This window comes from Nocardia sp. NPDC050630 (assembly GCF_044457245.1).
Taxonomy (GTDB): domain Bacteria; phylum Actinomycetota; class Actinomycetes; order Mycobacteriales; family Mycobacteriaceae; genus Nocardia.
On sequence record NZ_JBITGN010000002.1, the window covers coordinates 358,862 to 415,167 of the forward strand.

Genomic DNA, 56,306 nt, shown 5'->3' on the forward strand with positions numbered 1-56,306 from the left:
CGAGCCTTACCAACGACCCGCTCGCGGCCCGTATCACGGCCGAGCGACCGAAGCACATACGACGAAGTCCGCTAGTTTCACCACAACTCAGCCACTACGCAGCGAGCCTTACCAACGACCCGCTCGCGGCCCGTATCACGGCCGAGCGACCGAAGCACATACGACGAAGTCCGCTAGTTTCACCACAACTCAGCCACCACGGAGCGAGTCTTACGAGCGACCGTTCGCGGCCCGTCTCGCATCCGAGTGGCCGAAGCGCATGCGCCGAAGGCGCGAGTCTCGGCCGCTCGGATGCGAGACACTAGGGGGCCGCGAACACGCAGCGCCGCAGGCGCTGCAATTAAACAGAGCCCAAGCGCTCCTTCAGCGCCTCGAACTCGTCGCGCACGCCCGAAGGCAGCTTGTCGCCGACGAACTCGAACCACTCCTCGATGAGCGGGATCTCCTTGCGCCATTCGTCGGCATCCACGGCGAGTGCCTCGTCGACATCGGCGGGGTTGACATTCAGACCGTCGAGGTCCAACTGGCCAGCGGTGGGCACATTGCCGATCGCGGTCGGCTCGGCCTGCGCCGAACCCTCGATGCGGCCGACGATCCACTCCAGCACGCGGGAGTTCTCACCGAATCCGGGCCACAGGAACCGGCCGTCGTCACCGCGACGGAACCAGTTGACGTAGAAGATCTTCGGCAGCTTGTTCGCATCGGCGTTCTTGCCGACATTGATCCAGTGGTTCAGGTAGTCACCGACGTGGTAGCCGATGAACGGCAGCATCGCCATCGGGTCGCGGCGCACGGTGCCGACCTTGCCCTCGGCGGCGGCGGTTTGCTCCGACGACAGGGTCGCGCCCATGAAGACGCCGTGCTGCCAGTCGAAGGATTCGGTCACCAACGGGACCGTGGTCTTGCGGCGGCCGCCGAACAGAATGGCCGAGATCGGCACACCCTGCGGGTCGTCCCATTCGGGAGCCAGGATCGGGCACTGCGACATCGGCGTGCAGTAGCGCGAGTTCGGGTGCGCGGCAAGGGTTTCGGTCTCCCGCAGGTACCAGTCGTTACCCTTCCAGTCGATCAGGTGATCGGGCTCGCCCTCCAGGCCCTCCCACCAGACGTCATTGTGGTCGGTCAGCGCGACGTTGGTGTAGACGGTGTTGCCCGCCTCCATTGTGGCCATGGCGTTCGGGTTGGAGCTGTAGTTCGTGCCCGGTGCGACACCGAAGAAGCCGTATTCGGGGTTCACCGCATAGAGGCGGCCGTCCTTGCCGAAACGCATCCAGGCGATGTCATCGCCGAGGGTCTCCGCGCGCCAGCCGGGAACCGTCGGCTGGATCATCGCGAGGTTGGTCTTACCGCAGGCGCTCGGGAAGGCCGCGGCGATGTAGTACGCCTTGTTCTCAGGGGAGATCAGCTTGAGGATCAGCATGTGCTCGGCCAGCCAGCCCTCGTCGTGGGCCATTGCCGAGGCGATGCGTAGGGAGTAGCACTTCTTGCCGAGCAGCGCGTTGCCGCCGTAGCCGGAGCCGTAGCTCCAGATCTCGCGGTCCTCGGGGAAGTGGGTGATGTACTTGGTGTCGTTGCACGGCCACGGCACATCGGCCTCACCCTCGGCCAGCGGCGCGCCGACGGAGTGCAGTGCCTTCACGAACGGCTTGTCGGTGCCGAGCTTCTCCAGCGCGGCGGCGCCCATGCGGGTCATCACGCGCATCGAGACCACGACGTACTCGGAGTCGGTGATCTCCACGCCCAGCTTGGGGTCCTCGGCACCGAGCGGGCCCATGCAGAACGGCACCACGTACATGGTGCGGCCCTTCATCGAGCCTCGGTACAGCTCGGTCATGGTGGCGCGCATCTCGTTGGGGTCGACCCAGTTGTTGGTCGGGCCCGCGTCGGCCTCGGTCTTCGAACAGATGTAGGTGCGGGATTCGACACGCGCAACATCGGAGGGGTCGGAGAGGGCGAGGAAGGAGTTCGGCTTCTTGTGCTCGTTGAGCTTCTTGAAGGTGCCCGCAGCAACGAGTTGGGTGGTCAGCCGATCCCACTCTTCGTCGGAACCGTCCGCCCAGACCACTCGCTCTGGCTGGGTGAGCTCTGCGACGTCCTGTACCCAGGCGAGTAGTTCGCTGTGCTCGGTCGGCTGCTTGCCGTCGGAATCGCGAAGACCAGGAATGGTCGCTGAGGTCATGAAAACTCTCCTGAGATGGGCGGTTCACGGTGTAGCCGCCTGGGCTGACCATTTCGAGCGACCTGCGAGCAGTCGCTACGGCAAGGCCCATGACCAGCGCGAACACACCGAGCGCCACCGTTGGCGGGAAGGCACCCGCTACGACCAGTCGAAAGCGCGTCATGGCTGCACCGCGTACAAGGACGAAGCGGACGCCCAGGTTCCTGCTTAAGAGGTTAACGCGATGTGACGACCAGTACGGAATCGGGTTCCTGCAGGAGTACCCACTAAGTTACCTAATCAAAAGAACTGCGATACCAATCGAGGATGGCGATATCGCGTTCGCAGGCGGCCAGCTGTCCTGGTTGCTCGGCCGCGGCGCGGCGCAGTCTGGCCTCCAATTCGGCCACCTGACGGTCGATTTCGACGATTCGCTCGGTGCTCGCGCGCATGACGCGCTCCGATAGCGCGGTCTCCGATTCCACCAGTGCGGTGGCGACCCGCTGCTCCAACTGGGCCTTCACATTCACCAGCGCGTCCGCTACCCATTGACGGAGGTGCGCGCGGTCGGCGACCTGGCCGCGGGCGCGCACCACCCAAGCCGCCGCACCCGCTCCGAGCAGCAGCGTCACCGGTACGGTCGCGAAATCGAGGGCCTGCACAAGCGAGAACGGGGCGACCAGTAGGCGGCCGATGCCAACGCCGGCGGAGGCGCCGAGCGCGATCATGAGGTGATCTTCGACACCCCGATGTCTCGGCTCCGGATCCGGGCCGACACGCGGGGCCGGATCGCGCCAACGCGGTGGCGTGTCGCGGTCGTGTTCCGGCACTGCGCCGACGCGATCGGTGAGCTCGGACAGCCGGTGGTCGATGGTTCCGTCCACGGCATTGGTCAGCTCGTTGACGGCCTGCTGTAACCGTTCGGGATAGCCACCGAATTCGGCGCGGCGCAGCCGGTCGAGTTCACCCCTGGCCGCAGCGTGCAATGCGCGCACCCTGGCCCCGACCTCGGTCATCAGATCCACCCTTGCCAGATGCAATTGGCTGCGCAGGGTGGACATGGCGGTGGCGCGGCCGCCGTCGCGGCCGGCGAGCAGTACGGCGCGTTCTTCGCGCCACTTGATCGGTTCCGCGCCGGAACGCAGCACCGCGACCTGTTCGGCGACCCGTCGGCGGGTATCGGTCAGCACGCGCGTGGTGACGGCGGCGACCCGGTCATCGGATTCGGCGCTGGCCGTGGCCGCCGCGAGTTCGGCATGCAGTGCACCGAGACCGGACCGATCGATGAGGCCCGCATCTCCGGCCGACCGGCCCGCCACCGCGAGCCGCGCCGATACCGGCACGATCTCCAGGTCGTCGATGCCCTGCGCGGCGAGCAGGTCGAGATTGTGCGCCTGCACCGCACGCCAATCCTGGTAGGCGTGGATGCCGTTCATGGCGAGCAGGATCCTGGTTCCGTCGGCGCGCAGGCGCTGCACCACATGCAGGGCGTCCGCGCCGAGGGCACTACCCGCGTCCAACAGCATGAGCGCGACCGCCGACGGCGCATTACCCGAGGGCGAGGTGGTCTCCACCACGGCGCTCGCATCGGGCACCGGATCCGAAAGCGGGATGCGCGGCTCGAACCGAGCCAACTCGGTGCGCAACAGGCTCGTATTGGCGTCATCGGGCCCGATCAAAGTGACCGCCGACGCCACTCCCGTCCCCCGCACCGCCCGCAGGAGTGCCATCCCCTGCGGATTCCACCGCGCGATGACCGCCTCGATCTCCGGAGTCAGCGACCGCGGCTCGACAGTCGACGCCGGATCTTGTCCGGAGGCTGACGGATCCGTGCGTACGGAATCCGGTTGTTCAGAGTCCGGCACTGCTCATCCGTTCCCATAGCCGGATGTACCCGTTGTGGACGCGGAGGGCGGCGCGGCGAGCGGCGGGGGACATATCGCTGGAGACAACGGCGCGCCAGCGGTCGGCGCGGGCGAGGGCGTCGTCGGCATCGGACGGGGCGGGTGCGCGGTATCCGGCGGCCAAATGGGCGACCTCCGGATAGGCGAGGCCTGCGCAGAGGCCGAGCCAGCGGGCGTCATCGCCGAAGAGGTAGTCCTCCAGCATGTCCCGGGTCTTCGCGCCGTCGGCGGGCACGGCGCGGGCCGCGAGGCGGGTCAGTTCGTCGAGGAGTTCGCCGCCGCGCAGAGCGCAGACCTGTTCGTAACGGCGGTGCAGTAGGCGGTGCAGTGGATCAATACCGCTCGCCGCGTGCATGATCTGCAGCAGTGCGTGCGGACCGAGTTCCGGGTCCCGGCGCAGCGCGGACAGCGCGCAGGTCAGGCCGTACAGATCCCAGCGCTGCAGCAGTTCTTCGCGCTCGGCGACATCGGGTCCCGCCGATGCCGCGACGAACAGGTCGGGCGAGAGCGTGAGCGCCGGATCCGCGGTCTCGGCCAGGCGGCGCAGCGTGACCATATCGGCCTCGCTCACCGCACCCGCCCTGGTCCGCACCGCAAGCGAGGCGACCACCGGCAGCGTGACGGTGCCCAAGCGACCGCTGTACTGCTCGGCGGCGACGACCGCATCACCCCATCTCGACCCGATCGCATCGGCCTTGTTCAAGACCGCGACCGTTCGCTCCGGCGGCAATTCCGACAGAATCCGCCGGTCCGCGGGCTGCGGCGCGCCGGAGAGGACGTAGACGATGATGTCGGCGTCGAGTTCAGGATCGGCCACGCCCGGTTCGTCGATCGGCGCCGTCTCCACCGCCGACATCAACGCCAGCGCATGCAGCACCGTGGTCCGTCCGGTATGCGCGCGCCCGGTCACCTGAATGCGCGGCGGCCGACGCCACCGTGCGATAGCAGTCCCTACCTGGCCCACGATCCGCGGATCCGCACCCGAGCGCAGCGCCGCGAGCAGATGGTCGAGTTGGTCCAGTTCCCGTGCGGGTCCGCCCGGTCGGATCCGGGGCCCGTCGGATTCGGTGGCTGTCGGCAAAGCTGCACACCCCCTTTTCGGTGCGTCATTCTTGCAGACATACCGCGCCGACGGGCCGCTGGCGACGGCCTGCCGGTCGCTGGAAAGGGTCAGCTGCCGCTGAAGTATTTGTTCGCGGTCCGCACCGCCCAGTTCGGCGCGTATTTCGCGGCGGCCGCCAGTACTTTTGCCTGCGTGCCGATTTCATAGTGCACGCGCGGCAGCCGTCCGCGCTTGTGGGTCGCATCCCAAATCCCTTGTGCGACATCCTCGGCGCTCAGACGCACGCCGAGCGACTTCATCGTGCCGGTCGCCATCCCGTCCACCATGGCGGTGGACACGAACAGCGGCCACACCGCGATCACTCGGATATCGTGGCGCCCCCACTCGAGATCCAGTGCCTCGGTGAGGCTTTTGACCGCGGACTTGGTCGCGCCGTAGCTGGCGAGTTCCGGCTGACCGTAGATTGCCGATGCCGAGCACAGATTCACCACCTGAGCTCCGGGCGTATCGCGCAGATAGCTGAACGCCGCATGCGTACCCGCTATCACCCCGCCGAGATTGACATCGATGATCGTTTGGTGCGTGGCCAGCTCGATCGATTCGAACGGACCAGCGCGCAGAATGCCAGCATTGTTGATGAGGATGTCGAGCCGGTTCTCGTCACCGTTGAACTCCGCCAGACGCTCGGTCCAGTGAGTGTCGTTCGTCACATCCAACACCCCAGTGCGTACACTGCCGTCGGTGGCGTGGATGTCGGCCGCGAGCCTGGTCAGCCCCACCTCATCAATATCGTATGCACCGACGTGATACCCCTGTGCAGCGAAAAGTAGGGCCGTGGCCCGGCCGATACCCGCCGCCGCACCGGTGATGAACACAGTCGGTCTACTCATGGGCGCAGTCTAGTGCGGGGGCACGTCCTCTACCTCGGGGTTCCCACAGATGCGATGGTCACTTAATCTGGCGGGATGGTCGGCACCATAGTCGGTGCGCAACTTCGCTTTTCGAAGGCGGCAAGCCGACCAGGCGGAATGCGTTCCGCTGGTCTCGATGAGGAGGTTGCCGTGACCGTCGATGTCATCGGTGCTGAGCCGGATGCGTCCGGCGCTAGGAAGCCGCTGCTACCCAGTAGCGATCCCTTCCTCCGACCACCCAAAGGCTTCGCGGCTCGTCCGGCCGGGACCATCCTGCGCAGCCGTCGCGTCGAGCTCGCACTGTTCGGTGTTGTGCCGCAGCAGGTCTCGGCCTGGCAGCTGCTCTACCGCAGCTGCGATATGCACGGTATGCCGGAGGCGGCGGTCACCACGGTGCTCCTGCCGCTCGACGCAGATCCGGACGAGGACCGTCCGCTGCTGGCCTTCCAGACCGCCATGGACGCGGTCACCGAGCGATGTTCCCCCTCTTATGCACTGCGTCGCGGTTCGCACGCACTCGGCTCGGTCACCCAACTCGAATGGATGCTGGTGGCCAACGCACTGCGCCGGGGTTGGGCGGTGAGCATTGCCGACCACGAGGGCCCGCACGGTAATTTCGGCGCGCCACGCGAGCCCGGTTACCGCGGACTCGACGGAATCCGCGCGGCGCTGCGCTTCGCGCCGCTGGGTCTGCATCCCGATACCCGGATCGCGGTCTGGGGTTATTCCGGTGGCGGCATGGCCAGTTCGTGGTTGGTCGAGATGGCCCCGACCTACGCACCGGAGCTCGATATCGTCGGCGCTGTGCTCGGCGCACCGGTCGGCGATCCCGGCCAGGTCTTCACCCGCCTCAACGGCGGGCACTACGCCGGATTGCCCGCGATCGTGGTCGCCGCGCTGCGCAGGCTCTATCCGGCACTGGCCGCGGTCTTCGACAGCGAATGCGATGCCGAGGGACACCGGCTCATCGCACGCGCCGAACGGTCCACACCGGTCGCGGCGGTGCTCGGGCTCATCAATAGAGATGTCGGCCACCATCTGAGCCGACCGCTGGCCGAGGTGCTCGCCGCACCCGAAATGCAGGCCATGCTCGATGAGCTGCGCCTCGGTCACTCCACGCCGACCTGCCCGCTGCTGGTGGTGCAGCCGGTACACGACCAGATCATCCATATGGACGGCGTCGACGGCCAGGTCGAGCGGTATCGCCGCGGCGGCGCCCAGGTCACCTATGTGCGCGACCGGCTCAGCGAGCATTTCTCGCTACTTCCGCTGGCCACCCCCATCAGCCTGGACTGGCTCAGCGATCGGCTCGCCGGAAAACCGGTGCACGATGTCGGCGACAGCACGGTGTGGTCGGTCGCCGCCTCGCCGACCGGCGTGCGCGGGCTGTGGGAAATGCTCGGCACCGCGGTCAAGGTGGCGCTGGGCAAGCCGCTGCGTCAAGAGACCGAGCCCGAGACTCGAATCCCCCGCGTACGCGCCGCATAACCGTTCGTCTCGGATGCCCGCAAGCGATCCGCTACGACCGCTTGCTGCCCGCATCCTGCGATGCTGGACAATGGAGCGCGTGAACGACGCCGCGAACCACACTGCCGAGTCAGTTCCCGGACCGCCGTCCACAGCTGCGGCTCCGGCGGACCGGGGATCCCGAAAAGGCTCGGGCTCACGCCTGTACCCCCGAGTGACGAGCTTCCGCTCGCGCCGGGGCGCACTCACCGCGACCCAGCAGCAATCCTGGGATCGCACCTGGCCGAAGATCGGCCGCGACGTGGCCGACGAGCCACTCGACGCCGCCGCCTGGTTCGGCCGCGACGCCCCGCTCGTCATCGAGATCGGTTGTGGGACAGGAACCGCCACTGCCGCGATGGCGCAGGCGGAACCGCATCTGAATCTCATCGGCATCGAGGTCTATCAGCCCGGTCTCGCACAACTGGTGCAACGCATAGAGCGCGAGCGGATCGACAACATTCGGCTGCTGCGCGGGGATGCCGTCGATGTGTTGGAAAACATGATTGCTGAACAGTCGCTCACGGGCGTGCGGGTCTTCTTTCCCGACCCTTGGCCGAAGGCGCGACACCACAAGCGGCGACTATTGCAGCCCGCGACATTCGCATTGATCGCCGATCGCCTGCGCCCCGGTGGTGTATTGCATGTCGCGACCGACCACGCCGATTACGCGGAATTCATCGCCGAAGTCGGCGCGGCAGAACCGCAGCTCATCGGCCTGAACGAGACCACGGGCGGGGTCAGCGCCGAACATCGCGACAGCGCGCCGATCGGGTTCGAAAGGCCTGTCACCAAATTCGAAGGCAAGGCACATCGCGCCGGAAGCGCCATCAACGAGTTCATATGGGGGAAGATCGGATGATGAGTGTCGGTGAGATGGCCCACGAGGTCGTGGATGTTGCCGGGGAGGTGCACGGAACCGGATCCGAGGTGATCGGCGCGGTTACGCCGGATGTGCGTCGAGTGCTATTGGTCTGGGATGCCCCGAATCTCGATATGGGCCTCGGCGCGATCCTCGGCGGCCGCCCGACCGCCGCCTATCGACCGCGCTTCGACGCACTGGGCCGCTGGCTGCTCGCGCGCACCGCCGAATTATCGGTCGGCAGCGTGACCCGGGTCGAACCGGAAGCGACCGTCTTCACCAATATCGCGCCCGGCACCGCCGATGTGGTGCGGCCCTGGGTGGAGGCGCTGCGCAATGTCGGCTACGCGGTATTCGCCAAGCCCAAGATCGATGAGGACTCCGATGTCGACGCGGATATGCTCGCGCACATCGAGCTACGCAGTCGCGGCGCAGGGCTGGCTGGCATCATGGTCGCCTCCGCCGATGGCCAGGCATTCCGCGAACCGCTCGAACGATTGGCCGCCAACGGAATCCCCGCTCAGATACTCGGCTTCCGTGAGCATGCGAGTTGGGCCGTAACATCCGATACCCTCGAGTTCGTAGATCTCGAGGACATCCCGGGCGTGTTCCGTGAACCACTGCCCAGGGTCAGCCTCGACTCACTGCCCGACGAGGGTGCCTGGCTGCAGCCGTTCCGGCCGCTGTCGGCGCTGCTCACCTCTCGCCCTGCCCAAGGAGTCGCTTAGTGTTCACACGCTGGGGCGATCTGGTCTATCGGCTGCGTTTCGCCGTCATCGGCATTGTCGCGGCCGCACTCTTGGCACTCGGCGGCTACGGCCTCGGCTTGGAAGACCATCTCAGCTCCAGCGGGTGGGATGACCCGACATCGCAATCGGCCAAGGCGGCCAAGCTGTCCGACGAGGCGTTCGGACGTGATCACAACAGCGATGTGATCGTGCTCTACACCGCGCCGGACGGTAAGACGATCGATGATCCCGAATTCCGGCAGAAGATCGTCGACAGCCTCAACGGGCTGCCGCGCGAACATCCGGATGAGATCGCCAAGATCAACGGCGCCTACTGGCAGACCGAAACCGGTCCGGCGTCACCGTTGACGTTCGGCTCGAAGGATAAGAAGTACACCTTCGCCTCCATCGCCATCCAGGGCAATAACGACACCGATATGGTGCGCAACTTCCGGAAGGTGAAGGATGTCTTCGCAATTCCGGGTATCGATGTGCAGGTTGCGGGTCTGCAAGCGGTGGCGGGCACGCTGAACGACACGATGGCCGCCGATCAGAAGCGGATGGAGATCCTGGCCATCCCTGCGGTCGCGGTGCTGCTGTTCTTCATCTTCGGCGGTGTGGTCGCGGCGGCGCTGCCGCTGATCGTCGGTGGTCTCACGGTGATCGGCGCGTGGGGCATCGTGCGGTTCGCGACCGAGTTCACCGAGGTCAACTCGTTTGTGTCGCCGGTCGTTTCGATGATCGGCCTCGGTCTGGCCATCGACTACGGCCTGTTCATCGTGAGTCGGTTCCGCGAGGAACTGGCCGAGGGCTACGACAAGCGCGCGGCGGTGCGCCGTTCGGTGATGACCGCAGGGCGCACCGTGGTGTTCTCCGCGACCATGATCATCGCCAGCCTCGGCGGCATGCTGCTGTTCCCGCAGGGCTTCCTGAAATCGATCGCCTACGGCTCCATCGCGACCGTTTCGCTGGCCGCGCTGACCGCTATCACCATCCTGCCCGCGATGCTCAGCATCCTCGGGGCGCGGGTGGATATGCTCGGGTTCAAGCGATTCCGCAAGACCAAGACCGCCGAGGAAGTCGAGAACGGCTTCTGGGGCAAGTCGACCCGCTGGGTGATGCAGCATCCGCTCAAGATCGCGATCCCGATCTGCATCCTGTTGCTGCTGTTGATCATTCCGGTCAAGAATCTGGCCTTCGGTGGCATCAACGAGCGGTACCTGCCGCCGGATAACGCGACCCGCCTCGCCCAGGCGAAGTTCGACTCGATCTTCCCGCTACGCAAGTCCGATCCGATCCAGCTCATATTCGTCTCCGCCAACAGCAGTGACGTCGGCAAGCTGTGGGCCGCGGCCAAGCAGGCACCCGGCTTGAACGGCACTTTCGACGTACCTGCCCAGTCCAATACAAACAAGGAAGTCTTCCGCACCAGCGCGACGCTCGCGGATTCGGAGAATGCGGATCCGACCATCGACTACCTGCGCTCCCTGGAAATTCCGGACGACGTGCAGATGTACGTCGGCGGACAGCCCGCGATCCAGAAGGACAGCATCGACGCGCTGCTGCACCGGATGCCGCTGATGATCGCGCTGGTGCTGTTCGTCACTACGCTGCTGATGTTCCTCACCTTCGGCTCACTGGTGCTACCGATCAAGGCCGCGTTGATGAGCGCGCTCGGATTGGGTTCCACGCTCGGTATTTTGACGTGGATCTTCATCGACGGACACGGCGCGAGCCTGTTGAATTTCACGCCACAGCCGATCATGTCGCCGGTATTGGTGCTGATCATCGCGGTTATCTACGGTCTTTCGACCGACTACGAGGTATTCCTGTTGTCGCGCATGGTCGAAGCGCGCACGATGGGTGCTTCCACGACCGAGGCGGTGCGTATCGGCACCGCGCAGACCGGGCGCATCATCACCGCCGCCGCGCTCATCCTGCTCGTGGTGACCGGCGCATTCGCGTTCTCCGATCTGGTCATGATGCAGTATCTGGCCTACGGCATGATCGCGGCGCTGTTCATCGACGCCACGATTCTGCGCATGCTGCTCGTCCCGGCCACCATGAAGCTGCTCGGCGACGACTGCTGGTGGGCGCCGGCGTGGATGAAGAAGGTGCAGCAGAAGGTCGGGCTGGGCGAACCGATTCTGGACGATGAGCGTCCCGGCGGGGGCGAGGTCGTCGACCTGGTCAAGACCACGCCGATTACCGACCCGGTGACGATGCAGATGCCCGCGCTCACCGATAACGCCACCACTCGAACGCGGTCACCGCGGCGGCAGCGCACGGTCGAGGAGATCGAGGCGGGGGCGCCGACCCAGCATTTCGCGAAGATTCCGGCCGATCCGCCGGCGCCGCCGCGGCCGGTCGCGCCGCATGATCCGACTCGACCGCGCGCGAATCCGCCGTTGCATACGCCGCCGCCCGGACCGCCTGCCGCGCCATCCGGGCCTGCTTCGCCCGGGCGGGGAGCGTCCGGACCACCGGCGCCAGGTTTGCCGTCCGCGCAAGGCGCGCCATTCGCCCCGTCGAGACCGCTGGGCCCGTCGACACCGCCCGCACCGCTCGGCCCGTCGATACCGCCGGCGCCACTTGGCCCGTCGGCACCACTCGGCCCGTCTGTGCCGCCCGCACCCGAGCCCATTCGGCCGCGGCCGGTTCCGACGATTTCGGGGGCGTCCGAGCCGACTCGTCCGATTCCGCCCACAGGCACGCCAACGCCTCCCCCGCCGCCGGTTCAGCCGACGCCGATCCCGGCTGCGGACCATCCGACCCACCACGCGGCACCCCCGCGTCCCGGCGCGTCGAATGATGATGCGCCGGACGAGAACCGCAGCAGCATCGAAAACTGGATGGCCGAGTTGAGGTCCAACCGTCGCCGCATCGGCCAGCCCGACGAAGGTCGCCACCACAGCGCGGACGGGCGGACGGTCAGTGTGAACGAGTTGCTGCGGCGGCGGGACCGCGAGTAACGCCTTATGCGGCTGCGGCTTTCGTTTCAGCACTTTCCGAGAGCAGGGTTGGCGTCGCATTTCTCGTCGCGGATGTCGTAGGTCGTGGCGCATTCATTCTGTGGAACGACTAGGCCTTGTGCGGCGAAGAGACCCGCGACGTGCGTGGTCCGCTGGGCCGTGGCGTGGGCTCGACCACGCCAGTCCTGCTCGTGGAATCCTGGACGCGACGGCACAAGAGGTGCGCGGGAAACCGCGTTCGTTGAGCCAGCGTTGGTGGCGTCGCCAGGTGGTGCCCGTCAGGGCCGGTCCACAGGGTTCGCGATAGGAACTCCTCCGGCTCGCACTTCGGCGAAAGTGCGGGCGTAGCGGGTGCCTGTCACCAGCAGGAGGATGCCGACTACCAGGAAGGCTGTTACCCGCACCAGGCCGTCGAGGGTGGCGAGGTCGAAGAGGAACAGTTTGGCCAGTGCGGCTGCGGTGACGAGGAGTCCGGAGCCGAGGGCCAGTTTGGCGACGGCGGCCGAGCGCGACAGATTGCGCAGGCCGAACAACAGTGCGGCGGTGGCAGCGGCCATCCACAGAATCGTGGCGGCGCTGTGGCCGACGATGAAGCCGTCGGCGCTGCCTGTCGCGACGCCGATCGAGACCGCGGCGGCGGTTACGGCATACAGGCCCGCAATGCTCGCGACGACGAACAGCGTCGATTCGTCGGTTCCGCCCTTGGTCATACCGGGGAGTCTCCTGGCGCACCAGATGCCCACGGCGATGACCGCGAGCGCGAGGACGGCACCCAGTGCGGTCGCGATACCCAAGCGCGGGTGCGCAAGCCGTTGTGTCGCAAGTACTTCCGGAGTCACGGTGGTGAAGTACGATACCGAGCCGGCCAGCGTGAACGCCGCGCCGATGGCGGCGGTGATGCGGGAGCGCCGCTGTCCGGCCAGACCCAGATAGCAGAGCGCAGCCAGGAACAGGGCGATCGGCAGGGTCTGCACTCGCGTCACACCGACGCATGCTTCGAGCAGCGCGAATGAGCCTGCGATCATGGCGACAAAGGCGATCGAACCCGGAATGCGCACCAGCTCACGCAGTTTCGGCAAGGTGTGCAGCGATGCCACGGCCAGTAGCACCGCCGCACCGACCGCCGCGACCAAGGTCGCCGCATGCCGCTCGAACATCGCGGGTGCGGCCAAGAGCGCAACCATGGACAGTGCGGAAGTCAAGGCGGCGACGATATCGTCGGATCGCCTGCGCACCACCAGAAAACCGCCGACCAATCCGATCGCGGCAATCGCCACCGCGGCCGTGAGCAGCCAATACACCCGGCTTTGCGCCGCATCATCAACGACGGCAATGGTAATCGCGAGCAACGTCGCCAATATCGCGGGCACAGTGCGCACCACATGCAAGAACGGCCAATCGCGAATCAATTGCACCGGCACGCATGTCAACTGCAACACGATCAGGAATGCGAGCAACACCAATTCCGAAGTGACGAACGGCGACAACAACGCCGCCCCCGCAACAACGAGCACCGCGAGCGGCTGCGACTGCCACCGCATCGCGAGCCCGACCCCACCTGCCGCAACACCTGATGCCACCGCGAGCCCGACAACCGGATGCAGCCAGTCGTAGATCGCAGTAACCGCAACCACGTCCAGATAAGCCCCGGCAATACCGGTGGCGGCCAAGGAAATTCCGCCGACGCGACCACCGGCCCGCCCGAACACCTTGGCTCCCGCCCCGACCAGTGCTGCCGAGAAGACCGCCCCCGCGACCACTCTCGGCACCGGCCCGAAGAACCCAGCCTGCGCCGCAAGCACCAAAAGCATCACCACCCCGATCAGAGTCACCCCCACCCCGGCGACCGCCAGCACCCGACTGATCATCCCCTCCTGCTGCCACCACGGCGTCTTCGCCGCACCCCACCCCGGCGGCCGCGGCGGCATACCTGGCGCAGCCGCCCCACCAGCCGCCCGCGGCGGCACAAACCCGCCTCCCACGCCGGAAGGTCCCACTACCCCAGCGGGCACCGCAGCCCATCCGGACATGCCAATACCGCCCGACTGTCCATACCCAGGCACCGGCCGCGCCCACCCCGAAGGCGCAACCGGTGGCATCGGAATCCGCCCCACCCAACCAGGAACGGGTGCCGACTGCATCGCACCCGCCCCGGGCACAGTGGAACCACCAGAGATCACTGCGGTTTTCGGAGCCATCGGTGTATTCGCGGCTCCCGACTGTGACGTCCGACCAGCCGCCGACTCCCCCGTGGCCGTCGATGCGGCCGCCGCGTCCGTGGTATGCCCAGCGCCACCGGTCGTCTCGACTGAGGGAGCTTGTGGCCATACGGTCTGGCCACCGACCACTCCCGGGGCTCCGGCCCCGACCTCACCGCTGCCGCCGGGTGGCACCGGCCCCAGCGGATACTCCCCGCGAACCGCGAATCCGGTCGAATCCTTCGAAACCCGCTCTGCCGCAGCCAAATCCGTGACTACCTGTGCCCGCAACAGATCCAAATCCCGACCGAGGATGCCCATCTGCCTGCCCAGCGCAGTGAACTCCCCGGACAACCGCGAAATCAGCGCGGGATCGATAGACGTAGTCATATCCCCAATGCTGATTTCCCGAGCGCGCCGGAACATGAGTAGAAACCACTGGTACTCATCCGGGATCTACTCGAATTCCAGCCGCGCGGCCAGCTCTTCCGCAGCGCTATACCGGCGGCCACTGCGCCGGAACCACTCTCAGCCGCTGCTCCGACCAGACGTAGTCGTGAAACACGACTGATCGCTGGGTCACCCGGCCCGTTAACCCCCGCCCGGACGTGGCGGGGCGGGGGTCGGCGCTGATTACAGGGTGTGGGAGCGCATGTTAGTGACCTGGTAGACCGCATTGATCACCGCGGAGCGCGGTGGCATGCGCAGGACGCCGGGGGTTGGTTCGCCTGCCCAGTGCCAGCCGAGTGGGGAGTCGGTGGTGGGGAGCAGGACGTGACGGCCAGGGGGGATGACGGTCACGTAGTGGCCGGCCAGGCAGCGGCGCACGCTGATCTCGACCGGGACGGCCGGGCTCGGCGGTGCGACGAGGAAGGTCCAGGTGCGTTCGCCAGGTTCGGCGACCACCGGGGCCGTGTAGGTCCGGTCCAGGGCGGCCAGGACTTTGCGGCCCAGATCCGGTGGCATCACCAGGGCGCCGAGGATGGAGCCGGTGGTGATCATCGGGCGACCGGCCAGCAGCTGGACCGGCAGTCCGTACCGATGTCGCAGCATATGCGCGATTTCGTGGGGCGAGTGACAGCGCTCGAACATGGCCTACGCCTCCCCTCGTCCACAGACCGGGCAGTTCCCTCTGCGTAGCGGACCGTGCTGTTCGCGCACGCGCTGTGTGCGGCGCGCGAATCGACTAGTCTGGACACCCGGCTCGCGCGCGCGGTCGGCGCGGAGAGCTCGCACGGTGGTTTTCGGCATGATATTCATTGCCGCCGCCCTTTGCATTCTCAAAGTTGCAGAAAGACAAAGGTATTCCAACCAAGCGGGAACGAGTCGTACGTAATGTCCCACTTCTAGTGAGCGCGATCACTTAACGTCGTACGCTGAAACAAGGATGTAACAAAGGACTTGGCTAAATGGACGATTCGTCGATCGGCGTGCGGATACGACAGTTCCGCGGCAAGGCGCTCACCCAGCGCCAACTCGCCGACCAAGCCGGTGTCAGCGTTGACCTGGTGCGCAAACTGGAACAGGGTGGCCGCCAGACCGCCTCGATCGCCAGTCTGCAAAAACTCGCGCGCGCATTGGATGTCGACATCTCCGACCTGGTGGGCAAGCGACACGGCATCCCCTCCGGCAATCCCGATGCCGGTATCGTCGCGATCCGGCGCGCACTGACCCCGGTCGACGATCTGCTCGGTGAGATACCGGATGAGGATGCGATCGGCCTCGACGAGGGCAGTCGCGCAGTCGATTACGCGTGGGGCGCCTACTGGACCGGCCACTACGAATTGCTCACCTCGATCCTGCCGACCGGGCTCATCCAGCTGCGGGCAACCGTGCACGCCGCCCGCAACGGCGCGGTCGCATCCGCGAATGAACTACTCGCCCGGATGTATTGGGTCACCGGATGTACCCTGGTTCATCTCGGGCAGACCGATCCGGCGTTCTTCGCGATCCGCCAGGCACTTGCCGCCGCCGAGCTCGGCAACGATCCGCTGCTGCTGGCCACCATTCGCGGCTCGGTCGCCTGGCAGCTGCTGGTGCAGGGCCGTTATGAGGAGTCGCGCAAGGTGGCGCTGCGTGCGGCGGCGAATCTGGAGCCCGAGGGTGAGCCGACCCCGGCGCATCTGTCCGCGTACGGATCGCTGATTTTGCAGGGCGCTACCGCGGCCGGTCGATCGCAGGACGTTCCCGAGGCCCTGTCGCTTGTCCAAGCGGCGAGCGAGGTCGCGCTGCGCATCGGCGCCGACCGGCACGACTACGAAACCTATTTCGGCCCTTCACAAGTAGTTATGCAGACGGTCGATGTGAATATCAGCTCCGAACGCTATCCGGAGGCACTGACCGCCGCACGGGACATGCCAGCGAATTGCGGTCTGCCCCAGGCCTCGCGGGCTCGCCACCTCACCGATACGGCCGTCGCCCTGACGCGCACCGGCCAGCACAAGCGCGCTCTCGCCGCCCTGCTCGACGCCGAACGCGTCGGCGGCGCCGATTGGCTCAAATACCAGTCCCTGCCACGGCACATCGTCTCCGAACTACTGGACCATGACCGCCGAGTTCCCTTGCGAACCTTCGCTCGCCGCATCGGCGTCAACACCTGATCCGATCGGCGGTCCGAAATATGCTGACTACCAGGTGACTTCGGGCAGTTCGATATCGATCGGGAAAGGACGATCGACCTGCACCCGGGTCCGGTGCACGCCCGTCGGCGCGTATCCGCCCTCGGGTAACAGCTCGAACGTGTAGATCACGATCGCGTTCTCTTCATTCTCCACGCGCCAGAAGCATTTGATGCCCGCTTCGGCATACTGCGCGGGACGAAGCACTCGGTCCTTGGTTTTCGTTCCGGGAGAGACGACCTCGATGGCGAGGTGAACATCCGAGGGCTGGAATGCCAGTGAATCGGCCGACGTCACCCCACGAGAAACCACTAGAAGATCGGGCTCGGGGACCGTATTACCCAGATCGATGCCTTGCTCGGTGGCGACAACAAAAACTCGCGGAGCAACACCAGACAACGCCAACCACAAGATCTTGATGACCTGGTTGTGCCACAAAGTGGATGGCGCCATCATGACGACCTCACCATCCAGCAGCTCGAACCGAGCATCAACGACCTCCATCAGGCGGGGCAGATCACGTGCAGTGAAGCCGCCCTGTGGGGGCGTCGGCACACGCACCAAATGGGCCCGGATGGGCTCGTCCATGTGCTGTGCGGCAGTCATATCAACGAGGCTACCTCCCGCCGGGTGGCTGCGACCACGCAATTGTGCACACGATCAACCCCCCATCAGCTTGCGCCACTGGGCGCGCAAAGAGTGTTTGGCGGTAATCGAGCCGAAACGGATTCGACCTTGCACGACCATGTGTAGGGGGCCGAGGGGTGGGCCGGTGCGGACCTTGTTGTTGACGCTGGAGCCGATGAGGTCGACGGCGTTGAGGTCGACGGTGGCCTCGGCGGGGACGATCAGGGTGAGTGAGCTGAGATAGTCGTCGACGTGCACCTCGACAACTTGGGTGGACATGATCGCCTCGGTGAAATCGAGCGTGACGCCGGAGAGCCAGTTGTTCAGATGCAGGGCCGGTGCTACCTGCCATGGACCACGGCGATTGACGCCGGAAAGGCGGCTGCGGATCACATTCCCCGGGGTGACCTGTGTCGGCACCGAGGGCGGCGGTGAGATCCGCTTCGTGAAGGCGGGCGAAGCGTTCACGAAGGTCGAGGGCGGTGCCGCGGGCTGACCGATGAGCCGCACGCCGGGCAGGTCGACAAGTACGGCATTGAGTTCGCCACGCGTCTTGGCGGCCAGCGCGGTGTCCATTCGCTCGGTGAACTCCCCGAGGGAGAGCATGCCGAGCCCGACAGCGCGCTGCAGCAGTTGACCGACATGTTCGCGCTCGGCATCGGAAACGCGCAACTCACGATCGCCGACCGTGTCACCGGAGCCGACACCGTTGGATACCGATTCGGGGCCACCCATGAATCCGAGATTACCGAGCCCAACCCATCCGACACATCAGGGCAATCCCCGATTCCCTGCTCCGCTGCGCCCCGATCCCGCCGATTTCGGGGCGCATCCCAGACCGTTTCCCTCGCACCACCTGGTGTATCGGCGAGCGAGGTGACACATCACTGGAGCCGCCGGGCATCCCGGTCCACCACAAGCCGCCTCGTTCCAGCATCGGGCATCCCGTGCCACACCGGGCACGGCCAATGACTCCCACGCGCCACCCGCGACGTGTTCGGGTCCTCATACAGGATGATCGGGCGGCAGTCGGCGCCTCGAGATGCCGAAATCGTCAGGCATCTACTCGAGAACTGTTGCTCACCTACTCGAGACCCTGCTCAATCGCATAGCGGGTCAGTTCAACCCGGTTGGCCAACTGCAACTTCCGCAAAGTCGCCTGCACGTGGTTCTCCACTGTTCGATGGCTCAGCCCGAGACGCGACGCAATCTGTTTGGCGGATAATCCTTTCGCCACCATGCGCAGCACCTCGGTCTCCCGGTCGGTGAGTGCGGGCCGATGCGGTTCATCCGGCTCGACTGGTGCGGTCGCAATCCGTCGATACTCACCGAGCACCAGCCCTGCCAGCCCCGGCGTAAATACCGGTTGCCCAGCGGCGGTCGCGCGCACAGCCTCGATCAACTCGCTAGCCGACGCACTCTTCACCAAATAACCCGAAGCCCCCGCCTTGATCGCATCGAGCACATCATCGCGCTCCGCCGATGCCGATAACACCAGCACCCGACTCTCCGGAGACACCCGCAGCACCTCCGCAGTCGCCTGCGCTCCATTTCCGTCGGGCAACTGCATATCCATCAACACCACCGCAGGCCGTACCGCCGCCGCCCGCCGTGTAGCCGACCCCACCCCGTCCGCCGTCGCGGCAACCACGAATCCCGCCTCGGCCAGATCGCGGGACACTCCATCACGCCACATGGGATGGTCGTCCACTACCATCACCGAAATCGCCTCGGCTGCTTCATCACTGGTCACAGGGCCCTCCTCCGTGCTCGCGCTGGTGGGCGGCCAGGGGCACCCGAAACTCCCACTCCGTACCGAAGCCAACTCCCCCGGCCTCCTCCGTCAGCAACACCGCGGTTCCCCCCAATGTCTCGATGCGACCGACGATGGATCGCGAAACCCCCATGCGCCCCTCGGCTTCCGCCTCTTCCAATCGTCCCGGCGCGATTCCGACGCCGTCATCGCGCACACTGACGATCAGCTCATCGCCGGTATCCTCCAGCAGCACATAAGCTTTGGCATCCCGCCCGGCATGCAGCGCGACGTTGGACAGCGCATTCGCCACCGCCGCCGCAATCTCCCTCGCCATCCACCGCCCGACCCGCACCGGCTCACCCGGCGTCGAAACGAAGACCGACGGCGTCGCATGCACGGTAAGCAGCGGCCGCAGGTCGACATCCGCACCACCGGTGTCACCGTGCCGGCCCTGTTCGGAGAGCAAAACCCGCAGCGCCACTTCCTGTTCCGCCGCCCGCTGCGCCAATTCGTCGGTGGCGCCGCCGATCTCGTTGCCGCGCCGCTTGATATAGCTGAGCACCTGCAGCACACCGTCATGCACCTCACGAGCCAGGCGCTCCCGCTCCTGGGCCGCCGCGGTCAATCGAACGGCCCGTTCCAGCTGCCCCTGCGCCCGACGCGCGGTATCGGCCGCGAGTCCGAGGGCCAGCCCGATGGAGACGAGCACCGGCGCGGTCGCATCGGCCCACACATCTTGACCCCACTGCTCGCGCACCGTCACGATCACCGCCGCTATCAGCAGTCCGGAGAGCACACCGGCGAGCGGCCCACGCAGAATCGCGGCGGACACAACGGCATTGGCGACCCATAGCGTGGTCGGCAGTGTCTGATGCTCGTGATACCAGCCGTAATCGGCGACCAACCGCGTCGTGGCGATCAGCGCGATCACCACCGCGTGATCCCCGATCACCACCCACGACCGCACCCGCGCCACGTCGGGAAAATGCCACTGCGACAACATGAATGCCGAAGCACCCGACCATACCGCCATCACCGCGATCAGTACCCAGCTCAGCTGTTGATTCCGGTAGTGCTGCACCGCGGCGATCTGCTGACCGACCGCATAGAGCAGCGTGACCAGCCGCAATGCCTGCACCGCACGCCACAGTGGCGCGGTCGCCGCATCGGCCGCGCTCAGCTCGGCTGCTTTGAGTTCAGTCGGCCCCGGCCGAGTCATCCGACCGGTCCTTTCGGATCATCTCTCTGGTCAGGGTCGCATCCACATCGAACCGGCCGGGCTCAGGTTCATCCGGCTCCACCGCGAATCGACCCCCGTCGCCGGTATGCAGTTCCTCGAAAGCCTCCTCCGGACTTTCCGAAAGCAACGACCGAATCGCGGTATTCATTACCGCGACGAACGGCACCGCCAACAGACCGCCCGCGATGCCGCCGAGCACAATGCCCGCGGCTATGGCCAGCACCACCGCGAGCGGGTGGATGCTCACCGCCCGCCCGAGCAGCAATGGTTGCAGCACATGGCTTTCCAGCTGCATCACCGCGATGATGATGCCGAGCACGATCACCGCGGTCACCCAGCCCTTGGTCACCAATGCGATGAATACCGCGATGGTCCCCGCGAGGAACGCACCGACAATCGGGATGAACGCGCTGATGAATACCAGCGATGCCAACGGCAATGCCAGCGGCACCCCGAGAATGGCCAGCCCGGCACCGATACCGATGGCGTCGACGAGCGCCACCACCACGGTCGCGCGGACGAATCCGACCAGTGTACCGAAGCCGAGTTGCCCTGCGGTGCGCACTTTTTCCCGATGCGGGGTCGGCACGATCCTGGTCACGAAGTGCCAGATCTGGTCGCCGCCGTACAGGAAGAAAATGAGAATGAACAGGGTCAGGAACGCGCCGGTGAGAACGTGCCCGATCACCGTCGCGGTGGTCAATGCCCCGCTGGTGAGACTGTCCTGATTCTCCCTGATCGTCTTGACGATCGTATCGCCCGCACTGCGGATCTGCTCATCGCTCAGATGCGGCGGACCGTTGATCAGCCAGTCCTGGATTTGGTGAATGCTGTGGGTGATTTCGTCGGACAGCTGCGGCACGCCCTCGATGAACTGCTCGACGACGAAGGTCATGATCCCCGCGACCACCCCGAGTGATCCGACCAGCGCGACGAAAACCCCCACCGACCTCGGCAACCCCAGTCGCTGCAGCCAATCCACCAGCGGCGCCAGCAATGCGGCGGCCAGCAGGCCGATGGCGAGCGGAATCACCACCGTCGCCAATTTCTGCACCACCATCGAGAACGCGATCAGTGCGGCGAACATCACCAGCAGCCGCCACGCCCACTCGGCGGAAACCCGGACGAACGGGTGTACAGAATCAGCAGCCGACCGCGCAGCAGTGGCTTTCCCGAGAGCACTTACCTTCTGGTCGGTCACCTCCGCGAGCCTAATGGCCGCAGAGCGCCGCGAACATGCTCGATCGAGCTGAACGCTAGATTGGTCATCGTGTCAGCGCCCCTGGAAGCGGTCAAACAGACCATGCGAACGCGCTGGCCGCTGTACCTGACATCGATGCTGTTGGCCAATGCCTTCGGCGCGGTCCTGGTGTGGGCGTTCATCCAATATGGGCTCCCGGTTCCCGAGGGTGAGGCGGCCGGTGCGCGACGCACCGGCTTGCTGATTCCCGGTCTGGTTTTCACCACCGGTGGTTTGCTGAGCCTGGCCGCTTCGGCGCTCATGCTGCGTCCGGTGATGCGATGGCAGATGCGTGGTGGGCCGCCGAGCCACCAAGAACAGATGGCCGCACTGCACGCACCGCTGCGCCAGGCTTTCCTGCATCTGGTGCTGTGGCTGGTCGGCGGCGCCATTCTTGCGGCGACCATCATCGTGGACGCGCCGGAGCTGGCGGGGGCGGTCATCGTCACCGAATGTATGGCCGCGACGATCGTCTTCGGTTTCACCTATATGCTCGGCGAGCGGATTCTGCGCCCGGTCGCCGCACAGGCCCTCACCGAGGGCTCGTTCGACCACACGCTGACCCCAGGCGTCGGCACCAGGATGGGGATGACCTGGGGTATGGGCACCTTCGCGCCCACCATCGCCATCGTGCTGCTGTGCGTCACCCAGATCTCCTCGGATGTGAAGTTCTCCGCGCAGTCGCTGGCCATTTCGATTCTGCTGCTGTGCGGCGTGGTGATCATGCAGGCGCTGGCGCTGTCGATGCTGACCGGGTCCAGCATCTCCGACCCGATCCGCCAGCTCAGCCAGGCCATCGACCGGGTGCAGGAGGGCGCCCGCGACGTGCAGGTGGAGGTGTTCGACGGCAGCGAGATCGGACTGCTGCAGGTCGGCTTCAACCGCATGATGGAAGAGGCCGCCAAGCGCCGCCAGCTGCAGGAACTCTTCGGCCAGCATGTCGGCGAGGAGGTGGCGCAGCGGGCACTCGACTACGGGACCGAACTCGGCGGCGAGACCCGATTCGTTGCCGTGTTGTTCGTCGATATGGTCGGCTCCACCGCAACCGCCGCGGAGCGACCGCCGACCGAGGTGGTCAGCCTGCTCAACGAGTTCTTCCGGATCGTGGTCGACGTCATCGATCGACACCACGGCTTCGTCAATAAGTTCGTCGGCGATGCCGCGCTGGCGATTTTCGGCGCACCGCTGGACCGCCCGGACGCGCCGACCGCGGCCCTGGCCGCCGCCCGCGAACTGCGCGAAGCCCTGCGCGAGGTGCCCGGACTCGATATCGGTATCGGAGTCTCGGCGGGCCTGGCTGTCGCCGGAAATATCGGCGCCGCAAACCGTTTCGAATACACCGTGATCGGCGATCCGGTGAACGAGGCGTCACGCCTGACCGAACTCGCCAAGGATCAACCCGGCCGCGTGCTCGCCTCGGGCAGCGCGCTGTATTTCGCCGACGAAAGTGAGCAGGACTTTTGGCTGACGGGCGAGGAAGTCCAGCTGCGCGGGCGACGCCGAAAGACCAGGTTGGCCTGGCCGAAGGATGGGGCCACGGTGCGAGCTGGATTTTTCGAGCGACCCGCAAGCAGTCACTAGCGGTCGGGACCGGAGGAGGCAGCGTGCGTAACCACCGAAGGCCGCGCCAATTAATACTGGCTCCGCAGGTCGATGCATACCGCGGCACAGCTGGGTCGTTAGGCTGACCGGGTGACGGGCAACGGGGAACTAGCCGGCGATCCTGCGCCGCAGCCGTCCGACGACCCCGATAGATCGCCGAAACGTGGTCGCCGGAGCAAATTCTGGTGGCTCAAATGGGTCGCAGGCATCGCCCTGCTGGCATTGTTGATCGGCGAGGGCTACTACCTCTGGCCACGGTTGCACGATTCCTGGAATAAGCTCACCGAAATTCACTGGGGCTGGGTCGCGGCCTGTATCTGGATGCAGGCACTGTCGATGAGCGGATTCAGCCGGGTTCAGAAACAACTGCTGCATGCCGGCGGCGTCGAGGTGCGTCAGCACAAATCCGTCGCCGTGGTGTACGGCGCCACCGCCATGTCGGTGACGCTGCCTGCCGGACAGGTGTTCTCCACCGCCTTCACCTACCGCCAAACCCGCCGATGGGGTGCGAATCCGATCGTCGCCTCCTGGCAGTTGGTGATGTCCGGGGTGATCGCGACCGCTGGACTCGCACTGCTCGGTGTCGGTGGTGCGCTGCTGGTCGGCGACCAGGTCGGGCCGTTCAAACTCATATTGTCGTTGGCCGGTGTGGTCGCGCTGGTGTGGGCGGGCAACCACCTTTCGAAGAATCGCGGCGCGCTGGAGGCCGTGCTGCGCCGCGGTCTCGCACTGCTCAACCGGATCCGCAAACGCCCCGTCAAGCAGGGCATGAACAAGATCGCCGATATGCTCTCGCAGCTGGAGTCGGTGGATCTCGGCAAGCGCGACGGAGCCATGGTCGCGGGGTGGGCTCTGGTGCACCGCTTCGCCGATGTGGCCAGTCTGGGAGCCGCTTGCTACGCGGTCGGTGCTGATCCGAAGCTGGCCGGGCTGCTGATCGCCTTCACCGCGGGTAAGGCCGTCGGCTCGATCCCGTTCGCGCCCGGCGGCATCGTCTACGTCGACGCGACGCTCATCTACGGCCTCACCGCCGGTGCGGCCCTGCCCGCCTCCCAGGCCGTCGCCGCCGCCTTCGTCTACCGCCTGGTGAGCTTCGTCCTGGTCGCGATCATCGGCTGGATCGTCATGGCCTTCCTCTTCCGCACCCCGCAGGCCGACGATGCCGAATTCGAGAAGGAATTCGAACAGCGCCGGTTGTGACATGGCCCCTTGGTGTCTCGAGTCCGAGCCGTCGAGACTCGCGCCTTCGTCGCATGCGCTTCGATAACTCGAATGCGAGACAGACCGCCAACGGTCACTCGTACGGCTCGCTCCGCTGTGGTCGAGTAGGCGCCCTCGTGTCCCAGCGACGGATGCGGACAGTACTACGCTGGCCGCGTGAGAAAACTGGTGCCGTTGGTGGTGGACGCACTGCTGGTGATCCTGTTCTGCGCGATCGGGCGGCGCAGCCATGAGGAGGCGGTACTCACCGGACTGCTGAAGACGGTGTGGCCGTTCGCGATCGGACTCGCGGTCGGTTGGGTCGTCGCGGTGGTCGTGGCCAGCCGGGTAAAGGAGCAGGCTGCGCAATTCGACGGAACCACCGTGTGGTCGACCGGAGTTCTGGTCTGGCTCGGCACACTCTGCGGCGGCATGGTGCTGCGCGTGATCAGCGGTCAGGGCACGGCATTCAGTTTCATCATGGTCGCGGCATGTGTGCTCGCCCTGTTCCTGCTCGGCTGGCGCGCGGCCGTGCGGGCCATCAATTGATCACGGTTCCGGATGGGCCAGCGATTGGAACAACCTGGCTGCCATCCGCGCGGTCGCATCGCCGCTGTCGGCGTCGTTGATGTGGATCGCCAGCGCCAGATCCCCCGCATTCGCGATGAGCCATGCGTCATTGCCCGCGGTGGCCATGAATCCGATGACATCGCGGTACGGCCGCAGTGGCGCGAATTCCGGTCGGGCCGCGCCGTCGCGCAACATCGCACGCAGCCGCTCGGTGAGTTGGGGAGACATCTCGGGGACCTGCGCGTCCGTGGTACTCGGGTGTCCGGCCTCGATCATCGGCGGCGGCACCTGCCCGCGCGCGATGGCGGCCGCTGCGATCGCCATGCCGAATGGGCTGGCCAGCACCGCATCCGTACCACCGCCCTGGCGTACCTGCTCGGCACTGCGCCCCGCGACCGCGACCCGGCCGGTCACCTCGTCCAATCCCGGCACCTTGTAATCGACGCCGACGCCCAGATTCGGCGCGGCTTCGGCCGCATCCTGCACCGAGACGTCCTGCGGTGCCTTGTTCTTCGATACCGCGGCGACATTGCGGAATAGATCGATATTGGTGCCGACCGGATAGAGCCCGGTGAACGCTACCGGACCGTGCTCGCTGGCCTGGGTATTCTGCGCGACCGCCACGACCGAACCGCTGGAGGGCTGGATCGCCACGATCGAGGCGGGCGTCGCGACGCTCACCACCGCGTCCTCGGCGGCGCGCTGCAGGCGCTGATCCATGGTGGCCGCGATATCCGGGCCGGGCGGTCCCTGGTAACCGGCGATCTGGCCGACGAAACGTCCGTCCTGTTCGAAAATCTGCACACCCCAACCGGAGTGCTGGTCCTGGCTGTCCTGCCATACCTTCTGTAGCGCGTCCAACATCGGCGACCAGGTCCTGCGGTCGGCGGAGATCAGCCGCGGCTGCTTTTCCATGACCACGCCGGGCACCCGAGCCAACGCCGATTCCAGAATCGCGAAATCGGGTTCGCGCAGAGTGACCGCGGTGATCGGCTTGCCCTGCGCGGTGGATAGCTGCTGCATCAGCGACGGTCCGGTGATCAGCGGCGCGACCGGTTCGATGGCCTTGGCCAGCGCATTGGTCGAGGCCACCGGATCGGTCGTTTTGGCGGGATCGAGTTTGATCACGTTGATGACCTGCTCGGTCATCAACGCGTCGCCGACGATGTCCTTGACCCGCGGCGGCGGGGTCGGCGTGGTGCGCACGAGCCGGACCGTGCGGTTGTGGTCGAGTTGCGGCATGACGACGGCGGGATCCCAGGAGATGCGCCAGCCGATCGCCAACTTCCGCACATTGCCCTGCAGGCTGTATTTCCAGGTCTTGTTCTCGCCGAAGTTCCAGGCGACATCCATGCTGAACAGGCCCGCCTCGCGGTCCAGGTCGATGAATTGGGTTTTCTGGTAGTCGACCTTGCCCGGCTGCAATCCGGCGAACATTTGTTTCAGCGTTGCGGACGCGGCCGTGGGATAAGAGGTGAGCTCCGAGGCCTTGGCGTAGTTCTGCTCATCGAGCAGTTGGGTGAAGCGATCGACGACATACTCGGCTTCATTGCGCTTCGCATCCGAACCACACGCACCGATTGCGATAGCCAGCGCCACCACCCCCGAGAGTGCGATTGCGCCCCGGACGCGACGGCGGCGGGATCCCCACACATCCATGTCGCCCACTCTTTACTCTTGTCACTCCAGTAACAAGACCACCGTACCTGAAATTAGCTGCCCACCGTGCCGCGCCGGACGGAGGCTACCCATGCTCAGTATCTCCGATCGTGCCCGAAACCCGCGCTTCGGTAGGTCGATCATGGACGTTCTCCGGTCCCGTTGCGACATCCGGCGCCGCAACCGTACCGGTCGGAACACGAACTTGTCAGAAAACGGCCCTCGTCGGCGTTTCGGCGTACCGCATCCGTGTTTCGATCGCGCAGGGCCTCGTTCACCAGCACACACCTTTATCTGGCGTACCCGCACGCCCGTTGACCGAAACCGTTCGCACAGAGCGGAACCACGACTGCGTCTTGCGACGTAATCTTGTAATCAATGAAATATAGGCACCACAGTAAGTAGGTGAATCCCAATGAGGCATGAGCATCGCGGACGGGGCTTCGGGCGACCGGGCGGCTGGCAGCAAGCCGATCTACCGGATCCCGCGGACGCTCCGGACTGGTTCGCTGGACGATTGCCGAGCGACTGGTTCGCCGGGCCGCCCATCATCGAAATCGACCGGGACGAGATCGTGGTTATCGGTGAGCTCCCGGCCCCGGTATCGGAAAAATCGGAAAAAGACGCCCCCGCCGAGGAGGTCCCCGCCGCGACGAAAGAGGGCGCCGTCGCCCGCTTCCGCGAGACCACCAGGCCGGCCCGTATGCAGATCGCGAACGAGGCCCAGCGCCGCTACGGACGCAGTGTCGCCTGGGGCGTCTCGGTGGACGGCGAACGAATAATGTTCACCCACTTGGCGGTTCCGGTAATGACGCGGTTGCGGCAGCCGGAGCGCAAGGTGCTCGACACGCTCGTCGATTCCGGTGTGGCGCGCTCGCGCGCGGATGCGCTGGCGTGGACGGTCAAGTTGGCGGGCAAGCATGCCGAGGCCTGGCTCGAGGAGTTGCGCACCGCCATGCGGAAGGTGGACGACCTGCGATCGGAAGGTCCGCAGGGGCTCTGAACACGCGAGCTAGGGTCTAAGCCATGTCGACACCTGGCCCGATCCTGGTTCTCAACGGCCCGAACCTCAATATGCTCGGCACCCGCCAGCCGGAGGTCTACGGGTCGGCCACGCTCGACGATGTCGTCGCATTGTGCCGACAGACCGCCGCCCGGTACGGCCGCGAGATCGACGCGTTCCAGTCGAATTCCGAAGGAGCGCTCATCGATCGGATCCACCGGGCGCGCGGCGTCGAATCGGGCATTGTCATCAATCCCGGTGGGCTCACGCACACTTCGGTCGCGCTGCGTGATGCGCTGGTGATTCCGGAACTCCCGGTCGTGGAGGTGCACATCAGCAATGTGCATGCGCGCGAGGAGTTCCGGCATCACTCCTACATCTCCCCCATCGCCACCGCGGTGGTGGCCGGGATGGGGATTCACGGCTATGCCGCGGCCATCGAATTCCTTATCCACCGCTAACGACTGCTCGCGGGTCGCTCGAAAGGATCGGATCGGCTTGTCGCATCAGGCGAGTCGGAAGACCGGGAAGCCCGGGGCAATCTCGGCCAGCTCGGCGTCGGTGGCGTCCTTGGTGACACCCTCGAAGAATTTGCCGACCTCCCAGCCCCACTTCTGCAGGTAGAGGCGCAGCAGCGGCACCTTGTCGGCATCAGCCACTTCGGTCGCGGTGAATGCCTCGACCTTGCGACCCAGCCGCAGTTCACCATTGCCCGCGACACGCAGGTTCCGCACCCACTGGGTATGGCCGCGCGGCGCGACCAGGTAGCGCGTGCCATCGGCATCGGTCATCAAATTGACCATGGTGGTGCGCCACTCGCCACTCTTACGTCCGCGCACAGCCAACAGCCGCGACCCCATAACGCTGATACCGAGGCGAGGCAGCCAGTTGGCAATCTTGTTCATGATCGGGTCCATGCCGGCGGGGCCGAGGTAGCGGGTGCTGGCGTTCATTTCCTACTCCTTTGTGAGCACTGCTCTCTGTTGAGATCAGTGTTCCACGCCGACTCACTTCACGTCAAGAGCACTGCTCTCTATTCTTTTTGACACCCACTAACGCCTGCTCACAACCTGTGATGTCGCGATCAATCGACGCGGCCGCTCGCGAGCCGATCTCGTCCCGCCCGGATGCCGAACGCTGGGAGGTCTACACCGTGCTGGCCTACCGCGAAATCTTCCGCACCGCACCGCACCGCCGGGTCTTGGCCCACAAACCGCCGATTCCGCCAGGACGGCGGAAATCACCGCGCAACGTGCGCCCTTCGGAACCACCACCGAGAATGTGGGGATGACATCCGCGCCCCGGGTGGTGCTCGCCCCGGACAAATTCAAGGGCTCGCTGACCGCACCCGAGGTCGCGGCCGCCTTGGCCGCAGGCATCACGTGCGCCCGTCCGGATGCGGAGATCCGGCAGGTGCCGGTCGCCGACGGCGGTGAAGGAACCGTCGACTCATTCGTGGCCGCGGGCTGGGAACGGATCGAGGTCGATGCGCCCGGGCCGACCGGCGTAGCGGACACCGCCCCCTATGCGGTGCACGGAACCACGGCCGTGATCGAATTGGCGGCAGCGGTCGGACTGACGAAACTTCCAGGGGGACAACCCGATCCGCTCGGAGCGCACACCTATGGGCTTGGTGTCGTCATCGCCCATGCGCTGGATCGAGGGGTAACCGATATCGTCCTGGGCTTGGGCGGCAGCGCCTCCACCGACGGTGGGGCGGGCATGCTGCAGGCGCTCGGCGCGCGAATCCTCGATGTCGACGGCACTGAATTATCCACAGGCGGAGCGACTTTGGCGCGTGCCGCGCGATTGGACCGCACCGGATTGCATCCGCGGATCGCGACGGCGAACTTCACCCTGGCCTGCGATGTCGACAACCCGCTGCTCGGCACGACCGGCGCGGTCGCGATGTATGCGCCGCAGAAGGGTGCGACGCCGTCGGACCTATCGATTCTCGAAGCAGCACTGACGAATTGGGCCGCCGTAGTCGCACCGGAATTCACGCAGACCCCCGGCGCGGGCGCGGCGGGCGGCACCGGATTCGGCGCGCTAGCGGTGCTCGGCGCGCAGGTTCGCAGCGGCATCGAGGTCGTGCTCGATCTCCTTGATTTCCCGAGACTTCTCGACGGAGCCACCCTGGTCGTCACCGGCGAGGGGGCCCTCGATACCCAGAGCCTGTACGGCAAGGCCCCGGTCGGCGTCTGCGAGGTCGCGCGCAAGGCGGGCGTCCCGGTGGTGGCGGCTGTCGGCCGAACGCAGTTGACGCTCGAGGAGATACGGACGGCGGGCTTCACCGCCTGCTACGCGCTGGCCGATCTGGAGCCCGACCCCGCCCGCTCCATCGCCGATGCGGCACGGTTGCTCATTCATATCGGGGAGCGAATAGCTACCGACAACCTGCGAAATTGACCTGCGCGAGCACTCGGCCTCGCGCCCAACTACATCGGGTTTCGGCCACGCACGTTCTCGCCCAGGAATTCGTGCGCGGCGCGGGCAATGGTTCGCGCCGCTGTCCCTCGGCATCAGCCCGCCGCGGCGAGCAGATTGCCGAGCAACTCGTCGCGGTGCTTATCGCCCCAGGCTTCGAGCGGGCGCAGGGCGATTTCGAGTTCTTCGCCGAGCGGCGTGAGCGAGTATTCGACGCGCGGAGGGACTTCGGGGAAAACCTCGCGGTGCACCACGCCGCTGGCCTCCAGATGACGCAGATTCTCCGCGAGCACCTTCTCGCTGACGCCGGTGAGCAGCTTGCGGATCCGACCGAAACGCTGCGGACCCGCAGCGAGCACCCACATCAGGTGCAGTTTCCATTTGCCGCCGACGACGTCGATCGCCACCGACATGCCGCATACATCGTGATCCGCGTCACTACTCATGCCCACCGCACTCCTTCTGAGCTGAATTCGAACCTCGAGGTAAGCAACCACACCTGAACGTTCGGTCTTCCCCACGCTACCTGCGACAACGACCATGGGTATCTGACCGCAGCGACAGTTCGCAGGTCGCTCGAAAGGGTCAGTCGACCAGCAATCGCAACGAGAATCGAAGGGACACAACATGTCCGAGCAGACCACCGCTGGCTCCGTTTCCATCGTCGGCCTGGGTCCGATGGGCCGGGCCATGGTCCGGGCCTTCCTGGATGCCGGTATCGAGGTGACGGTCTGGAATCGCAGCACCGAAAAGGTCGACGCGATGGTCGAACTCGGCGCGAAGCGAGCCGCCACGGTCGCCGAGGCGCTGGACGCGAATGCGGTGACCGTGCTCAGCCTCACCCACTACGCCGCCATGTACGACGTATTGGGCCAGGCCACCGACCATTTGCCGGACAAGGTGATCGTGAATCTGTCCTCGGATTCACCGGAGAAGGCACGCAAGGGTGCCGAGTGGGTGCGCTCGCACGGTGCGGAATTCATTTCCGGCGGCGTCATGTCCGCGGGCGACAATATCGCCCATCCGGCCTCGTTCATCTTCTACAGCGGTCCGAAAGAGGTCTTCGACGCGCACGCCGAACTTCTGCGTCCGCTGAGTCCACAGGAATACCTCGGTGTGGATGACGGTCTCGCCCAGATCTTCTACCAGGCCGGTTTGATCATTTTCCATCCCTGGATGCTCGCCTTCGATCAGGCGCTCGCGGTGATCGAGAAGTCCGGTCACAGCATCGATCAGTTCGTGCCCTTCGCGCTGCGTGCGGCCGGCGCGTACCCGTATTTCATCGAGGATTTCGCAGCTGCCGCGAAGGTGGGCGGCTGGGGCACGCTGGCCAGTCTGAAGATGATGGATGCCGGGGCGCAGCACATCATCGATGCCAGTGAGGAGGTCGGCGTCGACGCGACCCTGTCGCACGCGGTACAGGGCCTGTGGCGGCGCGCGATCGCGGCCAGTGAGGAGGCGGGCCAGCCGGTTCCGGTGTATCAGTTGTTCGCCAAGCGGTAAGTCTCAGTCCCCTGCGGCACGCGCCGAATCGACGGAGCCGAGGCGCGGGAATGGGATGGTCGAGAAGATCACCTCCACCGCGACCTCGAAATACGCCGCGATCCGCAATGCGAGATGCAGGCTCGGGCTGTATTCGCCGCGTTCGAGGTAACCGATCGTCTGATAATGCACGCCGAGCGCTTCGGCAAGCTCCCGCCGGGAGATACCGCGCTCGGCCCGCAACATGGCGATGCGGTTGTAAATGACCTCAGTAGGCACGCTGTATCGCCTTCTCGCGGCGCGCCGCCACGTTCGACCCGGACTCGCGACGTGCCATCCTACGCAGCACGATCGGTGCGAGCAGCAGCCCGGCCACCGCCCAGACACCGAGCACGGCAACCGTTTCCCAATGCCGCCAGGAATGGCCGAGTTCGATGGCGACCGCATCGCCCGGCAGCATCGCCGAGCGCATGCCGAGCCCGACCCAGTAGACCGGAAATACCTGCGCGATGCCCTGCAGCCAGCCCGGCATCGAGGTGATCGGGTAGAAAATGCCGGAGATCGCGACGATGCCCATGATCGGCAGCGAGAGGAAGCCGATATTGCGCGGGTTGCTGAACAGTGATCCGAGCACCGCACCGGCCGGCATCGTCGCGAGCATGCCGAGTGCGACGACGCCGATCAGGCCCAGCCAGGAACCGACGCTGCCCATTGCCGTGCCGTCGACCAGGAACAGCCCCGGAATCAGCACGATCACGAAAGGGATGATCACCCAGCCCGCGGTCGTGACGATCTTGCCGATCAGATAGCCGACCATGCCGTTCGGAGTCGCCTTGGCGCGCAACAGGGTTCCGTCTTCGCGTTCCAGGGTCAGCATCTGGGCAATGCCGAACATGCCGTTGAAGGCGACGAGCATGCCGAGAATGCTCGGCAGAGCCAGCGAACCGAGGGCGAAGCCACTCGTCTCGAAGGTCGCATCGCGCATGAAGAACAGCACGACGACCATGACGACCGGCCAGAAGAGCATCCCCCACAGATCCTGCACATTGGTGAGCGATTGCCGTATTTCGATCAGACCGCGCCGGGCTCCGGCCCGCACGGCGGCATCGATCGGATTCATCGCGCGACCTCCTCCAGTGAATGGACCTCGGTTTCGAGGCGACCGGACTCGTATTGCCGCACCAGCGCCATATACGTGTCCTCCAGTGAAGCGCGGCGCACTTCGAGCTCGCCGATCTCGTCGCCGTGCTGCTTGAACAGTTCGTAGACGAACTCGGTCGACTCGGCGGTGGTGTGCACGAACCGTTGTCCATCGTGGGTCCAACGGATTTCGGCCTCGCCCGCGATACGGCGCGACAGTTCGTCGGCCGAGCCGTCGGCGATGATTCGCCCACCCGCCAGGATCATGATCCGGTCGGCGAGCTTCTCGGCCTCGTCGAGATCGTGGGTGGTGAGCAGGATGGTGGTCCGGTCGTCGGCGAGGTGATGGACCAGATCATGGAATTCGCGGCGGGCCTGTGGGTCGAAGCCCGCGGTCGGTTCGTCGAGGAACAGCAGTTCGGGGCGGCCGACGATGCCGATCGCGACATCCATGCGACGACGTTGCCCGCCCGAAAGCGATCCGATCTTGCTGTTCGCCTGCTCGGTGAGTCCGACGGCGGCAATGAGTTCGTCTGTGTCCCAGGGCCTGCGGATCCTATCCGTGCCGTACGGCGCGTAATAGGAGCCTAGGTGTGAAAGTAGCTCGTGCACACGCCATTTGGCGTGGTCGCGCCACGATTGCAGGACGACGCCCAGTCGCGCCCGCCAGGCTTCGTTGCCGTGCGCCGGATCCACGCCGAGTACCTCGACGCGCCCTGCGGAACGCATGCGGAAACCTTCCAGAATTTCGATGGTGGTGGTTTTGCCCGCACCATTCGGGCCGAGGAGCACCAGCACTTCGCCCGGCCGGGCTTGAAACGTCACGTCGTGCAGGACGTCGGTCGTGCCGTAGCGCATCCGCAATTTCTCGACGTCGAGCGCGACGCCGTCACCCAAGGTCATCTCATCCTCCCGTTGTGAGATCGGGATGACTCATAGCATATCTACTACATCTCGCCATGACAATGCTATTTCTTGGCTGCACCCTCGTTGACATGCATCCAAATGGCTGCCTAAGGTAGAAATACGCAGCCGGGCGGCTGCATATATCGAAGAAGGTGATATGGACGAGGTGTTCCGAGCGCTGGCCGATCCGAGCCGCAGAAGACTGCTCGACAGCCTCAACGCGCGCAACGGCCAGACCCTGCGCGAACTGTGCGCCGAACTGGATATGGCCCGTCAATCGGTGAGCAAGCACCTCGCGATCCTGGAGGCCGCCAACTTGATCACCACGTGCCGTAGCGGCCGCGAAAAACTGCACTACCTCAATGCCGAGCCCATCAACGCCATCGCCGAGCGGTGGATCACCCGCTACCACCGCGCCCGCGTCCACACGCTGGCCGACCTCAAACATGCATTGGAGGCAAAAACCGTGAGCGAGAACGCATTCGTCTACACCACCTACATCAAGACGACGCCGGAGCGGCTCTGGCAGGCCCTGACCGACCCGGCCTTCACCAACCGCTACTGGGGCGCCAGCTTCGACACCGATTGGCGGCCCGGCTCGGAAATGGTGTGGCACCAACGCGATTGGACCAGCAAGGACCCGGAACAGGTTGTCCTGGAGTCGGATCCGTACACCCGGCTCTCCTACAGTTGGCACACCTTCGACCCCGCCTTCGCCACCACCTTCGACATGAACCCGGAAGACGTGGCGGCCTGGGCCCGCGAGCCCCGCTCGAAGGTCACCTTCGAACTCGAACCCGAGGGCGAAACCGTGAAACTGACCGTCATCCACGACGGCTTCGAACCCGGCAGTGCCGTCCTGGCCGGAATCAGCGGCGGTTGGCCGAGCATCTTGTCGAGCCTCAAGACCTTGCTGGAGACCGGCGAAGCCCTGCCGTCACCGCTGGCGTAGCTCTAGTTGGATCGCTGAAATGCCCGAACACCGCCGGGGACTCAGCGTGATTGTCGCCTGAGGCGCACCTACCTGAGGGACCTGCGGAGCTCATCACCATGTCTACCGCAACGGTGCCTGCTCGGCGTGGTCGATGGTGACCTGACCGGTGCGCAAATAGGTCATCACGGCGTCGTCGACGGCGGTGTTGCCGCGCCCGAATGCGCCGTGGTCGCCGCCCTCGACCGTGATCAGTGATCCGCCGAGCGCCGATGCCATGGCCGGTCCGCCCGCGTAGGCGGTCAGCGCATCCCAGCGGCTCTGCAGCAGCAGGGGCCGGGTGTGCAAACCCATTCCGGTGATCGGGACCGGCTTGGTCACCGGTTTCCAACTGCCGCATGCGGTTCCGGAGCGAACCAGATCGGCGCGGGCGTCCATGGCATTGCCGCCGGTGGCGATGGTGGCGATGGCCGAGCCGATCAGTTCGGAACGGCCGGGCACATTGTTCTCATTGCAGGTGATGGCGGAGAAGACGAAGCGGCCGGTGGGATCGGTGCTGGTCGCGCCCTCGATGGCGAGCAGCTGGCGGACATTCTTCGGATCGATATTGGCCTCGGCCATCGCCCTGGCGAAGATCGGCCAGAAGGTGCGGGTGTAGGTGGCAACCGCGGTCGCACCGACCAGCGGCACCTGTGCCGACCCGCCGCCGGTGACCAGCAGGCGCACCAGATTCTGCACCTTGCCCGCCTGTTCCACACTGTCGTTGAAACCATCGCGGGCGATTTCGGCGAACGGTTCGGGCAGCGCGCCGGGCAGGTCGGCGACGCTCGCGGGTGGCGGAGTCAGGTTGGCGTACCAGCCGCCGCCTTGGTCGGCGACCAGCCGCACCCAGTTCTGGTAAACCTGCAGCGCGGTATCACCGAGTCCGTAGTCGCCGTTGTGTTCGGCGATCCAGGCGAACAGATCGTCGAGGCGCTGCTTGCCCGCGACCTGCTGTTGCGCGAATTCCTCGGTCCACACCCAATCGGGATTGACGTTGGAGTCCAACACCATTCGATCCACCCGGCTCGGGAACAACGACGCGTACACCGCGCCGAGATAGGTGCCGTAGGAGGTCCCGAGATAACTGATCCGATCCACACCGAGCGCGGCGCGCACCTCATCCAGATCGCGCGCGGTGCTCTCGGTGGTGATGGTGTCTAGGTAGCCGGGCTGCGCCGCATCGCAGGCCTTCTCGAGAACGTCGCGATTACCGCCGCCCAGCGACACTTTCTCGCCCTCAGCGGATTTCGATGCCGCACTCGGCGTTCGAGAATCGCATTGCAGCGGCGTGGCCCAGCGCAGTCCGCGCGGCTGCACCGCGACCCGGTCGTAATGCTCGTTGAGCTCGGCGGGCATCGCATCGATCCGACGGGCCCAGTAGTCGAGGGCATCCGCGCCGGGTCCGCCCGGGTTCGCGACGATGACGCCGCGACGCTCCCCTGCCGCGGCGATCCGGCTGACGGTGAGTTCGATGCGCGCACCTCGAGGGTCGGCGTAATTCATCGGGACTGAGACCACCGCGCACTGCACACCACGCCCCTCGGTCACCGACGCGTCCGGGCAGGCGCCGAAGGATGCCGCGGGTGCGGCCTCGGCCCAACCCGTCACGATCGAGCCGCTGATCAGGCTCGCGGTCGCGAGCGTGACAAGTGCTCGCGGAAAACCTGGCGTCCTCGTCATTTTTCGTACCTCCGCCGGGCCCATCGCGGTATTCGACGCGACCATGAGCATTCTGGTCAGCCGGGGACGCGCGGACAAGTCGAGGCGCGATTGGTATTGCGGTGCACAACGATCCGCGCCCACCGGAGTAGCGTCGAGCCATGTCGACTGAGGTCCGCAATAACTACGCGCTGGAACGCTTCGAGATCTACGTCGACGGTGCCATCGCTGGCTACGCCGAATATCAGGACACCGGCGCCGAACGCGCCTTCGTCAATACCGAAATCGACCAGAGGCACGAAGGCCGGGGATGCGGCCGGGTGCTGGTGCACGCGGCATTGAACGACTCACGTCAGGAGGGTTTCGGCATTCTGCCGATGTGCCCGATGGTGCGTCACGTCGTCGAGTCGCGGCCGGAGTACATCGCGATGGTTCCGCAGTGGGCGCGCGAGAAGCTCGGCCTGCCGCTGTAGGTCAGTACGCGGCGACGGCTCCGTCGAGCGCCTGCTGTAGGTCGGTGCGTACCAGTCGGGCTATTTCCGCGGGTTTGGTCGGCAACTCGGTGATCGGCGCCCCGAAATAGAAGCTGGCCGCCTTGGCCTCCTCCTTGGTGACCGGCACGCTCGCATCGAGTCGCGGCCCATAGCTCAAACCCATGCTGACCAGAACCGGCTTCGCCCCCAGCTTCATCGCGCGGAATGCGATGTGCCCGATCCCGCTGCCTACCGGCTGCACCTCGGTGTGGTCGACCTCGTTGCAGGTGCCCTCCGGGAAAACCGCGATGCCGTCACCGTCGGCCAGCCGCTGCGCGCAGATATCCATCATCCGCTGCCCCGCCGCATTCACTGCCCGCAGGCCGTGGTCCTTACCGCGGAATACCGGGATCCCGCCCATCATGTCGATCTTGCGGCGCTGATCGGGCTCGAGGAAGAGCTCGTCTTTGGCCAGCACCCGGACTCGCCCGATCACCGAACGCAATTCGCTGCGCCAGGCCGCGGCGGCAACGGTGTACGGGTCGGATTCGGAGAGGTGATTGAGCGCGACAAGCAATGGCCTGCCCTGGCGAATCACCTGGTGCAGCAGCTTTCGTGCACCGTCGGCGTAGGTGACGCGCGGATGGTATCGACGCCCGAGAATGGCGTAGGCACCCCAAGCCGTGAGCCTGTTCTGCCGGTGGTCTCGATAGAAGTCGTACACAGTTTCAGCGTTGTCGAGCAGGACCTCGGGCCGTTCCATGGCCATACCCTAACCGGTCTGTTTTCGGCGTGTCGGGGTCCCATTCGCGCTCGGCTCGGGAATCCGCCACGCCGCTTGACCGACGAACCGCCCGCGCCAGTGCGATGATGTCGGAGTGGCACGCGGAGATGACCCGGACGATCGGAAGACTCGCGGCGGACACGGTGACCGCAGGCGACGCGACTTCCGGCAGGGCGAGCAGGTGGTTCGCGCAGGCACCCTGTTGGTGTCGGCGACTGAACTGGTCGAGCCGACCTTCCGGCGCACCGTCGTATACATCATCGAACACAACGAGGCAGGCAGCCTCGGCGTCGTACTCAACCGCCCGAGCGATACCGCGGTGCACGACGTGCTTCCGCGCTGGTCCGAGGCGGCCGCACCGCCGCGCACGCTCTTCATCGGCGGACCGGTCAAGCGGGACGCAGCGCTGTGTCTCGGCACCATCAGGGTCGGCGCGTCGATCACGGGCGTTCGTGGACTGCGTCGCATCGATGGCCGCGTGGTGCTCGTCGATCTCGACGCGGACCCGGACCAGATCACCCCGCGGATCGAGGGACTGCGGATCTTCGCGGGCTATGCGGGCTGGACTTTCGGCCAACTCGAAGGCGAACTGCAGAACAACGATTGGATCGTGCTGTCGGCGTTGCCCTCGGATCCGATCAGCACCGGCCGCCCCGACCTGTGGGCCCACGTACTCCGCCGCCAGCCACTGCCCCTATCCCTGCTCGCCACGCACCCGATCGAACTAGAACGCAATTGACGTGTCGGCGCGCATTGAACCTTTTAGCCCTCCTGACTCGTGGGATGAGCGGGAGGTGACTAATGCCCGACGAACAAGCCGAGCTCATGCGGGTTCTGTATCAGGAACATGCTTCGGTGCTATGGCGGTACACGCTCGGTTTGGTCCGCGATCCAGGTCGGGCCGAGGACATCGTGCAAGAGACGTTGTTGCGGGCGTGGCAGCGCCCGAACGTGCTCGATCAATCGACGACATCGGCACGGGCGTGGCTGTTCACGGTCGCGCGCAATCTCGCCGTGGATGAGCACCGTAGCGCCCGCAATCGGCGCGAATTCCGCACCGACAATCCGCCGGAACAGGCCGCACCGGATCAGTCCGATCGAGCCCTGGACGGCTGGCTGGTCGCGGACGCGTTGAGCAGACTCAGCGGCGACCATCGCGAGGTGATCGTGCGTGCCTACTATCGAGGCCTTTCCACCCACCAGATCGCCGAGGAACTAGCTATCCCGGCGGGCACGGTGAAATCTCGCATGCACTACGGCATGCGGGCGCTACGGCTGGCATTACAGGAGATGGGGGTGACGAATCAATGACGGACATCGCCGACGACTACTCGACGTGGGATGCACCGTACATTCTCGGCTCCCTGTCCCGCGCCGAACGGCGGGAGTACGAAGAGCATCTGGCGGGCTGCCCGGTTTGCCGGGCGGCGGTAGCCGATCTCGCCGGACTCCCGGGTCTGCTCTCCATGGTCGATCCCGACACCGCGTTCGCCATGATCGAGCCGCCGGAAAAGACTGCGGGCGAGGCGGATCCCCCCGCTCAGCTGCTGCCCCGACTCGCGGACGCGGCCGAGAGGCGCAGGCGGCGTAGTCGGTGGGCGACCGTAGGTGCCGCGATCGCGGGGGCCGCCGCGGCGGTGGCCATCGCGGTTCCGGTGGTCACCGCGGTCACCGCGGTGGATAGGCCGAGCCCCGAGCAGGTTGTGGCCGAACGCAGTATGGAACCGATCACACCGAATCCGGTGACCGCGAGTTTCAAGGTCCTCCAGGCCGATGGCAAGACCCGGATCGTGATGACCTGCAGCTATGGGCCGAGCGACCAGAAGTACGACTGGGACCTCGACCTGTACGTCATCGGCACCGACGGCAGCCAGGCCAAACTCGACCGGTGGCCCGCCGGACCCGGCACCGAGCTGACGATCGACCGGACCATCGCCAAGACGCCGGATCAGATCCAGGCGGTGCAGATCCGCAAGGCGTCGACGGGCGAGACGCTGCTGTCCGGCACGGTCTGACCTGCCTCGATCCCCCGCCGAACTCGGCGGGGGATCGTCGTCGGTGGTTCAGCGCTTGGCTTGCTTGCGGAAGACCGACATCGACCAGAAGTAGCCGACCAGCCCGAGTCCGACGCACCAGGCAATCGAGATGATGCCGTTATTGCCGATCTCGGTGCCCATGAGCAGGCCGCGGATGGTTTCGGTGAGCGGGGTGAACGGCTGGTACTCGGCGAACTGACGCATGCCGACCGGCATGGTGTCGGTGCTGACCAGGCCGCTGCCGAGGAACGGCAGCATGATCAGCGGGAAGGGCATATTGCTCGCGCTCTCCGGGCTCGACGCGACCAGTCCCATTCCGACCGCGAGCCAGGTGAGTGCGAAGACGAGCATGGCGAGCAGTCCGAATGCGGCGATCCACTCGACGACATTCGCCGACGGCCGGAACCCGACGAGCACCGCGACACCGACCATGGCCGCGATGCCGAGCAGGGCCTGGATCAATGCGCCGATCACATGTCCGGCGAGTATCGATGACTGCGAAATCGCCATGGTGCGGAAGCGATTCACAATGCCCTTGGTGGTGTCGGTGCAGACCGAGACCGCCACACCCGCGGTCATATACGCCGGGATCATCAGCAGCATGCCAGGGGTCAGGTAGTCGATATAGTTACCGCCGGACGACTTCTCCAGTGCGCCACCGAAAACGAAGTTGAAGGTGAGCAGCAGGATGATCGGCATCAGGATGATGCTGAACGTCATGCTCGGATACCGCTTCGCGTGCAGCATGCTGCGCCGCAACATCGTCTTCGAGTCGGTGAGCGCATATGTCATCGAGCTCATCGCACGGTCTCCTTTTCGGCGGTGGGATGTCCGGTGAGGGTGAGGAATACGTCGTCGAGGGTGGGGGTGTGCACCGAAAGTCCGGCGACCTCGATCTGCTCGTGGTCGAGCCGGTCGAGCACCGCGCGCAACGATTTGACGCCGCCATCGCTGGGGACCGCGAGGGTGAATTCCTCCTCGGCCGCGTCATCGACAACCCGCGCCTCGGGCCCCAATGCCGTCGCGGCGGCAGCGAGTCCGAGCTGATCGGCGAATTCCAGTCGAATATGTCCGCCGGGTATCCGCCGCTTCAATTCGGCGGCCGTGCCCTCGGCGACGATCCGGCCGTGGTCGAGCACCGCGATCCGGTCGGCCAGTTGATCGGCCTCCTCGAGGTACTGGGTGGTGAGGAAGACGGTCACGCTGTAGTCGTCGACCAGCGTGCGGATCATTTCCCAGATCGCCCGCCTACTGCGCGGATCCAGCCCGGTGGTCGGCTCGTCCAGGAAGATGATGCGCGGATCGCCGACCAGCGTCATGGCCAGATCCAGCCGCCGCACCATGCCGCCGGAATAGGTGGCCGCGGTCTTGTCACCGGCCTCGACCAGGTCGAAACGCTCCAGCAGCTCGGCCGCGAGGCGCTTGCTCTCGCGACGCGGCAGATGATGCAGATCGCCCATCAGGACGAGGTTTTCGCGACCGGTCAGCAATTCGTCGACTGCGGAGAACTGGCCGGTGACGCCGATCGCGGTGCGCACGGCATCGGGTTCGGTGACCAGATCACGGCCGTCCACGCGGACCTCACCCGCATCGGGGCGCAGCAGCGTGGTGAGGATCTGCACGGTGGTGGTCTTGCCGGCACCGTTCGGGCCGAGCAGGGAATAGATCGTGCCCTCCTGGACCGTGATGTCGATGCCGTCGAGCACCGTGTGCTCACCGAACGATTTACGCACGCCCTGCGCCGAAATGGCGGGCGTGCGATGACCATTGGTCATGGCCTTCCTTTCCAGAATTTTTCATAAAAGAATGCGAATGGCAGCATGAGTTACCCGCACCGCGCCCATAGTCCGGTGCGGCATTATCGAAGGTGGTATTCGGTTGGTATCGAGTTCGGCTAGATGTCGAGTTCCTCGACCGGCGGGCGGTCGGCGATCTGAGCCACCCGCTCATAGAGCTTGTCCGGAATCTTCCCCTTCAGTTCGCCGAGCGAATCGACGATCTCGAAAATGAAGTCGCCCCAGTCCTGGTCACCGACGCCGAGCATGCGCCGCCAGTTCGTCAGATCCTTGACCCAGTTGGTGCTCTGCGGGTATTCGTCCCAGTTCGAGTACTGGGCGTGCATGACGAATTTGCCCTTCCGACTGCGATACACCCGGACGTGTTCCATGCGCTCTTCGTTCACGTCGCGGTGCTCGCCGAGCAGCGCGCCGGAGAAGCGAACCTGGCGCACACCGTTGTGGCCGACCCGCAGCACCACCTCGTCGTAGCCCTCCAGCCTGCCCTCTTCCAGCTCGATGAACCGCCGCAGCGCGGTGGTCACCGCCCCCGAAAGATTGCCGCCGACCAGCTCCTGCGCACGCTGGAACAGAGGCAGATCGTCATCGGCAACGTAGATCGTCTTGTTGGGCATGAACTCACTATACGTAGATGTATACGTACACGCAAGCTGTGTCTGCTCACAAGAATCTCCCGAGCGCGTTGTGCGCGAAGTACATCGTGCGCGAGGTATTGAACCGTTGAGCAGTCCAACTCGTAGTTCACGTGTACGCGATGTGTGATCGCGCCCGTGCTTCGCCTCAGGCGCACGGCCGGTCACTGCGAGAGGAGAACCGATGCCGAGCAGAGTCGTAGATTATCTGGTTCGAGCGGTTTCGACCCTGGGGGTACGGCACATCTTCGGTGTCGACGGCGCGAATATCGAGGATCTATACGACGCGCTCTTCGATGCGCCCGACGACGTCGCGGGCATCGTCGCCAAGCACGAATTTTCGGCCGCGACCATGGCCGACGGCTATGCCCGCTCGACCGGCGGACTCGGTGTCGTCGCCGCCACCTCCGGCGGGGGCGCGATGAATCTCGTTGCCGGGCTCGCCGAATCGTTCTCGTCCCGAGTGCCGGTCTTGGCGCTGGTCGGGCAGCCGCCGACCGCGCAGGAGGGCAATGGCGCATTCCAGGACTCCAGTGGGCTCGCGGGCACCATCGATGCGGCACGGATGTTCGGCGAGATCACCCAGTACTGCGCACGGGTGGACAGCGCCGCTGATCTACCCGACAAGTTGTCCAGGGCGGTCGACGCCGCCCGACGCGGCGGACCAGCGGTCCTGCTACTGCCGAAGGACGTGCAGCAGAGCGATATCGGTGATGTCCCACCATTCCGATCGGCCCCACAGCCGCATCGACGCGATGAGAGCGGCCTGGCCCGGCTACGCGCGGCGCTGACCGCGGCTCGCACGGTCGGCAAGATCGTGATCATCGCGGGCGACCAGGTCGCGCGCGACGATGCCCGCGCCGAACTCGCTCGGCTGGCACGCACATTGGATGCGTCGGTAGGTGTCGCCCCGGATGCCAAGGACACCTACGACAATGCCGATCCTGCCTTCTGCGGTGTGGCCGGGAGCATGGGACATCCCGAGCTGTCGGCGGCACTGCGCTCGGCCACGCTGTGCCTGATCGTCGGCACACCGATGCCGATTACCGCGCGCACCGGGTTGGACGAACTGTTGGCCGACCGCACCGTCGCGCATATCGGTGTCGCCGCGCCGCATCTGTCCGCGGTCCACACCACCAGTACGGATCTCGCGCGGGATCTCGCCGAACTCGCGGATGACCTCGCCGACGGCGTCGAAGACTCGAGTCATCCGTATCCTCCGCACGAACTGACACCTTTGCGGGTGCCCGAGTCGACCGGTCCGGGCCTGCGTTATCGCGAATTGGTCGAGACGATCGAGGCGTTATTGCCCGAGGGCACCGATGTTTTCGCCGATGCGGGCAATACCGGGGCCGCGGTGGTGCACCATTTGCGAGTGCCGCGCGGCGGGCGATTCGTGGTCGCGCTCGGCATGGGTGGGATGGGCTATGCGTTCGGCGCCGCAATAGGTTCGGCGTTCGCACGGCATCGCGGACCATCCGGAATCAGACACACGATCGTCGTCGCGGGTGACGGCGCTTTCTACATGCACGGCATGGAATTGCACACCGCGATCGAACATCAGCTGCCGGTCGTCTTCATTGTGCTCAACAACAACGCACACGCCATGTGCGTCACGCGCGAACAGCTCTATTACCGAGACCGCTACAGCTTCAACCGGTTTCGGCCGAGCAACCTGGGCGCGGGCATCGATGCCATGTTCCCTGAACTGTCCGCCTACTCCGTCCGTACTACCGCAGAGCTGGCCATCGCACTGGGGCGATGCGTCGAATCCGACGGGCCGGCGTTCATCTCGATCGACGTCGACCCCGACGAAGTTCCACCCTTCATCCCGTTTCTCGCGACATTGGAGAACAAGCAGTGACCACAAGCGGCCTCCCTGCCCTCAGCGACATTCCGGAAGACGTAGTCCCCGGTGTGCTGCGGATCGAGAACTCCGATAAGGACGCAACCACACCGATCATCATGGACATGCTGCGATCGGTGTATCCGCACGACCAGATCTTCGGCGAATTCTGTCCGGTACAGGCATATATCGCCGCGCCGCCGGATGAGGTGTGGGAATACCTGGCCGATACCCGCAGCCTGGAGGAGTGGACTTACAGTCTGCGCGGGTTCGTCGAGACCGAGGAACCGGGTCTGTGGCTGGCCTGGGACCGGCTGGGCCCGGGGACCAAGATTTTCACCCGCACCGTCGCGCACCGCGAGAGTATGACCGTCGACTACCACTGCGCCTGGGATCAGAGTCAGCACCTGTGGATGATCTACCTGCTGCGGGTGATCGATGCCCAGGTGGTGTTCAACAAGCCGGGTTCGGTGGTGCTGTGGGTGAACTGCCGTCACCCGTTCTACGACGAAAACCCCTATCCCGAAACGGCTCCCGAGAAGCGGCCGGTGTGGGTGGGCGACTTCTGGGAGATGTTCTCCGCCGGGCACCAGCTGGAAATGGATAACCTCAAGGCGATCTGCGAATACCGTGCGGCAAACGGTCTTCCGATCAAACCCGACTGGATGAAGTGAGGCCGCACCATGAACTTCTTCAATCCGGAAGCCCCTGGACTGCCGACAGTCAGCCTTGTCGATGTGGCGAGCTATCTGCCGGGTGAACCGGTCGGCACCGAGTACTTCACCCAGTACAGCCGATCCGACCGGATGGCCAAGAACGTCATGTTCCGCTCGCCCAAGGCGCGCCACCATGTGGCCAGGGACGAGACCGCGGTGGATATGGTCGAGCGCGCCGTCGCGCCGCTGATCGAACGCCATGGCGCACAGACGATCACCGACATCGATGTGCTGATCACACACACCCAGCTGCCGGACAATCCGGTGATGGGCTGCGGACCCGAGGTGGCCCGTCGCCTCGGGATGAAACCCGGCTTCGTCTACGACGTGCACAATGGCGGCTGTGCGGCCTTCGTGCACATGATGGCCATGGCCAGGATGGTCCTGCAAACCACCGACGCCCGCACCGCGCTCATCGCGGCCACCCAGAACTGCGCGGGCCCGGTGTTCACCCAGACCGAAATCCGCAAGCTCGCCCAGGCCCCGGTACCCGGTGACGCCTGCGGTGTCGGACTGCTCGTCAAGGATGATTCCGCGCCGATCCTGGATATCGAATGCCGCACCTATCCCGAATTCGCCGGGGATATGGAGTTCTCGACCAATGGCGAGCGCAAGTATTGGGAGCCGGGCGAGGGCGAGGGCTGCGTCAGCTTCACCGAATCGAAGATCACCAAGGTGTTCGCACGCGGCAATCGGCTGGTGCCGGAGGTGGCATTGGCGGTGTGCGATCGGATCGGGGTGAAGGGCCGCGATATCGACACCTTCGTCACCAATCAGCCGAACCGGCTGTTCCTGCGCAACTGGCACGACGCACTGGAATTGCCGCCGGAGCGGCACCCGGACACCTTCGACCAGTGCGGAAATCTGTTCGCCGCGGGCATTCCGGTCACACTAGATACCGAGAATCGGGCGGGTCGGCTGCACAACGGCTCGGTGGTGCTGTTGTCGGCATTCGCGCACGCCGGTGATTTCGCCGGTGCCGCGGCCGTGCGCTGGGGTGCGGCCGGATGAGCATGCGGGTGGCCGATGAATCTCGGCCCTCGCAACAGCACCGAAGTCAGCGGACGCAGGCGCGGTTCGATCTCAGCCTGAGCGAAAATCCGTTTCCGCCATTGCCTTCGGTACTCGTCGCGGTGAACAGCGTACTGGCGCAGGCCAATCGCTATCCGGAATTCCTGCCGCGTCGGCTGCCGAGGTTGATCGCGGGGCGCGTCGGGGTGCATTCGGATCAGGTGGTCGTCGGTTCCGGTGCGACCGGGGTGGCCATGCAGATCATCCGGGCACTGACCAAGCCTGGCGATGGAATCGTCTACGGGGCACCGACTTTCGACGGTTATCCGATCATGGCGGAGATGGCCGATCTCGAGGTCGTCCCGGTGCCGCTGGATGCCGCGGGCAATCAGGATCTCTGGGCGATGACGAAGGCCATCGACCGGCGGACCGGTTTGGTGGTGGTCTGCCGTCCGCACAATCCGACCGGCACCATGATCGCGGCCAGCGAGCTGAAGGCGTTCCTGTGCTCGGTGCCGCGGCGGGTTCCGGTCATCCTGGACGAGGCGTATGCCGAATTCCTCGGCCCCACCGATCAGGTCGACACCATCGCGCTGCTGAATCGGCACCCGAACCTGCTGGTCCTGCGCACTTTTTCGAAGGCATACGGACTGGCTGGACTGCGCATCGGCTACACCTTCGGGCGCAGCGAGTTGGTCAGCCGCGTCCGCAGACTGCAACTGCCATTCGGAGTGAGTTCGGCGGCGGTGGCCGCGGTCGCCGCGTCCTACGCCGCCGAACCCGAATTGGCCGCGCGCATTTTGCGCATCACCACCGCGCGAGAGACCCTGCGCAGTGCGTTGCTACGCCGACACATCGCCGTGCCCCGCAGCTACGCCAACTTCCTGTACCTGCCGGGCCCCGGCGTAGCAACGGCGCTGCGCCGAGCCGGCATCGCGGCCAAGGCTTACCCCGATGGCAGCGCCCGCATCGCCGTCGGAGACGCCGACGCAGACAACGCGGTCCTGAAGGCACTGGAATCACTGCGCTAGGTGGGGTTGGAGCGGCGGCGTTCGCGGAACCTGTTCCGATGCGTCGTCGCCCCGCCCGATGCCTGAAGCATCCAGTTATGGCGATGAACTCGCGATTCGAAGACGACCGAAAGCTCAGCGCGGAAGTGTTCGAGGTGATGCCGGCCCGCACCACCGAACGACACGCCGAATTGCTGGACCGGCTCGATTGATCCGATACCTGCCGGTCCACGAACTTCTCGGGCTCGCGGTGGTTCGATGAGATGGTCATGCGGTGGCGGGAGTTTCAGGTGAATGCGGCACCAGCGCACGGGACCGCGAGTCGCGTGCTGTTCCGATTCACGCTGGGTCGGCGCGAGGTCGTTGTTCGCCAGACTGTCATCGAGCCCGGTGGGACCAGCGGCTGGCACTACCACGACGGCACGCTCTTCGTTCTGGTTGCCCGGGGCACCCTCGACCACCCCGGTGGCGACTGTGACCCGGTCACCTACCGGCGCGGTCGAATCTTCCGGGAGCCCAGCGGCCCGTCCTATCCCCATGTGGCCCGCAATCTCGGGACGACACCGGTGACCCTGTTCGTGCTGTACCTGAACCCGGTCGGCAGCCCGCTGTCACGTCACATAGACCCACCCACGTGTGCGACGGCTAGCCGCTTCCCGACGTAGCAGCGGCGTTCCCAGGACCGGTACGGTATCGGCCGCGCCGACGCCCAAGCCGTGGTATCTGACAGGTATCATGCAGGTTATGGCGATGACCTTGCGACTCGATGATGACGACGACCGCATGCTGACCGAGGAAGCCGCGCGCACCGGCCGCTCCAAGCAAGAGATCGCGAAGGAAGCGATACATCTGCATCTCACCGCGAATCAGGAAGTGTTCGAGGCGATGCTGGCCCGCACCATGAACCGGCACGCCGAATTGCTGGAACGGCTCGCGTGATCCGATATCTGACGGTCCACGAACTCCTACTGATCGCGCGGGCCGTGAACCGCGGTACCGATGCGATTCGGGATTACGGATTGCTCGCCTCTGCCGCCGCACGTCCGTCCACCACGGTGTTCGGCGTCGATCCGTATCCGGAATTGTTCGAAAAGGCCGCGGCATTGCTGCATTCGCTTGCTCGCAATCATGCCCTGATCGACGGCAACAAACGCACCGCGTTCCTGGCGGCGGCCCTCATGCTCGAACGTAACGGAGTCATGCTGGCTGCCCTCCCGGACGAACAGGAGCCGATCATGATCGCCGTCGCAGTCGGGGACATGGACGTGCCCGACATCGCCGAGCACCTCCGGAAATGGGCCGAATAGCGACGCACACGACGTCGCGACGGAGTCTGGTCGCGACCGCGTGTCAGTTGGTCGGGGCGCAGGCGTCGCGCAACGAGCACGCACCGCAGGAAGAACCGCAGCCGCCGATCTCTTGGGCGGGAACCAACGACTCGACCGCGCGAGCTGCGGCATTCGCGCCCGCGCCGAGGGTGAACAGCGCCACGGTGGCTGTCACCACCGCCACGATCAAAGCCGGGAAGCCGCCTGCGGCGAGGGCGACGAGACCGCCCGCGAAGAGCAGTGCGCCCGCGGCCACGGAGGTGGGAGCGGCGACGCGGTTGGCGATGCGGAAGGTTTCCTCGTCGTGCAGTGCCGCCTCGGTATGCACCCCGACGAATCGGTTGCGTGGCAGCCGCCCGGTCAGTCCGAGCACGCCGGTTGCGATGGCGACCATGGCCAGCACGAACAGGGCGAGAGCGACGACGAACACGCAACGAGGCTAGCGCACCGCCGCGACGCCGAATCCAGCCCGGCCCGATTTTCGGTGCATGAGCCCGGACGTTCTACCCTGATAGGCACATCTTGACGGGGATCGGCGAGAAAAAGAAGGCAGGACCGTGGCGGACACTCGTGCAACCGAAAGCGATGTACCGGAGCACAGGTACAGCGCTGGTCTCGCCGGCCGCATCGAGCGCCGGTGGCAGCGGACCTGGGATGAGCGCGGCACCTTCCACGCGCCGAACCCGGTTGGCCCGCTCGCGGGTGCGACCCCGGCGGACAAGTTGTTCGTCCAGGACATGTTCCCGTACCCGTCCGGCGCGGGTCTGCACGTCGGGCATCCGCTGGGCTACATCGCCACCGACGTCTTCGCGCGCTATCACCGGATGCACGGCCGCAATGTGCTGCACGCGCTCGGCTATGACGCATTCGGTCTGCCCGCCGAACAATACGCGGTGCAGACCGGCGCGCATCCGCGCCAGACCACTGAATCGAATATCGCCACCATGCAGCGTCAGCTGGACCGGTTGGGCCTCGGCCACGACCGTCGGCGCTCGTTCGCGACCACCGATCCGGAGTACTACAAGTGGACGCAGTGGATCTTCTTGCGCATTTACAACGCTTGGTACGACCAGGATTGCGAACGCGCCCGCCCGATCGCGCAACTGCGGGCACAGTTCGATTCGGGTGAGCGCCCGACGCCCGACGGCCGCGCTTGGCAGGATCTGACCGCGGCCGAACGCGCCGAGGTGCTGGACTCGTATCGCCTTGTGTACCAAACCGATTCGGTGGTCAACTGGTGTCCGGGTCTGGGCACGGTGCTGTCCAATGAAGAGGTCACCGCCGACGGTCGCAGTGAGCGCGGCAACTTCCCGGTCTTCCGGAAGCGGCTGTGGCAGTGGATGATGCGCATCACCGCCTACTCCGACCGGCTGGTCGACGATCTGGACCGTCTGGACTGGCCGGAAAACGTCAAGGCCATGCAGCGCAACTGGATCGGACGATCCCGCGGCGCACAGGTGAAATTCGACGCCGACGGTCAGCGGATCGAGGTCTTCACGACCCGGCCGGACACGCTGTTCGGCTCCACGTATGTGGTGCTGGCTCCCGAGCACGAGCTGGTAGACCGGCTGACCGCGGATGCCTGGCCCACGGGCGTCGATCCACGCTGGACCTTCGAGGACGCCGGTGACCCTCGGGAAGCCGTTGCCGGATACCGCAAGGCGATCGCGGCCAAATCGGATCTGGAACGTCAGGAGAACAAGGAGAAGTCCGGCGTCTTCTTGGGCTCCTATGCGACGAACCCGGTGAACGGTGCGCAGGTGCCGATCTTCATCGCCGACTACGTGTTGGCCGGTTACGGCACCGGCGCGATCATGGCGGTGCCCGGACATGACCAACGCGACTGGGAATTCGCCTCGGTCTTCGGTTTGCCGATCGTGGAAGTCATTTCCGGCGGGGATATTTCGGTTGCGGCCTACACCGGTGACGGCGCGCTGGTGAACTCCGATTATCTGAACGGGCTGTCCGTCGAGGAGGCCAAGGCCACGGTGATCGCCCGGCTGGAGGCCGACGGCCACGGCACGGGCACGGTCCAGTACAAGCTGCGCGACTGGCTGTTCGCCCGCCAGCGCTACTGGGGTGAGCCGTTCCCGATCGTCTACGACGAGGACGGCGCACCGCACGCACTGCCGGAATCCATGCTGCCGGTCGAACTTCCGGAGCTGGACGATTTCGCACCGGTCACCTTCGATCCGAACGACGCCGACTCCGAACCGTCACCCCCGCTGGCCAAGGCCACCGACTGGGTGAATGTCGAACTGGATCTGGGCGACGGACCCAAGCAGTACCGCCGCGATACCAACGTCATGCCGAACTGGGCGGGCAGCTCCTGGTACCAGCTGCGGTATGCGGACCCGACGAATGCGGACGCGTTCTGCGCCAAGGAGAACGAGCAGTACTGGCTGGGACCGCGCACCGCGGAGCACGGCGTGCACGATCCAGGCGGCGTCGATCTGTACGTCGGTGGTGTCGAACATGCGGTGCTGCACCTGCTGTACTCGCGGTTCTGGCAGAAGGTGCTGTTCGATCTCGGTGATGTGAGCAGTTCCGAGCCGTACCGTCGCCTGTTCAACCAGGGCTACATCCAGGCGCACGCCTACACCGACGCGCGCGGTGCGTATCTGCCCGCCGCCGAGATCATCGAGCGCGACGGCAAGCACTACTTCCCCGATCCCACGACCGGCATCGAGATCGAGGCGTTCCAGGAGTACGGCAAGATCGGCAAGTCGCTGAAGAACGCCATCTCGCCGGACGAGATGTGCGATATGTACGGCGCCGACACCTTCCGCTTCTACGAAATGTCGATGGGTCCGCTGGATACCTCGCGGCCGTGGGCGACCAAGGATGTCGTCGGCGCGCACCGGTTCCTGCAGCGAGTGTGGCGACTGGTCGTCGATGAGGAATCCGGCACGATCCGGGTCACCGATGCGGCGCCGTCGCAGGAGACGCTGCGTCTGCTGCACAAGACGATCGCGGGTGTGGACGACGATTACGCCGCACTGCGCGATAACACCGCGGGCGCCAAGCTGATCGAACTGACCAACCATCTGACCAAGAGCTACCCCGCCGGTGCGCCGCGCGAGGTGGTGGAGCCGCTGGTGCTGATGCTGGCGCCGATGGCACCGCATATCGCCGAGGAACTGTGGGAACGGTTGGGGCACAAGGAATCCCTGGCGCACGGCCCGTTCCCGGTGGCGGATCCGGCACTGCTGGTCGATGAGTCGGTGGAGTACCCGATTCAGGTGAACGGCAAGGTGCGCAGCAGAATTCAGGTGCCCGCCGACGCCGATAACGCGACCATCGAGGCAACCGCGCTGGCCGATGAAAAGATCGCCGCCGCGCTCGCCGGAAATCCGCCGCGCAAGCTGATCGTAGTGCCGGGACGACTCGTCAACATCGTCGCCTAACGCACCTCCCGCGCACGGATTCGCACGCCGCGCACCTCATCGCGCGCCACGCACCGATTCGCCGGGTTATTTCGTTTGTGGCGGACGAAGTCGTGCGCGGCGGCACGGCCGTGGGCGTGGGCGATGATGATTGGCTGCGGGTAGTAGCTATACCGCGATCATTCGGACGCGGTTACCACACAGCCGCCGCATGTCGTCGATATCGGATGTCACCATGGCGACCGGACCGGGTTGGCGCAGGGCCATTTCGGCGACAGTCGCATCTATGGCGTACTTGCGGCCGTGCAGTCCCGCCTGGTTCAGGAGTTCGGCGGCCGCCGCCGCGACGGCCTGGTCCACCGGTCAGAACGGCCGCAGCATGATCTCGGTCGGATGGCCGTCGCGCGGTGTGTCGATGGCCGAGCGCACGGTTCCCGCGACCGTCTCCGGGCTGAGGAATTCCTGCGCGCGATACTCGCGACCCTCACCGGCGATGATCTCGCGCTGCATATCGGTATCGATGCGGCCGGGATGGATCGAGGTGACCCGCAGTGTCGGCTCTTCCAACCGCAGCGCGTCACCGAATGCGCGCAAACCGAACTTGCTCGCCGCATAGGAGGCCCAACCCGCATTCGCCCGCAATCCGGCACCCGAATTGATCAGCACCACATGCCCGTTGGCCGCACGCAGCGCAGGCAGCAGCAGTCTGGTCAGTTCTGCTACAGCAATTACGTTGGCTTCCAAAGTATTTCGCCACTGCTGCACCGAGGAATCGGCGATCGAACCAAGGTCGGCGATACCGGCGTTGTGTACCAATACATCGAGGCGCTGAATCGATGAAACCGCTTCCGCCACTGCGGAATAGTCGGTCAACTCGACCGGCCATCCGGTGGCTCCGGGCAGTTCGCCTAATATCGCGCGCAGCGCCTCGGCCGAGCGGGCGCCGAGCAACAGATCGTGGGTCGATGCCAGTTCGCGAGCGATCGCGGCGCCGAGCCCCCGGCTGGCGCCGGTGATCAGCGCGGTCGGCTTCGGTGTGCTGGTCACGGCGGAGGTCATGGGAGTCACCGTATCGGCCGCCGAAACGGGCCGTAGCGACACCCGCGCGCGCGGCGATGGATGCATAAAGCGAATAAATGGAATTCACGGACGGGGCATGCAGAGTGAGATCCGGCGCACAACAGCTGGCCACCAGGGCGCACCAGGACGAGACACGAGTCACTGAGCGGGCGTACTTGCGAGTGTCATCGCAAAATAGGGGGATGGCACACCCGGGTTTCACCCCAACACAGCTCGCGGCACGCGCCGCCTACCTGCTACGGGGAAATGATCTGGGCACCATGACCAGTGCCGCGCCCCGGCTATATCCGCACATGTGGAGTTGGGACGCCGCCTTCGTCGCGGTGGGTCTCGCCCCGTTGAGCGTCGAGCGCGCGGTCATCGAACTGGACACCTTGCTTTCGGCGCAGTGGAAGAACGGGATGATCCCGCACATCGTCTTCGCCAATGGTGTGGACGGTTACTTTCCCGGCCCGGCCCGCTGGGAGTGCAAGAGGCTGGCCGCCAATGCCCCCGACGGTCCGGACACCTCCGGAATCACCCAGCCTCCGGTGCACGCTATCGCGGTGCAGCGCATCCTCGACCATTCCCGCCGCCACGGTCGCAGCACCAGGGCGGTGGCCGAGGAGTTCCTGAATCGGCGCTGGCCGGATCTGGTGCGCTGGCATCGCTGGCTGGCCCATGCCCGCGATCCCAAGGAGAGCGGACGGATCACGCTGTATCACGGCTGGGAATCCGGGATGGACAACTCGCCGCGCTGGGATCGAGCCTATGCGAATGTGGTGCCCGGCGACCTGCCGCCGTATGAGCGTGAGGATCTGCTGGTCGTCTCCGATCCCTCGCAGCGGCCGAGCGATCGCGAATACGACCGCTACCTGTGGCTGGTCGAGCAGATGCGCCGCGCCGGATACGACGATTACCAGCTCGCATCGACCATGAGCTTCGCGGTGGAGGATGTCTTCGTCACGGCCATCTTCGCGCTCGCGTGTGAGGTTCTCGCCAATATCGGCGAGGAGTACAAGCAGCCCCATGCCGACGTCCGCGAACTGTATTCGTGGGCGGAGCGCTTCCGCGCGGGAGTGGTCGCGACCACCGATGCCCGCACTGGTGCGGCCAGGGATTTCGACGTGCGGCTCGAGCGCTGGATCAATACCGAAACCCTCTCGATGTTCGCTCCACTGCTGTGCGGCGGCCTGCCCCGCGATACCGAACGCAGCCTGTTGCGCCTGTTCGAGGGCCCGCGCTTCTGTGGCCACCCGGATCTGCGCTATGCCCTGCCGCCGTCCACCTCGCCGGTCTCCAAGGACTTCCGCTCCCGCGAATACTGGCGGGGCCCGGTCTGGCCGGTGATGAGCTGGCTGTTCTCCTGGGTCTTCGCCCGCCGTGGCTGGGCCGAACGCTCCTTCATGCTGCGCGCCGAAGGTCTGCGCCAAGCCAGCGACGGCAGCTTCGCCGAATACTACGAACCCTTCACCGGCGAACCCCTGGGCAGCATGCAGCAGTCCTGGACCGCCGCCTCGGTCTTGGACTGGCTCGGCTGACGCATCCCGCTGATATGGGCACCAAGCCGAACAACGGGTGAATAGTGCGCAACTGTCACAGATGTAACTCTGGTCACATTGCATAGTTATCGCTATCGTCGAAAAGCATGGATAGCACTCGTTGGAGATCCACTCGCGCTGTGGCGTTGTCCGCGATAACGGCGGGCAGCATCCTGATGGCTACCTCGGCGGGCACTTCGGTGGCCGAGCCGAGCGGGCCCGACGTGTCGTCGTGGCAGCATGTCGACGGCCGGTTCATCGACTGGTTCGCAGTACGTGCGGCAGGTCACGCTTTCGCCATGGTGAAGGCGACGGAGGGCGTGAATTACATCAATCCCTATTTCGTGCCGGACAGCCTGCTGATGCGGGCGGCGGGGGTCGCGCGTGGGACGTATCACTACGCACGACCGAACCTGCCGCCCGAGCCGCAGGCGGCGCTGTACGCGACGGTCGTGCTCGGACAGAACGGGCCGCTGGATCTGCCGCCGGTGCTGGATCTGGAGAATGCGGGCGGACTCGATCCGGCCAGGCTGATCGACTGGACGCATCGGTATCTGAATACCGTGCGGGCACTGACCGGACGGGTGCCGATCATCTACACCTATCCGAATTTCTGGAAGACGGCCATGGCGAATACGAATGAATTCACCAGATATCCGCTCTGGATCGCCGACTATCGCGGCAACGAACAACCCGAAGTACCCGGCGGCTGGCCGACCTGGACGTTCTGGCAGACCACCGACAGCGGCCGCATTCCCGGTATCGCGGGCGGCACCGATGTCAACCTGTACAGCGGCGCCCAAGGTGATTTCGCGCGCTACGCCAATATGGGCTGAACAGCACGAAACCGCTACTCCCTGCAGGTTCGAGTAGCGGTTTCGTGTACTGCGCGGAGGGATCGACTAGGTGCCGATTCGCCCGCCGCCCTTCTTCCACACCGAGACAACGGCGGGCCTGGGCAGACTAGCGCCACCATCGGGCCAATGCGAGGCGGGCTTTTCCGCGGTCGCGTCATCGCGCTCGCCCGGATGCTGGACGCACACGGTGACCCGCTGCTCCGATACGGTCGGACCACAGGTCTCCGCACCGAACGGGACGGTGAGGAACTGTTTGGTCGCACCGCGATGCGGCCCGTCGAGCACCACTGAGAACAGTCCGTCATTGGCGCCGTTGGCGCGTGAGGCATCGGTGGAGATCCACAGATTGCCGTAATCGTCGAAGGCAAGATTATCCGGTGCCGCGATCGGGCTGACCTTGGCCTTGTCGAAACCGGCGAAGTAGGTGTCGGTGGTCTTCGGATCACCGCACAGCATGAGGATATTCCAGGTGAATGTGGTGCCCGCATGATCGTCGTCGAGTTCGAGCACCTGCCCGAATTTATTGATATTGCGGGGATTCGCCTCGTCGATGGCGGGCTTGCCCGGCGCGCCGCGCTGCTCGTTGTAGGTCAGCGCGACATAGACCTTGCCGGACTTGGGATTCGCCTCGAAATCCTCGGGGCGGTCCATCTTGGTAGCGCCGACCTTATCGGCGGCCAACCGGGTGAATACCGAAACCTCTTCGGCGGTGAAGCCGTCCACCTTCGAGGTGGCCTTGCCGTCTTCACCGGTGACCAGCAGCGGAATCCATTGGCCGGTACCGGTGAAGCCCTTATCCGAGGGCACTGTGCCATTGCCGTCGATCTTGTCGGGGTGATCGCCGGTGAATTTCGCGACGTACAGCGTGCCCGCGTCCAGAATCGTCAGGTTGTGCCGCATGCTCGCCTGGCCGTTGCCGGACTGCACCTTTCGCGACGAGACGAACTTGTACATGTAGTCGAAGCGCTCGTCATCACCCATATAGGTGACGACGGTGCCGTCCTCGGCGACATGAATGGTCGCCGCCTCGTGCTTGAACCGGCCGAGCGCGGTGTGCTTGATCGGCGCGGCCGAGGCATCCCACGGATTCACCTCGATGACCCAGCCGAATCGGTTGGCCTCATTGGGTTCCTTCGCCAGATCGAAGCGCGCCTCGTGCCGCTCCCATTTGCGCTCGGAAGCACCGTTCGGAAAGCCGTAGCGCTTGAGTCTCGCCTTGGTGGCCTCGTCGGTGACCTTATCGCCGTTGGCGAAGTACTGGTTGATGTTTTCTTCACCGGAAAGCACTGTGCCCCATGGGGTGAGGCCGCCCGAGCAGTTGTTCAGGGTGCCGAGCACCTTGGCACCGGACGAGTCGGCGCTCGTCTTCAGGAAGGCGCTGCCTGCGGCGGGACCGGTGACCTTGAATTCGGTGGTGCCGGTAATGC

General features: G+C 65.4%; 53 protein-coding genes and 1 pseudogene (1 of these 54 cut by a window edge). 28 read left to right on the forward strand and 26 right to left on the reverse strand.

Annotated features, from left to right (window positions below):
* Positions 1–340: 340 nt before the first annotated feature.
* The 4 genes from ACIBG0_RS09055 to ACIBG0_RS09070 all read right to left on the reverse strand — a co-directional run bounded on the left by ACIBG0_RS09055 (position 341) and on the right by ACIBG0_RS09070 (position 6,015).
* Positions 341–2,179: a phosphoenolpyruvate carboxykinase (GTP) gene (locus tag ACIBG0_RS09055; RefSeq protein WP_397030745.1), complete on the reverse strand. Its 1,839-nt coding sequence runs from the start codon at positions 2,177–2,179 to the stop codon at positions 341–343.
* 275 nt (positions 2,180–2,454) lie between these two features.
* Positions 2,455–4,023 carry a hypothetical protein gene (locus ACIBG0_RS09060; RefSeq protein WP_397030747.1) on the reverse strand — a complete coding sequence of 523 codons (1,569 nt, stop codon included), beginning with the start codon at positions 4,021–4,023 and terminating at the stop codon, positions 2,455–2,457.
* Positions 4,010–5,143 (reverse strand): hypothetical protein, encoded by a 1,134-nt coding sequence (locus ACIBG0_RS09065; protein ID WP_397030749.1) that lies wholly within the window; start codon positions 5,141–5,143, stop codon positions 4,010–4,012. Before ACIBG0_RS09065 ends, ACIBG0_RS09060 begins: the two co-directional genes overlap by 14 nt.
* Positions 5,144–5,232: 89 nt before the next feature.
* Positions 5,233–6,015, reverse strand: coding sequence for an SDR family oxidoreductase (locus ACIBG0_RS09070; RefSeq protein WP_397030751.1), 783 nt, complete (start codon positions 6,013–6,015; stop codon positions 5,233–5,235).
* 138 nt (positions 6,016–6,153) lie between these two features.
* Between ACIBG0_RS09070 and ACIBG0_RS09075 the strand changes: the two genes are divergently transcribed.
* From ACIBG0_RS09075 to ACIBG0_RS09090, 4 genes are all read left to right on the forward strand, one after another.
* Positions 6,154–7,524, forward strand: coding sequence for a lipase family protein (locus tag ACIBG0_RS09075; RefSeq protein ID WP_397031211.1), 1,371 nt, complete (start codon positions 6,154–6,156; stop codon positions 7,522–7,524).
* A gap of 70 nt (positions 7,525–7,594) precedes the next feature.
* Positions 7,595–8,404 carry a tRNA (guanosine(46)-N7)-methyltransferase TrmB gene (gene trmB / locus ACIBG0_RS09080; protein ID WP_397030752.1) on the forward strand — a complete coding sequence of 270 codons (810 nt, stop codon included), beginning with the start codon at positions 7,595–7,597 and terminating at the stop codon, positions 8,402–8,404.
* Entirely contained in the window at positions 8,404–9,132 is a 729-nt protein-coding gene (locus tag ACIBG0_RS09085) for an NYN domain-containing protein (protein ID WP_397030754.1), read from the forward strand. Before trmB ends, ACIBG0_RS09085 begins: the two co-directional genes overlap by 1 nt.
* Complete coding sequence (locus ACIBG0_RS09090) at positions 9,132–12,104, forward strand: MMPL family transporter (protein ID WP_397030756.1); 2,973 nt, start codon at positions 9,132–9,134, stop codon at positions 12,102–12,104. The genes ACIBG0_RS09085 and ACIBG0_RS09090 overlap by 1 nt, the downstream gene beginning before the upstream one ends.
* A gap of 278 nt (positions 12,105–12,382) precedes the next feature.
* Here ACIBG0_RS09090 and ACIBG0_RS09095 read toward each other — a convergent pair whose 3' ends face one another.
* Both ACIBG0_RS09095 and ACIBG0_RS09100 read right to left on the reverse strand, forming a co-directional pair.
* A complete protein-coding gene (locus ACIBG0_RS09095; RefSeq protein ID WP_397030758.1) occupies positions 12,383–14,692 on the reverse strand; it encodes a DUF2339 domain-containing protein in 2,310 nt (769 codons plus the stop codon).
* Positions 14,693–14,935: 243 nt separating this feature from the next.
* Positions 14,936–15,394 (reverse strand): hypothetical protein, encoded by a 459-nt coding sequence (locus ACIBG0_RS09100; protein ID WP_397030760.1) that lies wholly within the window; start codon positions 15,392–15,394, stop codon positions 14,936–14,938.
* 317 nt (positions 15,395–15,711) lie between these two features.
* On the opposite strand from ACIBG0_RS09100, the gene ACIBG0_RS09105 reads away from it, so the two are divergent.
* Positions 15,712–16,902: a helix-turn-helix domain-containing protein gene (locus ACIBG0_RS09105; RefSeq protein WP_397030762.1), complete on the forward strand. Its 1,191-nt coding sequence runs from the start codon at positions 15,712–15,714 to the stop codon at positions 16,900–16,902.
* Between the two features lie 27 nt (positions 16,903–16,929).
* On the opposite strand, the gene ACIBG0_RS09110 is transcribed toward ACIBG0_RS09105, so the two are convergent.
* The 5 genes from ACIBG0_RS09110 to ACIBG0_RS09130 all read right to left on the reverse strand — a co-directional run bounded on the left by ACIBG0_RS09110 (position 16,930) and on the right by ACIBG0_RS09130 (position 21,744).
* Positions 16,930–17,526 carry a Uma2 family endonuclease gene (locus ACIBG0_RS09110; RefSeq protein ID WP_397030764.1) on the reverse strand — a complete coding sequence of 199 codons (597 nt, stop codon included), beginning with the start codon at positions 17,524–17,526 and terminating at the stop codon, positions 16,930–16,932.
* Between the two features lie 54 nt (positions 17,527–17,580).
* A complete protein-coding gene (locus ACIBG0_RS09115; RefSeq protein WP_397030766.1) occupies positions 17,581–18,282 on the reverse strand; it encodes a DUF1707 domain-containing protein in 702 nt (233 codons plus the stop codon).
* 349 nt (positions 18,283–18,631) lie between these two features.
* Positions 18,632–19,264, reverse strand: a complete 633-nt coding sequence (locus tag ACIBG0_RS09120) for a response regulator (RefSeq protein WP_397031212.1) — start codon at positions 19,262–19,264, stop codon at positions 18,632–18,634.
* A 25-nt stretch (positions 19,265–19,289) separates the two neighbouring features.
* Entirely contained in the window at positions 19,290–20,522 is a 1,233-nt protein-coding gene (macS, locus tag ACIBG0_RS09125; protein ID WP_397030768.1) for a MacS family sensor histidine kinase, read from the reverse strand.
* The gene (locus ACIBG0_RS09130) at positions 20,500–21,744 is read right to left on the reverse strand and encodes an AI-2E family transporter (protein ID WP_397030770.1); all 1,245 of its coding nucleotides are present in this window, start codon (positions 21,742–21,744) and stop codon (positions 20,500–20,502) included. Before ACIBG0_RS09130 ends, macS begins: the two co-directional genes overlap by 23 nt.
* Positions 21,745–21,846: 102 nt before the next feature.
* Between ACIBG0_RS09130 and ACIBG0_RS09135 the strand changes: the two genes are divergently transcribed.
* The 3 genes from ACIBG0_RS09135 to ACIBG0_RS09145 all read left to right on the forward strand — a co-directional run bounded on the left by ACIBG0_RS09135 (position 21,847) and on the right by ACIBG0_RS09145 (position 25,134).
* Complete coding sequence (locus ACIBG0_RS09135; RefSeq protein WP_397031215.1) at positions 21,847–23,364, forward strand: adenylate/guanylate cyclase domain-containing protein; 1,518 nt, start codon at positions 21,847–21,849, stop codon at positions 23,362–23,364.
* Positions 23,365–23,475: 111 nt separating this feature from the next.
* Entirely contained in the window at positions 23,476–24,585 is a 1,110-nt protein-coding gene (locus ACIBG0_RS09140; RefSeq protein ID WP_397030772.1) for a YbhN family protein, read from the forward strand.
* Positions 24,586–24,762: 177 nt separating this feature from the next.
* Positions 24,763–25,134, forward strand: coding sequence for a DUF3054 domain-containing protein (locus tag ACIBG0_RS09145; RefSeq protein ID WP_397030773.1), 372 nt, complete (start codon positions 24,763–24,765; stop codon positions 25,132–25,134).
* Here the strand turns inward: ACIBG0_RS09145 and ACIBG0_RS09150 are convergent, their stop codons facing one another.
* A complete protein-coding gene (locus ACIBG0_RS09150) occupies positions 25,135–26,814 on the reverse strand; it encodes an NTF2-like N-terminal transpeptidase domain-containing protein (RefSeq protein WP_397030774.1) in 1,680 nt (559 codons plus the stop codon).
* Positions 26,815–27,229: 415 nt separating this feature from the next.
* On the opposite strand from ACIBG0_RS09150, the gene ACIBG0_RS09155 reads away from it, so the two are divergent.
* Together ACIBG0_RS09155 and aroQ are read left to right on the forward strand one after the other, a co-directional pair.
* On the forward strand, positions 27,230–27,817 hold the full coding sequence (locus ACIBG0_RS09155) for a hypothetical protein (RefSeq protein ID WP_397030775.1): 588 nt from the start codon (positions 27,230–27,232) through the stop codon (positions 27,815–27,817).
* 23 nt (positions 27,818–27,840) lie between these two features.
* Complete coding sequence (aroQ, locus tag ACIBG0_RS09160; protein WP_397030777.1) at positions 27,841–28,278, forward strand: type II 3-dehydroquinate dehydratase; 438 nt, start codon at positions 27,841–27,843, stop codon at positions 28,276–28,278.
* A gap of 45 nt (positions 28,279–28,323) precedes the next feature.
* Here the strand turns inward: aroQ and ACIBG0_RS09165 are convergent, their stop codons facing one another.
* A complete protein-coding gene (locus ACIBG0_RS09165) occupies positions 28,324–28,770 on the reverse strand; it encodes a nitroreductase family deazaflavin-dependent oxidoreductase (protein WP_397030779.1) in 447 nt (148 codons plus the stop codon).
* 122 nt (positions 28,771–28,892) lie between these two features.
* On the opposite strand from ACIBG0_RS09165, the gene ACIBG0_RS09170 reads away from it, so the two are divergent.
* Together ACIBG0_RS09170 and ACIBG0_RS09175 are read left to right on the forward strand one after the other, a co-directional pair.
* Positions 28,893–29,108 carry a hypothetical protein gene (locus tag ACIBG0_RS09170; RefSeq protein ID WP_397030781.1) on the forward strand — a complete coding sequence of 72 codons (216 nt, stop codon included), beginning with the start codon at positions 28,893–28,895 and terminating at the stop codon, positions 29,106–29,108.
* Positions 29,105–30,226, forward strand: coding sequence for a glycerate kinase (locus ACIBG0_RS09175; protein ID WP_397030783.1), 1,122 nt, complete (start codon positions 29,105–29,107; stop codon positions 30,224–30,226). The genes ACIBG0_RS09170 and ACIBG0_RS09175 overlap by 4 nt, the downstream gene beginning before the upstream one ends.
* A 113-nt stretch (positions 30,227–30,339) precedes the next feature.
* Here ACIBG0_RS09175 and ACIBG0_RS09180 read toward each other — a convergent pair whose 3' ends face one another.
* Positions 30,340–30,690, reverse strand: coding sequence for a helix-turn-helix domain-containing protein (locus tag ACIBG0_RS09180; protein ID WP_063045767.1), 351 nt, complete (start codon positions 30,688–30,690; stop codon positions 30,340–30,342).
* Positions 30,691–30,829: 139 nt separating this feature from the next.
* Between ACIBG0_RS09180 and ACIBG0_RS09185 the strand changes: the two are divergent.
* A pseudogene (locus ACIBG0_RS09185) lies at positions 30,830–31,747 on the forward strand (NAD(P)-dependent oxidoreductase); the annotation flags it as partial.
* 3 nt (positions 31,748–31,750) lie between these two features.
* Here the strand turns inward: ACIBG0_RS09185 and ACIBG0_RS09190 are convergent.
* The 3 genes from ACIBG0_RS09190 to ACIBG0_RS09200 are packed head-to-tail and all read right to left on the reverse strand — an operon-like array spanning position 31,751 to position 33,769.
* Positions 31,751–32,005 carry a helix-turn-helix transcriptional regulator gene (locus tag ACIBG0_RS09190; protein ID WP_397030786.1) on the reverse strand — a complete coding sequence of 85 codons (255 nt, stop codon included), beginning with the start codon at positions 32,003–32,005 and terminating at the stop codon, positions 31,751–31,753.
* On the reverse strand, positions 31,995–32,846 hold the full coding sequence (locus ACIBG0_RS09195; RefSeq protein ID WP_397030788.1) for an ABC transporter permease: 852 nt from the start codon (positions 32,844–32,846) through the stop codon (positions 31,995–31,997). Before ACIBG0_RS09195 ends, ACIBG0_RS09190 begins: the two co-directional genes overlap by 11 nt.
* Entirely contained in the window at positions 32,843–33,769 is a 927-nt protein-coding gene (locus tag ACIBG0_RS09200) for an ABC transporter ATP-binding protein (protein ID WP_397030790.1), read from the reverse strand. Before ACIBG0_RS09200 ends, ACIBG0_RS09195 begins: the two co-directional genes overlap by 4 nt.
* Positions 33,770–33,929: 160 nt before the next feature.
* Between ACIBG0_RS09200 and ACIBG0_RS09205 the strand changes: the two genes are divergently transcribed.
* Positions 33,930–34,724: an ArsR/SmtB family transcription factor gene (locus ACIBG0_RS09205; RefSeq protein ID WP_397030792.1), complete on the forward strand. Its 795-nt coding sequence runs from the start codon at positions 33,930–33,932 to the stop codon at positions 34,722–34,724.
* Between the two features lie 102 nt (positions 34,725–34,826).
* Here ACIBG0_RS09205 and ACIBG0_RS09210 read toward each other — a convergent pair whose 3' ends face one another.
* Positions 34,827–36,425, reverse strand: a complete 1,599-nt coding sequence (locus tag ACIBG0_RS09210) for an alpha/beta hydrolase (protein WP_397030794.1) — start codon at positions 36,423–36,425, stop codon at positions 34,827–34,829.
* Between the two features lie 140 nt (positions 36,426–36,565).
* On the opposite strand from ACIBG0_RS09210, the gene ACIBG0_RS09215 reads away from it, so the two are divergent.
* Entirely contained in the window at positions 36,566–36,877 is a 312-nt protein-coding gene (locus ACIBG0_RS09215) for a GNAT family N-acetyltransferase (protein ID WP_397030796.1), read from the forward strand.
* Position 36,878: 1 nt separating this feature from the next.
* On the opposite strand, the gene ACIBG0_RS09220 is transcribed toward ACIBG0_RS09215, so the two are convergent.
* Positions 36,879–37,640, reverse strand: coding sequence for a lysophospholipid acyltransferase family protein (locus ACIBG0_RS09220; RefSeq protein WP_397030798.1), 762 nt, complete (start codon positions 37,638–37,640; stop codon positions 36,879–36,881).
* Between the two features lie 115 nt (positions 37,641–37,755).
* Here ACIBG0_RS09220 and ACIBG0_RS09225 point away from each other — a divergent pair, with 115 nt between their 5' ends.
* From ACIBG0_RS09225 to ACIBG0_RS09235, 3 genes are all read left to right on the forward strand, one after another.
* The gene (locus ACIBG0_RS09225; RefSeq protein ID WP_397030799.1) at positions 37,756–38,400 is read left to right on the forward strand and encodes a YqgE/AlgH family protein; all 645 of its coding nucleotides are present in this window, start codon (positions 37,756–37,758) and stop codon (positions 38,398–38,400) included.
* A 62-nt stretch (positions 38,401–38,462) separates the two neighbouring features.
* A complete protein-coding gene (locus ACIBG0_RS09230; RefSeq protein WP_397030801.1) occupies positions 38,463–38,972 on the forward strand; it encodes a sigma-70 family RNA polymerase sigma factor in 510 nt (169 codons plus the stop codon).
* Complete coding sequence (locus tag ACIBG0_RS09235; protein ID WP_397030803.1) at positions 38,969–39,676, forward strand: anti-sigma factor family protein; 708 nt, start codon at positions 38,969–38,971, stop codon at positions 39,674–39,676. The genes ACIBG0_RS09230 and ACIBG0_RS09235 overlap by 4 nt, the downstream gene beginning before the upstream one ends.
* A gap of 48 nt (positions 39,677–39,724) precedes the next feature.
* Here ACIBG0_RS09235 and ACIBG0_RS09240 read toward each other — a convergent pair whose 3' ends face one another.
* The 3 genes from ACIBG0_RS09240 to ACIBG0_RS09250 form a co-directional block, all read right to left on the reverse strand.
* Entirely contained in the window at positions 39,725–40,498 is a 774-nt protein-coding gene (locus tag ACIBG0_RS09240) for an ABC transporter permease (protein WP_397030805.1), read from the reverse strand.
* On the reverse strand, positions 40,495–41,472 hold the full coding sequence (locus ACIBG0_RS09245; protein ID WP_397030806.1) for an ATP-binding cassette domain-containing protein: 978 nt from the start codon (positions 41,470–41,472) through the stop codon (positions 40,495–40,497). Before ACIBG0_RS09245 ends, ACIBG0_RS09240 begins: the two co-directional genes overlap by 4 nt.
* 119 nt (positions 41,473–41,591) lie before the next feature.
* Positions 41,592–42,107: an EXLDI protein gene (locus ACIBG0_RS09250; RefSeq protein ID WP_040697293.1), complete on the reverse strand. Its 516-nt coding sequence runs from the start codon at positions 42,105–42,107 to the stop codon at positions 41,592–41,594.
* Between the two features lie 202 nt (positions 42,108–42,309).
* On the opposite strand from ACIBG0_RS09250, the gene ACIBG0_RS09255 reads away from it, so the two are divergent.
* The 7 genes from ACIBG0_RS09255 to ACIBG0_RS09285 all read left to right on the forward strand — a co-directional run bounded on the left by ACIBG0_RS09255 (position 42,310) and on the right by ACIBG0_RS09285 (position 48,015).
* Positions 42,310–43,989 carry a thiamine pyrophosphate-binding protein gene (locus ACIBG0_RS09255; protein ID WP_397030808.1) on the forward strand — a complete coding sequence of 560 codons (1,680 nt, stop codon included), beginning with the start codon at positions 42,310–42,312 and terminating at the stop codon, positions 43,987–43,989.
* The gene (locus tag ACIBG0_RS09260; protein WP_397030810.1) at positions 43,986–44,645 is read left to right on the forward strand and encodes an SRPBCC family protein; all 660 of its coding nucleotides are present in this window, start codon (positions 43,986–43,988) and stop codon (positions 44,643–44,645) included. Before ACIBG0_RS09255 ends, ACIBG0_RS09260 begins: the two co-directional genes overlap by 4 nt.
* 9 nt (positions 44,646–44,654) lie before the next feature.
* Positions 44,655–45,698 (forward strand): 3-oxoacyl-ACP synthase III family protein, encoded by a 1,044-nt coding sequence (locus ACIBG0_RS09265; RefSeq protein ID WP_397030812.1) that lies wholly within the window; start codon positions 44,655–44,657, stop codon positions 45,696–45,698.
* The gene (locus tag ACIBG0_RS09270; RefSeq protein WP_397030814.1) at positions 45,695–46,729 is read left to right on the forward strand and encodes an aminotransferase class I/II-fold pyridoxal phosphate-dependent enzyme; all 1,035 of its coding nucleotides are present in this window, start codon (positions 45,695–45,697) and stop codon (positions 46,727–46,729) included. Before ACIBG0_RS09265 ends, ACIBG0_RS09270 begins: the two co-directional genes overlap by 4 nt.
* 248 nt (positions 46,730–46,977) lie before the next feature.
* Entirely contained in the window at positions 46,978–47,373 is a 396-nt protein-coding gene (locus ACIBG0_RS09275; protein WP_397030816.1) for a cupin domain-containing protein, read from the forward strand.
* A 79-nt stretch (positions 47,374–47,452) separates the two neighbouring features.
* On the forward strand, positions 47,453–47,647 hold the full coding sequence (locus ACIBG0_RS09280) for a ribbon-helix-helix protein, CopG family (protein ID WP_397030818.1): 195 nt from the start codon (positions 47,453–47,455) through the stop codon (positions 47,645–47,647).
* Positions 47,644–48,015 (forward strand): type II toxin-antitoxin system death-on-curing family toxin, encoded by a 372-nt coding sequence (locus ACIBG0_RS09285; protein ID WP_397030819.1) that lies wholly within the window; start codon positions 47,644–47,646, stop codon positions 48,013–48,015. Before ACIBG0_RS09280 ends, ACIBG0_RS09285 begins: the two co-directional genes overlap by 4 nt.
* Before the next feature lie 43 nt (positions 48,016–48,058).
* On the opposite strand, the gene ACIBG0_RS09290 is transcribed toward ACIBG0_RS09285, so the two are convergent.
* A complete protein-coding gene (locus ACIBG0_RS09290; protein WP_397030821.1) occupies positions 48,059–48,466 on the reverse strand; it encodes an SdpI family protein in 408 nt (135 codons plus the stop codon).
* 127 nt (positions 48,467–48,593) lie between these two features.
* Between ACIBG0_RS09290 and leuS the strand changes: the two genes are divergently transcribed.
* Positions 48,594–51,443, forward strand: coding sequence for a leucine--tRNA ligase (gene leuS, locus ACIBG0_RS09295; RefSeq protein ID WP_397030823.1), 2,850 nt, complete (start codon positions 48,594–48,596; stop codon positions 51,441–51,443).
* A gap of 147 nt (positions 51,444–51,590) precedes the next feature.
* Here the strand turns inward: leuS and ACIBG0_RS09300 are convergent, their stop codons facing one another.
* The gene (locus ACIBG0_RS09300; protein WP_397030825.1) at positions 51,591–51,782 is read right to left on the reverse strand and encodes a hypothetical protein; all 192 of its coding nucleotides are present in this window, start codon (positions 51,780–51,782) and stop codon (positions 51,591–51,593) included.
* A gap of 3 nt (positions 51,783–51,785) precedes the next feature.
* Positions 51,786–52,481 (reverse strand): SDR family oxidoreductase, encoded by a 696-nt coding sequence (locus tag ACIBG0_RS09305; RefSeq protein WP_397030826.1) that lies wholly within the window; start codon positions 52,479–52,481, stop codon positions 51,786–51,788.
* Positions 52,482–52,684: 203 nt separating this feature from the next.
* Here ACIBG0_RS09305 and ACIBG0_RS09310 point away from each other — a divergent pair, with 203 nt between their 5' ends.
* Together ACIBG0_RS09310 and ACIBG0_RS09315 are read left to right on the forward strand one after the other, a co-directional pair.
* Positions 52,685–54,022, forward strand: coding sequence for an MGH1-like glycoside hydrolase domain-containing protein (locus ACIBG0_RS09310; RefSeq protein ID WP_397030828.1), 1,338 nt, complete (start codon positions 52,685–52,687; stop codon positions 54,020–54,022).
* Positions 54,023–54,198: 176 nt separating this feature from the next.
* Positions 54,199–54,858 (forward strand): glycoside hydrolase family 25 protein, encoded by a 660-nt coding sequence (locus ACIBG0_RS09315; protein WP_397031217.1) that lies wholly within the window; start codon positions 54,199–54,201, stop codon positions 54,856–54,858.
* A gap of 66 nt (positions 54,859–54,924) precedes the next feature.
* Here the strand turns inward: ACIBG0_RS09315 and ACIBG0_RS09320 are convergent, their stop codons facing one another.
* Positions 54,925–56,306, reverse strand: partial view of a PhoX family protein gene (locus ACIBG0_RS09320; protein WP_397030830.1) — the 3' portion only. Its footprint extends 691 nt past the window's final position; 1,382 of the gene's 2,073 nt are visible here — the last part of the coding sequence; its start codon lies off the right edge, out of view; its stop codon occupies positions 54,925–54,927.

What these genes read in the sequence shown, in the direction of transcription:
- ACIBG0_RS09075 (WP_397031211.1), top strand. Translation starts at nt 6,154, where the DNA reads ATGCGTTCCGCTGGTCTCGATGAGGAGGTTGCCGTGACCGTCGATGTC.
- ACIBG0_RS09230 (WP_397030801.1), top strand. Translation starts at nt 38,463, where the DNA reads ATGCCCGACGAACAAGCCGAGCTCATGCGGGTTCTGTATCAGGAACAT.
- ACIBG0_RS09255 (WP_397030808.1), top strand. Translation starts at nt 42,310, where the DNA reads ATGCCGAGCAGAGTCGTAGATTATCTGGTTCGAGCGGTTTCGACCCTG.
- ACIBG0_RS09070 (WP_397030751.1), bottom strand. Translation starts at nt 6,015, where the DNA reads ATGAGTAGACCGACTGTGTTCATCACCGGTGCGGCGGCGGGTATCGGC.
- ACIBG0_RS09310 (WP_397030828.1), top strand. Translation starts at nt 52,685, where the DNA reads ATGGCACACCCGGGTTTCACCCCAACACAGCTCGCGGCACGCGCCGCC.
- ACIBG0_RS09240 (WP_397030805.1), bottom strand. Translation starts at nt 40,498, where the DNA reads ATGAGCTCGATGACATATGCGCTCACCGACTCGAAGACGATGTTGCGG.
- ACIBG0_RS09095 (WP_397030758.1), bottom strand. Translation starts at nt 14,692, where the DNA reads ATGACTACGTCTATCGATCCCGCGCTGATTTCGCGGTTGTCCGGGGAG.
- ACIBG0_RS09220 (WP_397030798.1), bottom strand. Translation starts at nt 37,640, where the DNA reads ATGGAACGGCCCGAGGTCCTGCTCGACAACGCTGAAACTGTGTACGAC.
- ACIBG0_RS09305 (WP_397030826.1), bottom strand. Translation starts at nt 52,481, where the DNA reads ATGACCTCCGCCGTGACCAGCACACCGAAGCCGACCGCGCTGATCACC.
- ACIBG0_RS09200 (WP_397030790.1), bottom strand. Translation starts at nt 33,769, where the DNA reads ATGACCTTGGGTGACGGCGTCGCGCTCGACGTCGAGAAATTGCGGATG.
- ACIBG0_RS09055 (WP_397030745.1), bottom strand. Translation starts at nt 2,179, where the DNA reads ATGACCTCAGCGACCATTCCTGGTCTTCGCGATTCCGACGGCAAGCAG.
- ACIBG0_RS09265 (WP_397030812.1), top strand. Translation starts at nt 44,655, where the DNA reads ATGAACTTCTTCAATCCGGAAGCCCCTGGACTGCCGACAGTCAGCCTT.
- macS (WP_397030768.1), bottom strand. Translation starts at nt 20,522, where the DNA reads ATGACTCGGCCGGGGCCGACTGAACTCAAAGCAGCCGAGCTGAGCGCG.
- ACIBG0_RS09235 (WP_397030803.1), top strand. Translation starts at nt 38,969, where the DNA reads ATGACGGACATCGCCGACGACTACTCGACGTGGGATGCACCGTACATT.
- ACIBG0_RS09100 (WP_397030760.1), bottom strand. Translation starts at nt 15,394, where the DNA reads ATGTTCGAGCGCTGTCACTCGCCCCACGAAATCGCGCATATGCTGCGA.
- aroQ (WP_397030777.1), top strand. Translation starts at nt 27,841, where the DNA reads ATGTCGACACCTGGCCCGATCCTGGTTCTCAACGGCCCGAACCTCAAT.
- trmB (WP_397030752.1), top strand. Translation starts at nt 7,595, where the DNA reads ATGGAGCGCGTGAACGACGCCGCGAACCACACTGCCGAGTCAGTTCCC.
- ACIBG0_RS09150 (WP_397030774.1), bottom strand. Translation starts at nt 26,814, where the DNA reads ATGGATGTGTGGGGATCCCGCCGCCGTCGCGTCCGGGGCGCAATCGCA.
- ACIBG0_RS09210 (WP_397030794.1), bottom strand. Translation starts at nt 36,425, where the DNA reads ATGACGAGGACGCCAGGTTTTCCGCGAGCACTTGTCACGCTCGCGACC.
- ACIBG0_RS09170 (WP_397030781.1), top strand. Translation starts at nt 28,893, where the DNA reads ATGTCGCGATCAATCGACGCGGCCGCTCGCGAGCCGATCTCGTCCCGC.
- ACIBG0_RS09110 (WP_397030764.1), bottom strand. Translation starts at nt 17,526, where the DNA reads ATGACTGCCGCACAGCACATGGACGAGCCCATCCGGGCCCATTTGGTG.
- ACIBG0_RS09115 (WP_397030766.1), bottom strand. Translation starts at nt 18,282, where the DNA reads ATGGGTGGCCCCGAATCGGTATCCAACGGTGTCGGCTCCGGTGACACG.
- ACIBG0_RS09245 (WP_397030806.1), bottom strand. Translation starts at nt 41,472, where the DNA reads ATGACCAATGGTCATCGCACGCCCGCCATTTCGGCGCAGGGCGTGCGT.
- ACIBG0_RS09195 (WP_397030788.1), bottom strand. Translation starts at nt 32,846, where the DNA reads ATGAATCCGATCGATGCCGCCGTGCGGGCCGGAGCCCGGCGCGGTCTG.
- ACIBG0_RS09175 (WP_397030783.1), top strand. Translation starts at nt 29,105, where the DNA reads ATGACATCCGCGCCCCGGGTGGTGCTCGCCCCGGACAAATTCAAGGGC.
- ACIBG0_RS09275 (WP_397030816.1), top strand. Translation starts at nt 46,978, where the DNA reads ATGCGGTGGCGGGAGTTTCAGGTGAATGCGGCACCAGCGCACGGGACC.
- ACIBG0_RS09120 (WP_397031212.1), bottom strand. Translation starts at nt 19,264, where the DNA reads ATGGTAGTGGACGACCATCCCATGTGGCGTGATGGAGTGTCCCGCGAT.
- ACIBG0_RS09180 (WP_063045767.1), bottom strand. Translation starts at nt 30,690, where the DNA reads ATGAGTAGTGACGCGGATCACGATGTATGCGGCATGTCGGTGGCGATC.
- ACIBG0_RS09315 (WP_397031217.1), top strand. Translation starts at nt 54,199, where the DNA reads ATGGCTACCTCGGCGGGCACTTCGGTGGCCGAGCCGAGCGGGCCCGAC.
- ACIBG0_RS09165 (WP_397030779.1), bottom strand. Translation starts at nt 28,770, where the DNA reads ATGAACGCCAGCACCCGCTACCTCGGCCCCGCCGGCATGGACCCGATC.
- ACIBG0_RS09205 (WP_397030792.1), top strand. Translation starts at nt 33,930, where the DNA reads ATGGACGAGGTGTTCCGAGCGCTGGCCGATCCGAGCCGCAGAAGACTG.
- ACIBG0_RS09135 (WP_397031215.1), top strand. Translation starts at nt 21,847, where the DNA reads ATGCGAACGCGCTGGCCGCTGTACCTGACATCGATGCTGTTGGCCAAT.
- ACIBG0_RS09215 (WP_397030796.1), top strand. Translation starts at nt 36,566, where the DNA reads ATGTCGACTGAGGTCCGCAATAACTACGCGCTGGAACGCTTCGAGATC.
- ACIBG0_RS09270 (WP_397030814.1), top strand. Translation starts at nt 45,695, where the DNA reads ATGAGCATGCGGGTGGCCGATGAATCTCGGCCCTCGCAACAGCACCGA.
- ACIBG0_RS09085 (WP_397030754.1), top strand. Translation starts at nt 8,404, where the DNA reads ATGAGTGTCGGTGAGATGGCCCACGAGGTCGTGGATGTTGCCGGGGAG.
- ACIBG0_RS09250 (WP_040697293.1), bottom strand. Translation starts at nt 42,107, where the DNA reads ATGCCCAACAAGACGATCTACGTTGCCGATGACGATCTGCCTCTGTTC.
- ACIBG0_RS09105 (WP_397030762.1), top strand. Translation starts at nt 15,712, where the DNA reads ATGGACGATTCGTCGATCGGCGTGCGGATACGACAGTTCCGCGGCAAG.
- ACIBG0_RS09155 (WP_397030775.1), top strand. Translation starts at nt 27,230, where the DNA reads ATGAGGCATGAGCATCGCGGACGGGGCTTCGGGCGACCGGGCGGCTGG.
- ACIBG0_RS09280 (WP_397030818.1), top strand. Translation starts at nt 47,453, where the DNA reads ATGGCGATGACCTTGCGACTCGATGATGACGACGACCGCATGCTGACC.